The 50890-nt window shown below is 63.9% G+C and carries 46 protein-coding genes and 2 pseudogenes; 28 read left to right on the plus strand and 20 right to left on the minus strand.

Translation table 11 applies throughout. The features are described from left to right. The first annotated feature begins 98 nt into the window (after nucleotides 1-98). A complete protein-coding gene (locus tag FQ664_RS07495; protein ID WP_144171254.1) occupies nucleotides 99-683 on the plus strand; it encodes an acyl carrier protein phosphodiesterase in 585 nt (194 codons plus the stop codon). Nucleotides 684-792: 109 nt separating this feature from the next. Here FQ664_RS07495 and FQ664_RS07505 read toward each other — a convergent pair whose 3' ends face one another. Together FQ664_RS07505 and olsB are read right to left on the minus strand one after the other, a co-directional pair. Further along, nucleotides 793-1581, minus strand: a complete 789-nt coding sequence (locus FQ664_RS07505) for a lysophospholipid acyltransferase family protein (RefSeq protein WP_144171256.1) — start codon at nucleotides 1579-1581, stop codon at nucleotides 793-795. Next, the gene (gene olsB / locus FQ664_RS07510) at nucleotides 1581-2336 is read right to left on the minus strand and encodes an L-ornithine N(alpha)-acyltransferase (protein ID WP_144171258.1); all 756 of its coding nucleotides are present in this window, start codon (nucleotides 2334-2336) and stop codon (nucleotides 1581-1583) included. The genes FQ664_RS07505 and olsB overlap by 1 nt, the downstream gene beginning before the upstream one ends. A gap of 160 nt (nucleotides 2337-2496) precedes the next feature. Between olsB and FQ664_RS07515 the strand changes: the two genes are divergently transcribed. The 6 genes from FQ664_RS07515 (at nucleotide 2497) to FQ664_RS07540 (ending at nucleotide 7237) form a co-directional block, all read left to right on the plus strand. Continuing rightward, entirely contained in the window at nucleotides 2497-3384 is an 888-nt protein-coding gene (locus FQ664_RS07515) for an acyl-CoA dehydrogenase middle domain-containing protein (protein WP_144171260.1), read from the plus strand. A 68-nt stretch (nucleotides 3385-3452) separates the two neighbouring features. Next, the gene (locus FQ664_RS07520; protein WP_144171263.1) at nucleotides 3453-4529 is read left to right on the plus strand and encodes a serine hydrolase domain-containing protein; all 1077 of its coding nucleotides are present in this window, start codon (nucleotides 3453-3455) and stop codon (nucleotides 4527-4529) included. Continuing rightward, nucleotides 4526-4822 carry an amidase gene (locus tag FQ664_RS07525; RefSeq protein ID WP_144171265.1) on the plus strand — a complete coding sequence of 99 codons (297 nt, stop codon included), beginning with the start codon at nucleotides 4526-4528 and terminating at the stop codon, nucleotides 4820-4822. Before FQ664_RS07520 ends, FQ664_RS07525 begins: the two co-directional genes overlap by 4 nt. Before the next feature lie 44 nt (nucleotides 4823-4866). Beyond that, nucleotides 4867-5448 carry a YceI family protein gene (locus FQ664_RS07530; protein ID WP_013974065.1) on the plus strand — a complete coding sequence of 194 codons (582 nt, stop codon included), beginning with the start codon at nucleotides 4867-4869 and terminating at the stop codon, nucleotides 5446-5448. A gap of 1 nt (nucleotide 5449) precedes the next feature. Then, entirely contained in the window at nucleotides 5450-6607 is a 1158-nt protein-coding gene (locus FQ664_RS07535; RefSeq protein ID WP_144171266.1) for a phospholipase D-like domain-containing protein, read from the plus strand. A 51-nt stretch (nucleotides 6608-6658) separates the two neighbouring features. Then, nucleotides 6659-7237 (plus strand): DJ-1/PfpI family protein, encoded by a 579-nt coding sequence (locus FQ664_RS07540; RefSeq protein ID WP_144171268.1) that lies wholly within the window; start codon nucleotides 6659-6661, stop codon nucleotides 7235-7237. Nucleotides 7238-7360: 123 nt separating this feature from the next. Here the strand turns inward: FQ664_RS07540 and FQ664_RS07545 are convergent, their stop codons facing one another. Continuing rightward, nucleotides 7361-7759, minus strand: a complete 399-nt coding sequence (locus FQ664_RS07545; protein WP_144171270.1) for a nuclear transport factor 2 family protein — start codon at nucleotides 7757-7759, stop codon at nucleotides 7361-7363. A 115-nt stretch (nucleotides 7760-7874) separates the two neighbouring features. Between FQ664_RS07545 and FQ664_RS07550 the strand changes: the two genes are divergently transcribed. After that, nucleotides 7875-8465, plus strand: a complete 591-nt coding sequence (locus tag FQ664_RS07550; protein WP_144171272.1) for a GNAT family N-acetyltransferase — start codon at nucleotides 7875-7877, stop codon at nucleotides 8463-8465. After that, the gene (locus tag FQ664_RS07555; protein WP_144171274.1) at nucleotides 8462-9334 is read left to right on the plus strand and encodes a carbon-nitrogen hydrolase family protein; all 873 of its coding nucleotides are present in this window, start codon (nucleotides 8462-8464) and stop codon (nucleotides 9332-9334) included. The genes FQ664_RS07550 and FQ664_RS07555 overlap by 4 nt, the downstream gene beginning before the upstream one ends. A 120-nt stretch (nucleotides 9335-9454) precedes the next feature. On the opposite strand, the gene FQ664_RS07560 is transcribed toward FQ664_RS07555, so the two are convergent. Next, nucleotides 9455-10978 (minus strand): fumarate hydratase, encoded by a 1524-nt coding sequence (locus tag FQ664_RS07560; protein ID WP_025340505.1) that lies wholly within the window; start codon nucleotides 10976-10978, stop codon nucleotides 9455-9457. A 251-nt stretch (nucleotides 10979-11229) separates the two neighbouring features. Between FQ664_RS07560 and FQ664_RS07565 the strand changes: the two genes are divergently transcribed. Next, nucleotides 11230-12150, plus strand: a complete 921-nt coding sequence (locus FQ664_RS07565; protein WP_144171276.1) for an iron-sulfur-binding ferredoxin reductase — start codon at nucleotides 11230-11232, stop codon at nucleotides 12148-12150. Nucleotides 12151-12290: 140 nt separating this feature from the next. Here the strand turns inward: FQ664_RS07565 and pyk are convergent, their stop codons facing one another. Further along, a complete protein-coding gene (gene pyk / locus FQ664_RS07570; protein ID WP_144171278.1) occupies nucleotides 12291-13745 on the minus strand; it encodes a pyruvate kinase in 1455 nt (484 codons plus the stop codon). 179 nt (nucleotides 13746-13924) lie between these two features. Between pyk and FQ664_RS07575 the strand changes: the two genes are divergently transcribed. The 3 genes from FQ664_RS07575 to sbcB all read left to right on the plus strand — a co-directional run bounded on the left by FQ664_RS07575 (nucleotide 13925) and on the right by sbcB (nucleotide 16313). Then, entirely contained in the window at nucleotides 13925-14311 is a 387-nt protein-coding gene (locus tag FQ664_RS07575; RefSeq protein WP_025340503.1) for a tol-pal system YbgF family protein, read from the plus strand. Nucleotides 14312-14434: 123 nt separating this feature from the next. Next, nucleotides 14435-14794: a PilZ domain-containing protein gene (locus FQ664_RS07580; RefSeq protein WP_144171280.1), complete on the plus strand. Its 360-nt coding sequence runs from the start codon at nucleotides 14435-14437 to the stop codon at nucleotides 14792-14794. 85 nt (nucleotides 14795-14879) lie between these two features. Beyond that, nucleotides 14880-16313, plus strand: a complete 1434-nt coding sequence (gene sbcB, locus FQ664_RS07585) for an exodeoxyribonuclease I (protein WP_144171282.1) — start codon at nucleotides 14880-14882, stop codon at nucleotides 16311-16313. An 85-nt stretch (nucleotides 16314-16398) separates the two neighbouring features. On the opposite strand, the gene mvaT is transcribed toward sbcB, so the two are convergent. Beyond that, nucleotides 16399-16776 carry a histone-like nucleoid-structuring protein MvaT gene (gene mvaT, locus FQ664_RS07590; RefSeq protein WP_003259590.1) on the minus strand — a complete coding sequence of 126 codons (378 nt, stop codon included), beginning with the start codon at nucleotides 16774-16776 and terminating at the stop codon, nucleotides 16399-16401. A 282-nt stretch (nucleotides 16777-17058) separates the two neighbouring features. On the opposite strand from mvaT, the gene purU reads away from it, so the two are divergent. Next, on the plus strand, nucleotides 17059-17910 hold the full coding sequence (purU, locus tag FQ664_RS07595) for a formyltetrahydrofolate deformylase (protein ID WP_023662871.1): 852 nt from the start codon (nucleotides 17059-17061) through the stop codon (nucleotides 17908-17910). 287 nt (nucleotides 17911-18197) lie between these two features. On the opposite strand, the gene FQ664_RS07605 is transcribed toward purU, so the two are convergent. From FQ664_RS07605 to FQ664_RS28200, 5 genes and pseudogenes are all read right to left on the minus strand, one after another. Further along, nucleotides 18198-19190 (minus strand): glucosaminyl phosphatidylglycerol flippase, encoded by a 993-nt coding sequence (locus FQ664_RS07605; RefSeq protein WP_144171286.1) that lies wholly within the window; start codon nucleotides 19188-19190, stop codon nucleotides 18198-18200. Further along, on the minus strand, nucleotides 19187-19951 hold the full coding sequence (locus FQ664_RS07610; RefSeq protein ID WP_144171288.1) for an N-acetylglucosaminyl phosphatidylglycerol deacetylase: 765 nt from the start codon (nucleotides 19949-19951) through the stop codon (nucleotides 19187-19189). The genes FQ664_RS07605 and FQ664_RS07610 overlap by 4 nt, the downstream gene beginning before the upstream one ends. Further along, a complete protein-coding gene (locus FQ664_RS07615; RefSeq protein WP_144171290.1) occupies nucleotides 19944-21065 on the minus strand; it encodes an N-acetylglucosaminyl phosphatidylglycerol synthase in 1122 nt (373 codons plus the stop codon). Before FQ664_RS07615 ends, FQ664_RS07610 begins: the two co-directional genes overlap by 8 nt. A 244-nt stretch (nucleotides 21066-21309) precedes the next feature. Next, nucleotides 21310-22074: a methyl-accepting chemotaxis protein gene (locus FQ664_RS28195; RefSeq protein ID WP_474707137.1), complete on the minus strand. Its 765-nt coding sequence runs from the start codon at nucleotides 22072-22074 to the stop codon at nucleotides 21310-21312. 93 nt (nucleotides 22075-22167) lie between these two features. Further along, nucleotides 22168-23184, minus strand: a pseudogene (locus FQ664_RS28200) (cache domain-containing protein); the annotation flags it as partial. Between the two features lie 169 nt (nucleotides 23185-23353). Here FQ664_RS28200 and FQ664_RS07625 point away from each other — a divergent pair. Continuing rightward, the gene (locus tag FQ664_RS07625; protein WP_144171294.1) at nucleotides 23354-24829 is read left to right on the plus strand and encodes a helicase HerA-like domain-containing protein; all 1476 of its coding nucleotides are present in this window, start codon (nucleotides 23354-23356) and stop codon (nucleotides 24827-24829) included. A 156-nt stretch (nucleotides 24830-24985) separates the two neighbouring features. Here FQ664_RS07625 and FQ664_RS07635 read toward each other — a convergent pair whose 3' ends face one another. Beyond that, entirely contained in the window at nucleotides 24986-26458 is a 1473-nt protein-coding gene (locus FQ664_RS07635) for an inorganic phosphate transporter (protein ID WP_144171296.1), read from the minus strand. Nucleotides 26459-26771: 313 nt separating this feature from the next. Beyond that, nucleotides 26772-26972 (minus strand): hypothetical protein, encoded by a 201-nt coding sequence (locus tag FQ664_RS27205; RefSeq protein WP_178090956.1) that lies wholly within the window; start codon nucleotides 26970-26972, stop codon nucleotides 26772-26774. Nucleotides 26973-27461: 489 nt separating this feature from the next. Here FQ664_RS27205 and pcaR point away from each other — a divergent pair, with 489 nt between their 5' ends. The 9 genes and pseudogenes from pcaR to pcaC all read left to right on the plus strand — a co-directional run bounded on the left by pcaR (nucleotide 27462) and on the right by pcaC (nucleotide 36174). Continuing rightward, nucleotides 27462-28352 carry a pca regulon transcriptional regulator PcaR gene (pcaR, locus tag FQ664_RS07645; RefSeq protein ID WP_256675908.1) on the plus strand — a complete coding sequence of 297 codons (891 nt, stop codon included), beginning with the start codon at nucleotides 27462-27464 and terminating at the stop codon, nucleotides 28350-28352. 330 nt (nucleotides 28353-28682) lie between these two features. After that, nucleotides 28683-30029 carry a 4-hydroxybenzoate transporter PcaK gene (pcaK, locus tag FQ664_RS07650; RefSeq protein ID WP_144171298.1) on the plus strand — a complete coding sequence of 449 codons (1347 nt, stop codon included), beginning with the start codon at nucleotides 28683-28685 and terminating at the stop codon, nucleotides 30027-30029. Between the two features lie 432 nt (nucleotides 30030-30461). Next, nucleotides 30462-31322 (plus strand): CoA transferase subunit A, encoded by an 861-nt coding sequence (locus tag FQ664_RS07655; RefSeq protein WP_144171300.1) that lies wholly within the window; start codon nucleotides 30462-30464, stop codon nucleotides 31320-31322. Beyond that, complete coding sequence (locus FQ664_RS07660) at nucleotides 31319-32098, plus strand: CoA-transferase subunit beta (protein ID WP_015271653.1); 780 nt, start codon at nucleotides 31319-31321, stop codon at nucleotides 32096-32098. The genes FQ664_RS07655 and FQ664_RS07660 overlap by 4 nt, the downstream gene beginning before the upstream one ends. Then, entirely contained in the window at nucleotides 32095-33300 is a 1206-nt protein-coding gene (gene pcaF / locus FQ664_RS07665; protein ID WP_178090961.1) for a 3-oxoadipyl-CoA thiolase, read from the plus strand. Before FQ664_RS07660 ends, pcaF begins: the two co-directional genes overlap by 4 nt. Nucleotides 33301-33398: 98 nt before the next feature. Beyond that, nucleotides 33399-33603, plus strand: a pseudogene (locus tag FQ664_RS07670) (alpha-ketoglutarate permease); the annotation flags it as partial. Nucleotides 33604-33612: 9 nt separating this feature from the next. After that, on the plus strand, nucleotides 33613-34965 hold the full coding sequence (locus tag FQ664_RS07675) for a 3-carboxy-cis,cis-muconate cycloisomerase (RefSeq protein WP_144171304.1): 1353 nt from the start codon (nucleotides 33613-33615) through the stop codon (nucleotides 34963-34965). 11 nt (nucleotides 34966-34976) lie between these two features. Beyond that, the gene (pcaD, locus tag FQ664_RS07680) at nucleotides 34977-35768 is read left to right on the plus strand and encodes a 3-oxoadipate enol-lactonase (RefSeq protein ID WP_144171306.1); all 792 of its coding nucleotides are present in this window, start codon (nucleotides 34977-34979) and stop codon (nucleotides 35766-35768) included. A 10-nt stretch (nucleotides 35769-35778) separates the two neighbouring features. Continuing rightward, nucleotides 35779-36174: a 4-carboxymuconolactone decarboxylase gene (gene pcaC / locus FQ664_RS07685; RefSeq protein WP_016488879.1), complete on the plus strand. Its 396-nt coding sequence runs from the start codon at nucleotides 35779-35781 to the stop codon at nucleotides 36172-36174. 35 nt (nucleotides 36175-36209) lie between these two features. Here pcaC and FQ664_RS07690 read toward each other — a convergent pair whose 3' ends face one another. The 5 genes from FQ664_RS07690 to ttgA form a co-directional block, all read right to left on the minus strand. Further along, nucleotides 36210-36734, minus strand: coding sequence for an Mpo1 family 2-hydroxy fatty acid dioxygenase (locus FQ664_RS07690; RefSeq protein ID WP_144171308.1), 525 nt, complete (start codon nucleotides 36732-36734; stop codon nucleotides 36210-36212). Nucleotides 36735-36946: 212 nt separating this feature from the next. Next, the gene (locus FQ664_RS07695; RefSeq protein WP_144171310.1) at nucleotides 36947-38203 is read right to left on the minus strand and encodes an OprD family porin; all 1257 of its coding nucleotides are present in this window, start codon (nucleotides 38201-38203) and stop codon (nucleotides 36947-36949) included. 363 nt (nucleotides 38204-38566) lie between these two features. Next, on the minus strand, nucleotides 38567-40021 hold the full coding sequence (locus FQ664_RS07705; RefSeq protein WP_144171312.1) for an AdeC/AdeK/OprM family multidrug efflux complex outer membrane factor: 1455 nt from the start codon (nucleotides 40019-40021) through the stop codon (nucleotides 38567-38569). Continuing rightward, nucleotides 40018-43170 (minus strand): multidrug efflux RND transporter permease subunit TtgB, encoded by a 3153-nt coding sequence (gene ttgB, locus FQ664_RS07710; protein ID WP_144171314.1) that lies wholly within the window; start codon nucleotides 43168-43170, stop codon nucleotides 40018-40020. The genes FQ664_RS07705 and ttgB overlap by 4 nt, the downstream gene beginning before the upstream one ends. A gap of 3 nt (nucleotides 43171-43173) precedes the next feature. Continuing rightward, nucleotides 43174-44328, minus strand: a complete 1155-nt coding sequence (ttgA, locus tag FQ664_RS07715) for a toluene efflux RND transporter periplasmic adaptor subunit TtgA (protein WP_144171316.1) — start codon at nucleotides 44326-44328, stop codon at nucleotides 43174-43176. A 258-nt stretch (nucleotides 44329-44586) separates the two neighbouring features. Here ttgA and ttgR point away from each other — a divergent pair, with 258 nt between their 5' ends. Next, entirely contained in the window at nucleotides 44587-45219 is a 633-nt protein-coding gene (ttgR, locus tag FQ664_RS07720; protein WP_025340482.1) for an efflux transport transcriptional regulator TtgR, read from the plus strand. 191 nt (nucleotides 45220-45410) lie between these two features. Here the strand turns inward: ttgR and FQ664_RS07725 are convergent, their stop codons facing one another. Continuing rightward, complete coding sequence (locus tag FQ664_RS07725) at nucleotides 45411-46862, minus strand: MDR family MFS transporter (protein WP_144171318.1); 1452 nt, start codon at nucleotides 46860-46862, stop codon at nucleotides 45411-45413. Nucleotides 46863-47301: 439 nt separating this feature from the next. Here FQ664_RS07725 and FQ664_RS07730 point away from each other — a divergent pair, with 439 nt between their 5' ends. Further along, nucleotides 47302-48171 carry an isocitrate lyase/PEP mutase family protein gene (locus tag FQ664_RS07730; protein WP_144171320.1) on the plus strand — a complete coding sequence of 290 codons (870 nt, stop codon included), beginning with the start codon at nucleotides 47302-47304 and terminating at the stop codon, nucleotides 48169-48171. Between the two features lie 32 nt (nucleotides 48172-48203). On the opposite strand, the gene FQ664_RS07735 is transcribed toward FQ664_RS07730, so the two are convergent. After that, nucleotides 48204-49109, minus strand: coding sequence for a LysR family transcriptional regulator (locus FQ664_RS07735; protein ID WP_144171322.1), 906 nt, complete (start codon nucleotides 49107-49109; stop codon nucleotides 48204-48206). A 103-nt stretch (nucleotides 49110-49212) separates the two neighbouring features. Between FQ664_RS07735 and FQ664_RS07740 the strand changes: the two genes are divergently transcribed. Beyond that, nucleotides 49213-50088: an MBL fold metallo-hydrolase gene (locus tag FQ664_RS07740; RefSeq protein ID WP_144171324.1), complete on the plus strand. Its 876-nt coding sequence runs from the start codon at nucleotides 49213-49215 to the stop codon at nucleotides 50086-50088. Nucleotides 50089-50115: 27 nt separating this feature from the next. Further along, complete coding sequence (locus FQ664_RS07745; RefSeq protein ID WP_144171326.1) at nucleotides 50116-50730, plus strand: NAD(P)-dependent oxidoreductase; 615 nt, start codon at nucleotides 50116-50118, stop codon at nucleotides 50728-50730. The last annotated feature ends 160 nt before the right edge of the window (nucleotides 50731-50890 follow it).

A 50890-nucleotide genomic window follows, 5' to 3' on the forward strand; every position in this document is an offset into this window, starting at 1 on the left:
GGTTTCTCGATATACAAATATGAAGAGGTTCTGAGCTGAGTGCCAATCGTTATATCGCGTTATGACGATATACGGGTCGGTAGTGTTAGACTGCGCTCATGAACTACCTCGCACACCTGCACTTGGGCGGCCCAGCGCCGCAACAGCTGCTTGGCAGCCTGTATGGTGACTTCGTCAAAGGCTCGCTGGAAGGGCGCTTCCCGCCTGCGCTGGAGGCGGCCATCCGTCTGCACCGGCATATCGACAGCTATACCGACCAGCACCCGTTGGTGCTGGCGGCACTGGCGCGCTTCCCACGGCAACGGCGGCGTTTTGCCGGCATCGTTCTGGATGTGTTTTTCGACCATTGCCTGGCGCGGCATTGGCGGGATTATGCCGAGCAACCGCTGCAGCAGTTCACCGGGGAGTTTTATCGGGTGTTGCTCGCGGAGCCCGAGTTGCCGGGGCGGCTGGCGCGGATTGCGCCGTTCATGGCGGCGGATGACTGGTTGGGGGCCTATGGCGATTTTGCCACGCTGGAACAGGTGTTCAACGGCATTGCCCGGCGCTTGTCGCGGCCGGAGGGGATGGTTGGGGTGATGGGTGAGCTTGAGCGGCTGTATGAGCCTTTGCTGGCGGACTTCAGGGCGTTTTATCCGCAGTTGCAGGTGTTTGCAGCGGCTGGCCGGTTGTCTGACAGTTAGTCCTGCGCCAGCTTCTTCGCGGGTGAACCCGCTCCCACAGGTACAGCGCCATCTTCCCCTGTGGGAGCGGGTTTACCCGCGAAGAGGCCGGTACTGGCAGTGCAATAGTTCAGGCTGCCCGCGCCTGCCGCCGTGACGCCAGCTCAACCTCTTCAACCCCGAACAACGCCAGGTGAATCGCCTGCTGCGCCTGCAATGCCAGCACCGCTCGCTCCTTGCCCACAGTGCCGATCGGCTGCAGCAGGTTAATGCAAACCTCGCCTCGCGGCTGGGCAAACAGGCGCATCAGGTGCGACACCAGGTCATCATCACCGATGAACGGCGCAATCGGGTCGATCTGCCCATCGCGCAGGTACTGGATGGCAACCGGTTGCACCGCCACGCCACGGTCGATGGCGCCCGCCAGCAGGCGGCCATGGAAGGTGCGCAGGGTGCGGCCGCTGGTGGTTGTGCCTTCCGGGAAGATCAGCAACGGTCGGGAACGGCCCAGTTGCCCGGCGATCTGTTCACGCAGGCGCTGGCTGTCGCCCCCGCCACGGCGGATGAACAGGGTGCCGGCCTTTTCCGCCAGCCAGCCGGCCACCGGCCAGTGGCGCACCTCGGCCTTGGACAGGAACGACAGCGGCAGCAGCATGCCGAGTAGGGGGATATCGGTCCAGGACACATGGTTGCTGACCCACAGCATCGGCCGTTGCGGCAGCTCGCCGACTACCCGCACATCGAAGGGCAGGGCCGCGACCAGGCGCTTCATGAACAGGCAGGTCCAGCGTTGGCGGCGCTCGATGGACGCCTTGAACCCCAGGCGTTCGCCCAGGGCGATCACGCTGGCCATCAACGTGCCCAGCAGCAGTACCAGCAGCAGTCGAGACAGGCGGGCCAGTACCCGCAACTTCGGCATCAGACCGCTGCCTTGAAGTGGCGGGCATAGCGCGGGCACAGCTCGTCGCGCTTGAGCAGGATGAACACGTCGGCCACCTGGAAGTCTTCGTCCCAGCACGGCTCGCCGCAGATCTTCGCGCCCAGGCGCATGTACGCCTTGAGCAGCGGTGGCATTTCGGCGATGACGTTGTTTGGCAGGGCCAGTTTGGGCAGCGGGTTCTTCGGTTCGGCACGCAGGTGCTCGGTGCACAGGTAGCGGTCACGCAGGCGCTGCATCACCGCGTGGGCCTGCACCCCGCCATCCTGCATGGGGATACTGGCGCAGCCCATCAGGTAGCTGTAGCGGCCTTCGTTGAGCACTTCGGCCAGTTCGCCCCAAAGTACGGCAATGGTGCCGCCGTTGCGGTAGTCGGGGGCTACGCAGGTGCGGCCCAGCTCGAGGATCGGGCCCTGCAATTGCAACAGGCCATGCAGGCTGAATTCTTCTTCGCTATAGAAGCGGCCCAGGCTGCTGGCGGCCTGATGGTCGAGCAGGCGGGTGGTGGCAACCAGTTCACCGGTGCTCAGGTCGCGTACGCCAATATGGCGGCAGTGCACGTCATAGGCGTCCATGTCCAGGCCTTGTTCGGCACCTTTGAGCCTGGCCTTGAATTCGGCGCTGAACACTTTGTAGCGCAGGGCCTGGGCTTCTTGCAGGGCCGCGGCGCCAACCAGGCGTTCGGCTTGCAGACGGCGTTCGGTGCTGTTGTCGCCAGCGTGAGCGATCCGAGTCATTACGAGTCTCCATAAGCCAGCCATGAAGGGTTGCGGCCGGTCGGCTTTGTTGTGCAAAGTCAGCCTAGGTAGACCGGGTGTCACCCCTGTGAATCTTTGGTGATGCTTGCGTGACACCCCTTGAGTCTTAACTGAAATCCCCTCAGCAAGGAGCCGACCGATGGCCTGGCTGCAACGACTCAACGACCCGCTTCGCCAAGCGCTGACGGGCACCCTGGGCGAAACCTATGCCGTGCTGCTCGAGCGCCTGGGCCCGGTTGCCCCGTTTGAGCTGGCGGTGCTCGGTGGGCGCGCGATGGCCACCCCGGGCCTGGCTTTTCTGGTCGGCTACCAGGCCGCCTTGCGCGTGCTGTGGCCCAGTGCTCCACCCAGCCTTGGTGCCCTGTGTGCCACCGAACGGCGCAGCGTGCGACCGGCTGACATGCGCACGCGCCTGGACGGCTTGCGGCTGAGCGGCAGCAAGGACTTCGTCACTGCGGGCCTGGAGGCGGAGTGGCTGCTGGTGGCCGCGCGCAGCGAGGCGGCGGGGGCGGCGCCGCAGTTGAACCTGGCGGTGGTCTACCCCGGGGAGCCAGGGGTGACGCTGGAAGCGCTGCCTACCCTGCCGCTGATGCCGGAGGTGGGCCATGGGCGACTGGTGCTGGAGCAGGCTGCATGCGAGTTGCTGGCTGGTGATGGTTGGGATGCCTATGTGAAGCCGTTCCGTTCGCTGGAGGACCTGTATGTGCTTACGGCGTTGACGGCCTGGTTGTATGGCGTGGGGCAGGCGTGCGCCTGGCCGCAGGCCCTGCGCCTGCAGTTGCTTGGGCTGCTGGCCGGGTGTGCCGAGGGTAGCCGGCAGTGTGCCGATAGCGTTGGCTGCCACTTGTTGCTGGGGGGATTGTTTGCACAGTTCCAGGCGCTGCGGGGGGAGATCGACGCCGCGTTGGCGGCGGGGCCGGCGCATTGGGCGCAGATCTGGCAGCGTGACCAGGGGGTGATGGCGCTGGCGGCAGCGGCGCGGGAGAAGCGGCTGAACAAGGCGTGGGCTGCTGCGGGATTGTCATGAGTGGCCGGTAGGCTTGTGTGAACCGATGAATCCCGGGGCTGCAAAGCAGCCCCATAAAGGCGATCACGATGAAAGCACTGTGGGTCATTCTGACGCTGGTTACGGGTTGCGCCTGGGCCGAGGACTGGCCAGAACCCGACTGGTCTACCAACCCTGCCCCCCTCGACTGGCAAGCCGTCGACGCCTACGCCTTTCCCGCCCGCACTGCCGCGCGCAGCGGCATCCGCACCGACGCGCTGCTGATCATTCGCGACGGTCGCATTCTCCACGAACGCTACGCCCCTCCGACCAGTGCTGCCACCGCGCACCTTACCTGGTCGATCAGCAAGAGCGTCCTTGCCACTTTACTGGGTGTAGCCCAGAGCGAAGGCCGCTTCCAGCTGCAGGACCCGGTCGTCCGCTTCTACCCGGCCATGCATACCCATCCTGACGTGCGCATGGCCGACCTGCTGCATTGGGCCAGCGGTCTGAACTGGCAGGAAGACTACGAGTTCGCCCCGCTCAAGTCCTCGGTGGTGGCCATGCTGTATACCCGTGGCCGCGCGGACATGGCGGCCTATACGGCAGCGCGGGAAACGGTGGCCAGCCCAGGCCGACGGTTTCTCTATTCCAGTGGCGACAGCAACCTGCTGGCCGCCGCGCTGCGCGGCATGCTTGATGCCGGTCAGTACCCCGACTACCCCTGGCATGCGTTGTTCACCCCTTTGGGGATCGACAGTGCGGTATGGGAGCGTGACCGGGCGGGTACCTACGTGGGGTCGTCCTACCTGTACCTCAGCGCGCGCGACCTGGCGCGCATCGGCCTGCTGATGCAGCGCGACGGGCGCTGGCAGGATCGGCAATTGCTGCCCAAGTCCTGGGTGGCCTTCAACCGCACGCCGTTCGCCGAGGCCGAAGCGGTGCCCGGCGAGGCTAACCCCGGCGGCCACTGGTGGCTCAACCAGCCGCTGGCCGACGCTGCCCGGCCTTGGCCGAGTGCGCCTGCAGACACCTATGCAGCCCTTGGCCACTGGGGGCAGGCGCTGTACGTGTTGCCCGCGCAAAAGCTGGTGATCGTGCGTTATGCCGATGACCGTGACGGCAGCTACCAGCACGACGAACTACTCAAGCGGATACTGGCGGCGCTGGCCGGGGAGGGGGCATGAAGCGGGTAGTGCTGCTGGTGTTGCTGGGACTGGTGTACTGGGCCTGGCACGAGCGTCAGGCCCTGGCGGACTTTCCCGGCATCCTTTCGGCCTACTCGGCCAAGGAATATTGCTCGTGCCGCTTCGTCATGGGTTTCGAGCCGGCGTATTGCCAAGGCTACGTGAAGCAATGGCTGCCGCTGAGCCTGCTGGAGGAAGACAGCCAACAGCGGCACGTCACCGCCGAAGGCCTGGGCCGACGCAACCAGGCCGCCTGGCACGGCCCGCGCGAGGGCTGCCGCTTGCTGCCGTGAAGGCGGGCGGGTAAGGTTGGCGGCCTGGTTTCACGAGATCTGTCATGTTCAAGCTGCCCCGCCTGCTGCCCGCCTTGTTGCTGGCTTTTTGCCTGCCCGCCCACGCCAACTGGCACCTCGATGGCGAGTCTTCGCGCCTTTCGTTCATTACCGGCAAGAACGGTAACACCGCCGAAGTGCACCGCTTTCTGGTGCTGCATGGCACAGTCGACCGCAAGGGCGTTGCCGGCCTGAGCATCGAGATGGACTCGGTGAGCAGTGGCATTCCGTTGCGGGACGAACGCATGCGCGAGGACCTGTTCGAGGTCGAGCGCTTTGCCGAAGCCAAGGTGCAGGCGCAACTGGACCTGCGGCCAATCAACGACCTGGCCAACGGTGCCCAGATCGAGCTGCGCCTGCCGCTGACCGTGACCTTGCATGGCCAGTCGCACAGCTACAACGCCTTGCTGCTGGCCACCCGCCTGGACGAGCGACGCTTCCAGGTGGTGACCCTCGAGCCGCTGGTGCTACGCGCCGAGGATTTCGGCCTGCTGCCAGGCTTGCAACGCCTGCGCAAGTTCGCCGGGCTCAAGTCCATCAACCCATCGGTGCCGGTTAGCGCGGTGCTGATCTTCACCGCCCGCTGACATGCCAGGGCCGGTCTTTCCCTGGCGGGATGGCAACCAGTTCGAACTGTTGATTGACGGCCCCGAGTTTTTTCCGCGCATGCTCCTGGCGATCATGCGCGCCGAGTTCCAGGTCGACCTGGAGCTGTACCTGGTCGAGGCCGGTGACTGCGCGGATGCGGTGGTCGAAGCACTGGAGCAGGCCGCTCGACGCGGCGTGCGGGTGCGCTGTCTGTTCGACGACTATGGCTCGCTGGCGTTCAACAGCAAGTTGCGTCAGCGCCTGCTGCACGCAGGTGTGTACCTGCGCTGGTACAACCGCCTGCGCTGGAAGCGTGGCCTGCGCAACCTGTACCGCGATCACCGCAAGCTGCTGCTGGTGGATGAGCGCTGGGCCGTGGTGGGCGGCACGGGCGTCACCGACGAGTTCTGGACGCCGGGCGAGGCGACCAGTGAATGGCACGAGGTGATGGTGCAGATGCAGGGGCCGGTGGTGAACGACTGGCAGTTGCTGTTCGACCGCCAGTGGCACGCCAACAACCGTCGTACCGCCTGGCGCCCCGCCGAGGGCTTTGGCCTGCCGCGCCTGCCCAAGGTACCTGCGCAGGGGCAGGGCATGGGCCGGGTGGCCTATGCCGACGCCCGCCAGCACCAGGACATCCTGCATTCGCTGGTGCGGGCGATCAACAGCGGCAAGCAGCGAGTGTGGCTGGCTACACCTTACTTCCTGCCGACCTGGAGCGTGCGCCGGTCGCTGCGCCGGGCTGCCGGCAAGGGCGTCGATGTGCGGCTGCTGCTGACCGGGCCGCGCACCGATCACCCCTCGGTACGTTACGCCGGGCATCGCTATTACCCGCGTTTGCTGCGCGCCGGGGTGCGCATCTACGAGTACCAGCCGTGTTTCCTGCACCTGAAAATGGTGCTGATCGACGACTGGGTCAGTATCGGCTCGTGCAACTTCGATCACTGGAACCTGCGTTTCAACCTCGAGGCCAATATCGAGGCACTCGACCCGCCCCTTACGGCTGCCGTGCAGGCCAGCTTCGAGCGTGATTTCGCCTTGAGCGAGGTGGTTGACCTCGGCCATTGGAATGCGCGGCCGCTGTGGCGTCGGGTGAAGCAGCGGGTGTGGGGCTGGCTGGACCGGTTGGTGGTCAACCTGCTCGACCGTCGCGACTGAGAGCGGCTATCGTGCAGTGATTGGCTCAAGGCAATCGAAGGAGTGGGTGCGATGACGGCGAAGAAAATTCTCATGTTGGTTGGCGACTACGTCGAAGATTACGAGGTCATGGTGCCGTTCCAGGCGCTGAGCATGGTCGGGCACACGGTGCATGCGGTGTGCCCGGAAAAGCTCGCGGGGCAGACCGTACGTACCGCGATTCATGATTTTGAGGGCGAACAGACCTACAGCGAAAAGCCAGGGCACAACTTTGCCCTGAACTATGATTTCGTGCGGGTGCGTGCCGAGAGTTATGACGCGCTGCTGATCCCTGGTGGCCGTGCACCGGAGTACCTGCGCCTGGATGAGCGGGTGCTGGAGCTGGTGCGGGCGTTCGACCAGGCCGGCAAGCCGATCGCGGCGGTATGCCATGGTGCCCAGTTGCTGGCGGCGGCCGGCGTGCTGGATGGGCGTGAATGCAGTGCTTACCCGGCCTGTGCGCCGGAAGTGCGTCTGGCGGGCGGGACATTCATCGATATCGCGGTGGACCAGGCGCATGTGGACGGCAACCTGGTGACGGCACCGGCATGGCCGGCGCACCCGGTGTGGCTGGCGGCATTCCTCAAGGTGCTGGGCACCCGTATCGCCTGACCGGGCCTCTTCGCGGGTAAACCCGCTCCCACAGTACCTCACTGCTCTCAAGTTATGTGGGGTCCCTGTGGGAGCGGGTTCACCCGCGAAAGGGCCGGTTCAGGCAATACATTGAAAGCAGGCCTACCTCACCTGCTCAACCCAGTCATTGAGGTTGTAGTAGTTGGTCACCCGGGCAATCTTCCCGCAATGGATATAGAAGAACGCCCCTGCCGGCAGCACATAGGTCTGCCCGTTGGCCGCCGGCAACCCTTCGTCATCGGCCAGATATTCCCCATGCACGGTGAACTCCGCCGCCGCGCGGCTGCCGTCGGCGTTCTGCATCACCACGATATCGGCCAGGCGTTCACGGTAGCAGCGGTTCATCTTGTCCATGAACGCAGCAAACCGGGCCTTGCCCATCTGCCGCTCGCCCTGGTTGATGTCGTGAATCACATCCTCGCTGAGCAGGGCGAGAAAGGCCGGCATGTCGCCGGCGTTGAAGGCGGCGTAGTAAGCATTTACCAGTTCGGTAGCGGTCATGGAACAATACCTGTCGTGGAGGGAAAAGGCGGGTCGTTGCTCCGGATGATAGGGTTTCCCCTCAAGCCCGGCTTAGCCGAGCGCGTCATCCACATCGACAAAACGACCGCCAAGCATGGAAATACGCCTGTTGCACGGCGCCGCTATCGCGCCTTACATCGATGACCTCGCTCGCCTGCGCCTTACCGTGTTCCGCGAGTTTCCCTACCTTTATGACGGCACCCCGGAGTACGAGGCCGACTACCTGGCCACCTATGCCCGCTCCGGGCGCAGCCTGGTGGTGCTGGCGCTGGACGACGGCAAAGTGGTCGGCGCCTCCACCGGCCTGCCGCTGGTCGATGTCGCTGCCGAGTTCCAGCAGCCGTTCCTGGCCCAGGGGCGCGACCCGGCCAGCGTGTACTACTTCGGTGAATCGGTGGTACTGCCCGAGTACCGTGGCCAGGGCCTTGGGGTGCGCTTTTTCATCGAGCGCGAGTCTTACGCACACAAGCTGGCCGAATTCGATTACTGCGCGTTCTGCGCGGTCGAGCGGCCAGGTGTGCACCCCCGGCGGCCAGCGGACTACAAGCCGTTGCACGGCTTTTGGCGCAATCGCGGCTTCCTCCACGACCCGTCGCTGCGCACCAGCTATGCCTGGCGTGACCTGGACGAGCAGGAAAGCTCCGACAAGCTGATGTCGTTCTGGCTCAAGGAACTGCCGATATGATCCGCCTGGCGGCCTGCCAATACGCCATCGAGCTGCATGAAACCTGGGACGCCTACGCCGACCACCTGCAAGGCCTGTGCGCCGAGGCGGTGGAGGCGGGGGCTCGCCTGCTGCTGTTGCCGGAGTACGCCGGGCTGGTGCTCAGCGGGCAGCTGAGTGGCGAGCAGCGGGGTGACCTGAAGGCTTCCATCACCGGTATCCAGCCGCTGATCGAGCCCTGGAAGGCGCTGTGCGAGAGCATTGCCAGGCGCTGGGGGATCTACCTGCAACCGGGCAGCGTACCGGTGCTGGACAGCGATGGGCGCTACCGTAACCGTGCCTGGCTGTTCGGCCCCAAGGGTGTGCTGGGCCACCAGGACAAGCTGATGATGACCCGTTTCGAGCGGGAGCAGTGGGACATAGCCGCGGGCCAGGGGCTGCAGGTGTTTGAAACCGAACTGGGGCGCCTGGGGATCCTGATCTGCTACGACAACGAATTCCCGATGCTGGCCCGGCGCCTGGCCGAGGGTGGTGCCGACCTGATCCTGGCGCCGAGTTGTACCGACACCGAGGCGGGTTACCACCGGGTGCGCATTGGCGCGCAGGCGCGGGCACTGGAGAACCAGATTGCCGTGTTGCAGAGCCCTACGGTGGGGTTGGCGCCATGGTCGCCGGCGCTGGACGAGAATATCGGCCGGGCAGGGTTGTTCGTGCCGCCGGATCATGGAATGCCGGGGGATGGGGTGGTGGCGCTGAGTGAAGAGCTGAGTCCGCTTTGCAGCCAGTGGCTGGTGTGTGAGGTGGATCTGGAGGAAGTGCGGCGGGTGAGGCGGGAAGGGCAGGTGTTTACCCGAAGGGACTGGCCGGAGCAGTTCGAAAGAATTGTGTAGAACAGGGGCGGCCTCTTCGCGGGTGAACCCGCTCCCACATGTATCGCGCAGCCTTGAGGCTTGTGCTGTCCCTGTGGGAGCGGGTTTACCCGCGAAGAAGGCGACACTGTTACATCAGGCTTACTTCACTTCGACTGCCAGGCTCTGGGCAATCTTGCTCTGCCACAGCGCAGGGCCAGTGATGTGTACCGACTCACCGTTGCTGTCCACGGCGACGGTCACCGGCATGTCCTTGACCTCGAACTCGTAGATCGCTTCCATGCCCAGCTCGGCAAAGGCCAGGACCTTCGACTTGCGGATGGCCTGGGCCACCAGATAGGCAGCGCCGCCGACGGCCATCAGGTACACGGCCTTGTTGTCCTTGATCGCTTCGATGGCGGCAGGGCCGCGCTCGGACTTGCCGATCATGCCCAGCAGGCCGGTCTGCTCGAGGATCTGGCGGGTGAACTTGTCCATGCGGGTGGCGGTGGTCGGGCCGGCCGGGCCTACCACTTCGTCACCGACCGGGTCGACCGGGCCGACGTAGTAGATGAAGCGGCCTTTCAGGTCCACCGGCAGCTCTTCGCCACGGTTGAGCATTTCGACCATGCGCTTGTGCGCGGCATCGCGGCCGGTCAGCATCTTGCCGTTGAGCAGGATGGTTTCGCCCGGCTTCCAGCTGGCGACTTCTTCCGGGGTGATGGCGTCGAGGTTGACGCGGCGGGCGCTCGGCCCGGCTTCCCAGACGATTTCCGGGTAGGCGTCCAGCGACGGCGCTTCCAGCTCGGCCGGGCCGGAGCCATCGAGCACGAAGTGGGCGTGGCGGGTGGCGGCGCAGTTGGGGATCATGCACACCGGCAGCGAAGCGGCATGGGTCGGGTAGTCCATGATCTTGACGTCGAGCACGGTGGTCAGGCCACCCAGGCCCTGGGCGCCGATGCCCAGCTGGTTGACCTTCTCGAACAGCTCCAGGCGGATTTCTTCCAGGCGGTTCTGCGGGCCACGGGCTTTCAGTTCGTGGATGTCGATGGACTCCATCAACACTTCCTTGGCCATGACCGCGGCCTTCTCGGCGGTACCGCCGATGCCGATGCCGAGCATGCCAGGCGGGCACCAGCCAGCGCCCATGGTCGGGACGGTCTTCAGGACCCAGTCGACGATCGAGTCGGACGGGTTGAGCATGGCCATCTTCGACTTGTTCTCCGAGCCGCCGCCCTTGGCTGCGACATCGACCTCGACCTTGTCGCCGGGGACGATGGAGTAGTGGATCACTGCCGGGGTGTTGTCCTTGGTGTTCTTGCGGGCACCGGCCGGGTCGGCCAGGATCGACGCACGCAGGACGTTTTCAGGCAGGTTGTAAGCGCGACGCACACCCTCGTTGATCATGTCGTCGACGCTCAGGGTGGCGCCGTCCCAGCGCACGTCCATGCCCACGCGCACGAACACGGTGACGATACCGGTGTCCTGGCAGATCGGGCGGTGGCCGGTGGCGCACATGCGCGAGTTGATCAGGATCTGGGCGATGGAATCGCGCGCAGCAGGCGACTCTTCACGCAGATAGGCCTCGTGCATGGCCTGGATGAAATCGACGGGGTGGTAGTACGAGATGAATTGCAGGGCGTCGGCGACGCTCTGAATCAGGTCGTCTTGCTTGATCACGGTCATGCAGCGCGCTCCTCTTAAAGACGGGAACATTCATATAGACGCTCGACGGTGCCGACCAGCGTGTCGAAACGCCTTGCAAAGGCGCGCCGGCAGCATGGCCGACGCAAAAGGGCGCGGCAGTATAGCGTGCCTTACCGCGTGAAACACCTGCGAGTGGTCTGGACCATAGTCGGCCCGGCTTGGGCATCCTTTTTGCTGCCATAGCCCGCTTGGCATACAGTGGCCTCATGACTGATGGAGAAAGACCGACCATGCCCGAACTTTGCGTGGGCGAGCGCCGCTGGGCGGTGCCGACCGGCAGCAACCTGCTCGATGCCCTGAACGACGCCGGGCTGAACGTGCCTTACAGTTGCCGCGCCGGCAGCTGCCATGCCTGCCTGGTGCACTGCCAGGGCGGGCAACCGCTGGATGCCATGCCCGAGGCCCTGGCGCAGGACAAGTATGCCCAGGGCTGGCGCCTGGCCTGCCAGTGCCGGGTAGCCGAGGACCTGCGCGTGGCATTGTTCGACCCGCTGCAGGATGGCGTGCCGGCCCAGGTCTGTGCACTGGACTGGTTCGGCGATGTGTTGCGCATGCGGCTGCGGCCCGAGCGGGCAATGCGTTACCAGGCGGGGCAGCATGTGGTGCTGTGGAATGGCGCGGTAGCGCGGCCTTACTCCTTGGCCAGCCTGCCGGGCGAAGATGATTTCCTCGAGTTTCATATCGACTGCCAGCGCCCCGGCGCCTTTTGCGACAAGGCCCGTGGTTTGCAGTTGGGTGATGTGTTGCGCCTGGGCGAGCTCAGGGGCGGTGCCTTGCATTACGACCCGGACTGGCAGCAGCGGCCACTGTGGTTGCTGGCGGCGGGCACCGGGCTGGCGCCGTTGTGGGGCATCTTGCGCGAGGCAGTGCGGCAGAGGCATCGCGGGGAAATCAGGGTCATGCATGTGGCGCGCGAGGGCGCAGGGCATTATCTGGCCGAGCCGTTGCGGGAGATGGCGAATGTGGATGTCGAGTTGATACTGGCGGAGCAACTGGATGAGGCGTTGGCCGGGTTGCGACCTTCATCGCGGCAGACGGTGGCGCTGGTGTGCGGGGCGCCGGGGAGTGTCGAGCGGTTTGCCCGGCGGTTGTTCATTGCCGGGGTGCCGCGAGGGCAGGTTTTTGCTGATGTGTTTGTCGAGCATGCCTGAGGTATTTGTGTTGATCGTACCGGCCTGTTCGCGGGTAAACCCGCTCCCACAGTGTTAGTAGCAGGCCCGAGGCTGGTGCTGCACCTGTGGGAGCGGGTTTACCCGCGAAGGGCCGCAAAGCGGCCCCCTTTCAAGCAGGATCAACCGACCAGCGGATCACCGACATGCAGGATCTTCATGCCATTGGTGCCACCGATGGTGTGGTAGCTGTCACCTTTGGTCAGGATTACCCAGTCACCTTGCTCCACCAGGCCACGCTTGAGCAGTTCGTCGACCGCTGCCTGGCTCACCTTGTCGGCCGGCAGCGAGGCCGGGTCGAAGGCGATAGGGTACACGCCGCGGAACATGTTGGCTCGGGCCTGGGTGGCGCGGTGCGGCGACAGGGCGAAGATCGGCACGTGCGAACGCAGGCGCGACATGATCAGTGGGGTGTAGCCACTCTCGGTCAGGGCGATGATCGCCTTCACGCCCGGGAAGTGGTTGGCGGTGTACATGGCCGCCAGGGCGATACTTTCGTCGCAGCGCTCGAAGGTGGTGTGCAGGCGGTGGCTGGACTTCTGGCTGGTCGGGTGCTTTTCGGCACCCAGGCAGATGCGCGCCATGGCCTGGACGGCTTCGATCGGGTAGGCACCGGCGGCACTCTCGGCCGACAGCATCACCGCGTCGGTGTTGTCCAGCACGGCGTTGGCCACGTCGGACACTTCGGCGCGGGTCGGCATCGGGTTCTGGATCATCGACTCCATCATCTGGGTCGCCACGATCACCGCCTTGTTGTTGCGGCGGGCGTGCTGGATGATCTTCTTCTGGATGGCGATCAGCTCGGCGTCGCCGATTTCCACGCCCAGGTCACCACGGGCAACCATCACCGCGTCGGAGGCGGCGATCAGCTTGTCGAGGGTCTCGTCGTCGGCAACGGCTTCGGCGCGTTCGATCTTGGCCACCAGCCAGGCGCTGCCGCCGGCTTCGTCACGCAGCTTGCGCGCGTATTCCATGTCGCTGGCGTCACGCGGGAAGGACACGGCCAGGTAGTCGAGGTCCATTTCCGCGGCCAGCTTGATGTCGGCCTTGTCTTTCTCGGTCAGGGCCGGTGCGGTCAGGCCACCACCTTTACGGTTGATGCCTTTGTGGTCCGACAGCGGGCCACCGATGATCACCACGCAGTGCAGGGCGTCTGCGGTGGCGGTCTCGACGCGCATGACCACGCGGCCATCGTCGAGCAGCAATTCGTCACCAACGCCGCAGTCCTTGACCAGGTCGGGGTAGTCGATACCGACGATGTCCTGGTTGCCTTCGGTCAGCGGGTGGGCGGTGGAGAAGGTGAACTTGTCACCGATCTTCAATTCGATGCGCTTGTTGGCGAACTTGGCGATGCGGATCTTCGGCCCTTGCAGGTCGCCCAGCAGTGCAACGTGGCGGCCGTTCTTGGCGGCGATGTCTCGGATCAGGCGCGCGCGGGCCTTGTGCTCGTCCGGAGTGCCGTGGGAGAAGTTCAGGCGTGCCACGTCCAGGCCGGCGAGGATCAGCTGTTCGATCACTTCCGGCGAGTTGCTGGCGGGGCCAAGGGTGGCGACGATTTTGGTACGGCGGATGCTCATGCACAGACTCCTATAGTGAAGCGCAGCGAAAGGCTACTCCTGAATCTCGCTGTAGTCATTGTTCCGTTGCACTACCTGCGACCAAGGCAGGGTGGCATTCGAACGGGCAGGGTATCCTTGCAAAAGGGTGTGAAGATTTGCCGGCAAAGGCCGATACACTGGCATCAAAGGAGACCCCCATGCGAGCCCTGATCGTTTTAGCCTTGGCGGCCAGCGCCGTCGGCTGCACCCGCTGGTCCATGGACCACCACCTGAACAATGCCTACCGCGCCTACGACCGTGGCGATTGCGCACGGGTCATGCTCGAGTTGTCGCAGGTCGACCGTACCAGCCGCGCGCGACCGTTCATCCACCCCGAGGTTTCGCTGCTGCGCGGCCAGTGCCTGGAGCGCCAGGCGTTGTACGTGGATGCCGCGCAGACCTACCAGTACCTGATCCAGCAGTACCCGGGCAATGAGTACGCCTATCGCGCCCAGGCACGCCTGCAGACCCTGGAGAAACTCGGCCATTTACGCGGCGCCGAAGCCGCCGTGGCCAACCCGGTGACTGCCGCACCTTGGCGTTAACACCAAGGTGTGATTTATTTCACGGGATTTGCCGCGCGTGCTGCGCTAATCTGTAACTCAGCTGTTACAACAACCGCCAGTTCCACGTATTCCTGGCATCGGATACGGACTGCACTTGCGATCATGTTCAACAAGCGCCACATCGAACGCCATCAGCTGCCTTGTGTTCTCAAGGTGTTCAACCGCTGTACCGGTCAGTCGATCGGCCAGCTGGGCAACGCCTCCGAAGACGGGCTGATGCTGATCAGCCAGCTACCTGTACTGGTAGGGCCCGACTACGATCTGCAATTGCGCCTGCCGCTGGTCGGCGGTGGGCATCAGTTCATCAACCTCACCGCCAGTTGCCTGTGGTGCCGCGAAGACCAGACGCCCGGGCACTACGATTCGGGCTTCATGCTGCTGCAGGCACCCCGCGAGTACGACGAATTTGTCCACTCGTTGCGTGACTATTTCAGTTTCCGTCCTGCCAACGCTTCCGTCTGAGCCTGCCGAGCCCCTGAGCCCTCGCGCGCTGGAGTCGCGCCAGAATCGCGCTAGAATCGGGTCGACCTCGATACAGGACGACCCCGTGACCTCCAGCATTTTCTGGCACGACTACGAAACCACCGGCATCAACCCGCGCTGCGACCGGCCGCTGCAGGTGGCCGGCGTGCGCACCGACTTCGACCTCAACGAAATCGACGAGCCGATCAGCCTTTATTGCCGGCCCTCCGACGATATCCTGCCGCACCCGGCCGCTTGCCTGGTGACCGGCATCACTCCGCAACTGTTGGCTGAGCAGGGCCTGTGCGAAGCCGAGTTCATGACCCGGGTGCACGCGCAACTGGCGCACCCAGGTACCTGCGGTGCCGGCTACAACACCCTGCGCTTCGACGACGAAGTGACCCGCTACAGCCTGTACCGCAACTTTTTCGACCCTTATGCCCGAGAGTGGCAGGGCGGCAACAGCCGCTGGGACCTGATCGACCTCGTGCGCACGGCCTATGCATTGCGCCCGGACGGCATCGAGTGGCCGCAACAGGACGGGCGCACCAGCCTGCGCCTGGAGCTACTGAGCAAGGCCAACGGCATCGACCATGGGCATGCCCACGAAGCGCTTTCCGACGTGCGGGCAACCATCGCCCTGGCCCGCCTGATCCGGCAGAAACAGCCCAAGTTGTATGACTGGCTGTTCCAGTTGCGCAGCAAGCATAAAGTGATGGAGCAGATCCGTTTGTTGCAGCCACTGGTGCATATATCCGGGCGCTTTTCGGCGGCACGCAATTACCTTGGTGTCGTATTGCCATTGGCCTGGCACCCGCGCAATCGCAATGCCCTGATTGTGTGCGACCTGCATCAGGAAGCCCTACCGTTACTACGGGAAAGTGCCGAAGTTCTACGCCAGCGTTTGTATACCCGCCATGAAGAACTGGCCGAGGGTGAATTACCCGTGCCGCTCAAACTGGTGCAGATCAATCGCTGCCCGGTACTGGCGCCACTCTCGGTATTGCGCCCGGCCGATCAACAACGGTTGGGCCTGGACTTGACATTGTTACAATTGCGCGGCGAAGAATTGGCCAAGCAACAGGCGCAATGGCAAGACAAGCTGGAACACATCTACGGCAAGGAAGACTTCGCCCCGAGTGAAGACCCGGAACAACAGTTGTATGACGGTTTTCTGGGGGACCGTGACCGCCGCTTATGCGAGCAAGTTCGTGCACTGGAACCGGCGCAGTTGGCCCATGGGCACTGGATGTTCGATGACCCGCGCCTGCCTGAACTGTTGTTCCGCTATCGGGCGCGCAACTTCCCCGAGACCTTGACCCGTGAAGAGCGGCAACGTTGGTTCAGCTTCTGCCAGCAACGCCTGAGCGACCCGCAGTGGGGGGCGCCGAATACGCTGGGCGACTTCGAACAGGCGCGGCAGCAGGCCTGGGAGGGTGCCGACGAGGCGGGGCGGCGTGTGCTGGAGGCCTGGCAGGTGCATGCCCGGCAATTGCAGGCACAGTTTGCAGTTGCCTGAGCGCTGACAAAAAACGTGGACAAACGAAAACGCCGGCAATGTGCCGGCGTTTTCGTTGCGATAAGCAAAAGGCGTATGCGGACAATCAGTCCAGCAGGGTTGCCCAGCTTTCAACCACGTCGCCACCCCATTTGGCTTTCCACTCTTTCAGGGTCTTGTGGTTGCCGCCTTTGGTTTCAATCACTTCATTGTTGTGCGGGTTCTTGTATTGCTTGACCTTGCGCGCGCGCTTGGTGGCAGTAGTCTTGACCGCACCACGCGGTGCCTTGCTCAGTTTCGATTCTGGGTCGAGCAGGGCAATCACGTCGCGCAGCGACTTGGAGTACTCGCCCATCAGTGTGCGCAGTTTGCCTTCGAACTCCAGTTCTTTCTTCAGCTTGTCATCCTGCGACAGGTTGGCCAGGCGGGCCTGAAGTTCCTTGATGGCTTCTTCGGTAGCGCGGTACTCGTTGATCAGGGACATGGAGTGTTCCTTAATGCGTGTCAGAAATGTGTGGGGCAATAATAGACAGGCAATACTCGCAAGTAAACATATTGTTGGGCAATTAACTGTTAACTAAGCTGTGACAACATTTCTCCACGTGAACAAAAATTTACAATTAACCCTGCATTTCGTCATGTCTGTCAGAGAATCACGGCAGTGCATCTCGTCAGCTACACAGGCTATGGCCGCTGCGATCAATACTGCGTTTTTCGTGGCGGGCCGCTAGAATGAGCGCCTTTGCGAAGTTCTGGAGTCTCATTCATGCGCACCTATCGTCTGGTGATCGCCTGCCCCGACCGTGTTGGCATCGTGGCGAAAGTCAGTAATTTCCTGGCCTTGTACAACGGCTGGATCAACGAAGCCAGCCACCACTCCGATGAGCAGAGTGGTTGGTTCTTCATGCGCCATGAAATCCGCGCCGAATCGCTGCCGTTCGGTATCGAAGCCTTCCGCGAGGCGTTTGCGCCGATCGCCGAAGAGTTCTCCATGACCTGGCGCATTACCGACTCGGCGCAGAAAAAGCGCGTGGTACTGATGGCCAGCCGCGAGTCGCATTGCCTGGCCGACCTGCTGCACCGCTGGCATACCGATGAGCTGGACTGCGAGATCCCTTGCGTGATCTCCAACCACAACGACCTGCGCAGCATGGTCGAGTGGCACGGTATTCCGTTCTTCCATGTACCGGTCGACCCCAAGGACAAGGCCCCTGCCTTTGCCGAAGTGTCGCGCCTGGTGCAGGAGCACGCCGCAGACGTGGTGGTGCTGGCCCGCTACATGCAGATCCTGCCGCCGCAACTGTGCCAGGACTATGCTGAAAAGGTGATCAACATCCACCACAGCTTCCTGCCGTCGTTCGTCGGCGCCAAGCCGTATCACCAGGCCGCCCTGCGTGGTGTGAAGCTGATCGGCGCGACCTGCCACTACGTCACCGAAGAGCTGGACGCCGGCCCGATCATCGAGCAGGACGTGGTGCGTGTCAGCCATGCCGACAGCATCGACGACATGGTCCGCTTTGGCCGTGATGTGGAGAAGATGGTGCTGGCCCGTGGCCTGCGTTATCACCTGGAGGACCGGGTGCTGGTGCATGGCAACAAGACTGTAGTCTTTGATTGATGGCCTTGGGGCTGCTTTGCAGCCCATCGCCGGCAAGCCAGCTCCCACAGGGATTGCTCATGGCTTGAAGTCGATGCGGTCGGGGTAGGCGCTGGCTTGCCGGCGAAAGGGGCGCAAAGCGCCCCCGGCAATCTTGAGTGACACGCCAATGACCAAGCAGCGCAACCAACCCACCGCCTCACCCCCACCCACCCTCGGTGAAGGCTGCCTGGCCCGCTACGACCCCGAAGCCCTGGCCGACACCGACGGCACCGACTTCCCCGGTGCCGCCGAACTGTGGCAGCAGCTCAACCCGCCTGACGCCGCCAGCGCTCCAGCAGCGGGCGCGCCAGCAGGCACACGAACACCGGCCCACCCGCCAGCAGATAAAAGTAGTAAGTGACCGCCCGCCATATCAGGATCGCCGCAGCCGCGGTCGAACTGCCCACCAGTGGCGTCAGCAGGCTGGCCGACGTCAGCTCGGCGGCACCGGCACCGCCAGGCAGCAGGCTGAACTGGCCGGCACTGAGCGACAGCATCTGCACCAGGAAGCTGGGGATCCACGCCAGGTCTACCCCCAACCCTCTCAATACCAGGTACAACACGCTGTAGCGCAGGCCCCAGTGGGCGCAGGTCAGGGTGAACACCAGGGTCAGCGTGCGCTTGGGCAGGCGCCAGGTCTGCGCCAGCGCGTGGATGAAGCGCAGCAGTTTGCGCGCCCAGCGGCGTTTGCGCTGCCGGTTCATGCCCAGGCGGCGTAGCAACCTGCCGTTCACGCGCATCACCGTGCGCCGGTATCGCAACAGGCCGAGCACCCCGGCCAGTGCAGTGCACAGCAGCAACGCACTGCCCAGCAACATGCTTTCCTGGCTGCGGCCCATACTGTGGAACAGCGCATAGCCGGCAATCGCCAGCATGGCGCAGAAAAAGAACACCAGGTCGTTCAGTTGGTCCATGGCAAACACCGCACCACTGCGCGCCGGGCCGATACGGTCGCGTGCCAGCAGGGCCATCAGGGTCAAGGGGCCGCCGCTGCCGCCGGGGGTGGTGCAGATGGCGAACTCGGTGGCCATCACCACACCCAGGCTGCGCAGGCGCCCAAGCCTTGCACCTTGCTGGCCGAGCAGCAGGCGCAGGCGAATGGCGTTGATCACCCAGCACAGCAGGATCATGCCCAGCAGTGTCAGCATCAGGCTGGGGTCGAAGCGCTGCAGCCTCGGCAGCAGCTCGCTGCCACCGAGCAGGGCCGGCACCAGCACGGCGCCGAGCAGTGCCAGGCCCAGCCAGGCCAGACGGTTCATGCGCTGACCTGGCGCTCGAGCCAGGTGGACTTGGTCAGGGGCTCGCGGCCCTGTGTCAGTAGCGTGTCCAAGGTGTTCAGCCAATAGTCGCGGGCTGTGTGATGGCGCATGTCCACCGGGTGCAGGCCCAGGCGCAGGGTCTCGGCGTCGCGCCAGCGCCGGCATTGCCAGTCGCACAGCACCCGTGACAGGCCGCGGCGCCAGGCGCTGCGGGCACTCCAGACCAGCCCAGGGGCCTTGATCGCGGTGAAGTCCGGCAAGCGATACAAGTGCTGCGGTGTGCTGGTGTAACGCAGCGGCAGGCAGCGCAGAGCCTGGCGGGTGCCTTCGCTCATCAGCCAGGCGGGCGCGACGAAGCCGGCCACTGGCCAGCCCTGCTCGCCGAACAGGGCCAGGCCGTGCTCCAGGCGTTGCAGGGCCTGCTGCTGGTCGAGGGCGTAGAACTCGCCTTCATGGGTATAGATGCGGCGCATGAAGTATGCGCCGGGCGTGCGCGGTGGCGGGCCGTTGTCGGCATGGTAGAAGCCGTGCAGAGCGAGCTCGTCGCCCCGGGCCAGGCGCCGCTCGAGCAAGCGGCAGAAGGTGGGCGAACGCTGCAGCGGGTTGCGGTGGTGAAAGTCCGGCACCACCAGCCAGGTCATGGGGATGTCGCCGATGGCGTCGACGGCCTGGACGAAGGGTTGGTAGTCGGGCCAGGTCTCGGGCGCGACGTCGTGCAGCACCAGCATCAGGCTGCGCGATGCAGGCAGTGGCTCAGCCATGGGCACGAACCTGCGGTTGGTGGCCGAGCACGGCCTGGTAGTGCTGCAGCAGGCCGGCGACCACCTGGTCCCACGCATAGTGCTGCTCGGCATGGCGGCGGGCCTGTGCCCCGAGCTTGCGCACCCCGGCCTCGAACGCCTCTTGTACGGCCGTCGCCATGGCCTGGCTATCGTTGGGGCGGCACAGGCGGCCGCACTGTTCGTTGACGATTTCGCCGAAGGCACCGGCGCGCACGGCCACCACCGGTGTGGCGCTGGCCATCGCTTCGAGAATGACCAGGCCGAAGGTTTCCTGATCGCCGGCGTGCACCAGCAGGTCGGCGCTGGCCATCAGCCGGGCGACTTCCGGCGCCGGGCAGAAGTGATCGATCACACTGACGTTGTGCGGCACGTTGGCCGGCATGTTCGAGCCCACCAGCAACAGGTGGTAGGGGTGGCCCAGGTGCTGCATGCAGTCGAGCAGCACCGGCAGGTTCTTTTCCCGTGAGCCACGGCCAGCGTAGATCAGCAGGCGACTGGTGTCGGCAATGCCCAGTTCGGCACGCAGCTGCGGGTCGCGCTGGCTGGGGTGGAAGGTGGCCAGGTCCACGCCCAGGCGCTGCACATGCACATCGCGCACCCCCAGGCGGCGCAGCTTGTCGGCCATGACCTGGCTAGGAGCCAGGACCCGGTCGAAATTGCCGTACAGCTTGCTGACATAGGCCTCCACATTGGGGGTGAACCAGTTGCCCATGCGGTTGCTGACCAGCAGCGGCAGATCGGAATGGTAGAAGCCGATCACCGGCACATCGAGCTTGCGCCGCGCCTCCAGCGCAGCCCAGGCGGTCAGGTAGGGGTCGCCGACTTCGATCAGGTCGGGCTTGAGCCTGCGCAGCACATTGCACCAGGGGGCCAGGCGCACCGGGAAGCGGTAGCCGTTGCCGAACGGCAGCGGCGGTGCGGGCACCTGGTAGATGCCATCGGCGTGTTGCGCGCTGGCACCGGGTATCAGCAAGCTGTGGCGCACGCCCTGGATGGCGCCGAGGCGGTGGTGTTTGGCATCAAGATAGGTACGTACGCCGCCGCTGGCGGGAGCGTAGAACATGGTGATGTCGGCGATGTGCACGATCAGCATCCCTCCGGGATCGTCTTCGGGTCTGTCATTCGGCGCTAACGGGCCGGCGATGACGCGCCTAAAGGTGGACCTATCAGAAGGATAGTTTGTTCGATCGGGATTGGGCGGGGTGGGGGAAGGCGGGGGAGTGGTGTGGGCTTCTTCGCGGGTGAACCCGCTCCCACAGGGGTCACCACGCATTCAAGAGTGGCGGAGAACCTGTGGGAGCGGGTTTACCCGCGAATCAGGCGACTCGGTCTGCAGGTCAGATGCGGAAGCTACCTACCAGCTGCTTCAGGCGGCCGGCCTGCTGCTCCAGGTCGGAGCAGGCGCGCAAGGTGGCCTGCAGGTTTTCCACGCCTTCCTGATTGAGCATGTTGATCTCGTTGATATCCATGTTGATCGCCTCGACCACGGCGGTTTGCTCTTCGGTGGCGGTGGCCACCGACTGGTTCATGCCGTCGATCTCGCCGATGCGCACGGTAACGCTGTCCAGCCGCTCACCGGCCTGGTTGGCGATCTGCATGCTGTCCTGGCTGTGACGCTGGCTCTGGTCCATGGTCTCGACCGACTCGCGGGCGCCGAACTGCAGTTCTTCGATCATGGTCTGCACCTGCTGCGCCGACTCCTGGGTGCGGTGCGCCAGGTTGCGCACTTCATCGGCGACCACGGCAAAACCACGCCCGGCTTCACCGGCACGGGCCGCTTCGATGGCCGCGTTCAGCGCCAGCAGGTTGGTCTGCTGGGAAATGCTGGTGATCACCTCGAGGATCTGGCCGATGTTGACGGTCTTGCTGTTCAGCGTCTCGATGTGCGCGCTGGAGGTGACGATCAGGTCGGACAGGCGGTTCATCGCCGCAATGTTGCGCTCCACCACCTGCTGCCCTTCTTCGGCCAGCAACCGCGCCGAGCTGGCGTGCTGCGAAGCCTGGGCGGCGTTGCCGGCAATTTCCTGGGCGGCGGCGCCCAGTTCGTTGATGGCGGCGGCCACGCTGTTGGTGCGGTTGGACTGTTCGTCGGAGTTGGTCATCGACGAGTTCGAGGCACTGATGACCCGCAGGGCCACTTCGTTGACCTGCTCGGTGGCCGAGGACACTTCGCGGATCGAGCTGTGAATACGCTCGACAAAACGGTTGAAGGCGCTGCCCAGGATGCCGAATTCGTCGTGGTTGTGGATGCGCAGGCGCTTGGTCAGGTCGCCTTCACCTTCGGCGATGTCTTCCATGGCGCGGGTCATGGTGTGCAGCGGTTGTATCAGCACGCGGATCAGCAGGCCGAGCAGGCCGATGATGATCACCACCGCCACCAGCGTGGCGATCACCGCCGAGGTGCGGAAGGTGCTGAGCATCGAGAAGGCCTTGTCCTTGTCCACCGACAGGCCGATGTACCAGTTGGCCGACGGCAGGCCGGTGATCGGCGTGAAGGTCAGCAGGCGGGCCTGGCCTTCGCTCTGCACTTCGGTCAGCTCACCGGTCAGTTTCGGCGTGTGCTGCGGGAACAGGTCCGACAGCGACTTCATCACCAGGTCTTTGTCCGGGTGCACCAGGATCTTGCCCTGGTCGTTGACCAGGAAGGCGTAGCCCATGCCGCCGAAGTTCAGCGAGTTGATGATTTGCACCAGGCCGTCCAGGGCCAGGTCGCCACCGACCACGCCGACACTGCTGGAAACTTTGTTGATGATGCCAATGACCATCCTGTTGGTGGCCATGTCGATGTACGGCTCGGTCAGGATCGCGCCGGCGGCGTTCATGCCGTCCTTGTACCAGGGGCGGGTGCGTGGGTCGTAGCCGTCGGGCATCTTCGTGTCCGGGCGCACGCTGAAGCCGCCGTCGACCTTGCCCACGTATACCGTGAGAAAGCTCGAGATCAGTGCATTCTGACCCATCAGGGTTTCGGCGTTGGTCGGGTCCTGGGCAATGTTCTGTGCCAGGTTTTCCACCAGCTTGATACGGCCTTCGAACAGGTTGCGGATATTGGTCGAAGTGGAAGCACCCATTTCAGCCAGATAGTTCTCCAGGTCCTCGCGGATCGCATTACGCTGGAGGTAATCGTTGTAGAGCGTGAACAGGCTGAAGGCGAGTATCACGATCAGTGATGCGGCCAAAAGAATCTTGTGGCTGAAACGAAGGCTTTTGTTCATGGCGTAATCGGTTCCGCTAAGGTTTTATATCAGGCGTTTGCATGCGTGGAGTCGCAAAGCAGTGCAACATCCCGAAAAGTCCCTTTTCGGTTGTCCCTCTCTATTAAGGCGAATATCACCCACGGGTATCGGCCGAACTAAGGTAAAGCTTGAGCAGAGGATTAAAGAGATGTCGGAATTTTCGACCATCGTTGTAGGTGCTGGCCCGGATGGCCAGCCAGTTGGGCAAGCGATGCGGCTGGCCAACCGCCATGGCCTGGTGGCAGGCGCGACGGGTACTGGCAAGACCGTCACCCTGCAGCATCTGGCGGAAGCGTTCAGTGACGCGGGGGTGGCGGTGTTCGCCGCCGATGTCAAAGGTGACCTGTGCGGCCTGGGCGCTGCCGGTGCGCCGCAGGGCAAGGTGGCCGAGCGTATCGCCGGCATGCCCTGGCTGGGGCACAGGCCACAGGCTTACCCGGTGAGCCTGTGGGACATTGCCGGGCAGTCCGGCCACCCGCTGCGCACCACCCTCAGTGAAATGGGGCCGCTGCTGCTGGGCAACTTGCTGGAGTTGACCGACAGCCAACAGGCGGTGCTGTACGCGGCGTTCAAGGTGGCCGACCGTGAAGGCCTGCTGCTGCTCGACCTCAAGGACCTCAAGGCGCTGCTCGCGCACCTGAAGGACAACCCGCAACTGCTGGGTGAAGACAGCGCGCTGATGACCACGGCCTCCACCCAGGCCTTGTTGCGCCGGCTGGCGACCCTGGAGCAGCAGGGCGCCGAGGCGCTGTTCGGTGAGCCGGGGTTGCAGCTCGAGGACCTCCTGCGGCCAGATCCGGATGGCCGTGGGCGTATCCACCTGCTGGACGCCAGCCGGTTGGTGCACGAGGCACCCAAGGTGTACGCGACCTTCCTGTTATGGCTGCTGGCCGAGTTGTTCGAGCAGTTGCCCGAGCGCGGCGATGCCGACAAACCGGTGCTGGCGTTGTTCTTCGATGAAGCGCACTTGCTGTTCAACGATACCCCCAAGGCATTGCAGGATCGCCTGGAACAGGTGGTGCGGCTGATCCGCTCCAAGGGCGTGGGGGTGTACTTCGTCACGCAGTCGCCGGGGGACTTGCCGGATGCGGTGCTGGCCCAGTTGGGCTTGCGCATTCAGCATGGCTTGCGGGCATTTACCGCCAAGGAGCAGAAGTCGCTGCGGGCGGTGGCCGATGGCTTCCGCCCCAACCCGGCGTTCGACACCCTGGCGGTGCTGACCGAGCTGGGGATTGGCGAAGCGCTGGTGGGGACGCTGGAAGAGAAGGGCACGCCTGCGATGGTGCAACGGGTACTGATTGCGCCGCCGCAGTCGCGTATCGGACCGTTGAGCGCGGCTGAGCGCAGTGCGCTGATTGCCGCTTCGCCGCTGGCGGGGCGTTACGACAAGCCGCTGGACCGTGAATCGGCCTATGAAATGCTGACCCAGCGCAAGGGCGAACCGGTGGAGCCGGCGCCGCAACCCAAGGTGGATGAGGAGAGCTTTGCCGACAAGGCCGGTGAGTTTTTGCAGAGTGCGGCGGGGCAGGCGATCAAGTCGGCGGTACGCCAGGCGGCCAACCAGTTGGGGCGGCAGTTGGTGCGGGGCTTGATGGGGTCGTTGCTGGGGGGCAGGAAAAGGTAGTTTGCCTGTGCCGGTCCCTTCGCGGGTAAACCCGCTCCCACAGGTTCACCACAGATATCAAGAGCTGTGCATTACCAGTGGGAGCGGGTTTACCCGCGAAGAGGCCGGCACAGAAAAAAGGCGACCCGAAGGCCGCCTCTTTCAGAACCGTGTCACTCAGCCAATGGCTTTGGACGCCAGCCAGAACAGGCCGGCCGCCAGGCCCATCGACGCAGGCAGGGTCAGTACCCAGGCCAGCAGGATGGTCTTCACGGTGCCGCCTTGCAGGCCGCTCTTGTTAGCGACCATGGTGCCGGCCACGCCGGACGACAGCACGTGGGTGGTCGATACCGGCAGGGCGAAGATGTTGGCCATGCCGATGGCGCAAGCCGCGGTGATCTGCGCCGACATGCCCTGGGCATAGGTCATGCCCTGCTTGCCGATCTTCTCGCCAACGGTCAGTACCACGCGCTTCCAGCCGACCATGGTACCCAGGCCCAGGGCCAGGGCGACGGCCACGATCACCCAGAACGGGGCGTACTCGGTGGTGGCAGTCAGATCTTTGCGCAGTTTTTCCAGGTCGGCCTTTTCACGGGCTTCCAGGCCCGGCAGCTTGCCGACCTTCTTCGCCGTGTCGTCCAGGCACAGCAGGTAGCGGCGCACTTCGACACGCTTGTCGGCACTCAGGCTGTGGTAGTCGGTAACGCCTTGCAGCGAGGATTGCAGCGCGGCAATGGTCGGCTCGGTCTGCTGCGGGTTGCAGCTGAACTGCTCCGGCAGATCGCTGGATTTGGCCTTGCCCAGTGCCAGGAACTCGCCCAGGGTGGCGGCGTTGCGCTGGTAAAACTGGCTCATGTGCAGGGTGGCGTCGCGGGTACGCTCGATCTGGTAGGTAGTGCTGTTCAGGTCGAGGACGAACTTGGCCGGAACGATACCGATCAGCACCAGCATGATCAGGCCAATGCCTTTCTGGCCGTCGTTGGAGCCGTGCACGAAGCTTACGCCCATGGCCGAAACCACCAGTACCAGGCGGTTCCAGAACGGCGGGTGCTTCTTGTCGTCGAGCTTGCGGCGCTGTTCGGGGGTCTTGTGCATCTTCGACAGCGGGCGCCACCACCTCAGGCCGATCAGCACCAGGGCGGCAACGGCAAAGCCGGCCATGGGCGAGACCACCAGCGACATGGCGATGTCGATCGCCTTTTGCCAGTTGACACCGTCGCCCAGCGGGATGTCGTTGATCAGGGCATTGGCCAGGCCGACGCCGAGGATGGAGCCGATCAGCGTGTGCGAGCTGGAGGCAGGGATACCGAAGTACCAGGTGCCCAGGTTCCAGGTGATGGCCGCAGCCAGCAGCGAGAAGACCATGGCCAGGCCGTGTCCGGTGTTCACATTGATCAGCAGCTCTACCGGCAGCAGGTGCACGATGGCATAGGCCACCCCGACACCGCCGAGCAGAACGCCAAGGAAGTTGAACACGCCGGAGAAGAACACGGCGAGGTGCGGCGGCATGGCTTTGGTATAGATAACGGTAGCTACCGCATTGGCGGTGTCATGAAAGCCATTGATGAACTCGAAGGCGAGTACGAAGGTCAAGGCGAGCAGCAGGCTCACCAACACCCAGGCATCCAGTCCGCTGAATAAATCGATCATGAAGGTTGTCTGGCGGTCATAGGGGGGCGGGATTATGCCAGAAAACCTTGGCAATCGATGCATCTGCGACAGACCGACGGCAATCTTCCTGACGCGAGCGCGATGTGCGCGACGGGGCGGGCAGGCAGGGGAATGTCTGCTAAAGAGCGTAAAATCTAGCTAAAACCGGCAAAAAGCTGGGGAAAAAGCCGCTTCGCTACTATTCAAACGAGCGTATGAAATTTGTGTAATTCCATTTCATCTTCGGTCTGACAGTAAAGATCGACCGCGCCCGGGCGGGCCGGGCGGCGACGCGCTGGCGTAGTCCCGAGAGTCAGGGAGTGTCGCTGCGCCGTTCTTTTTCCATACGTTCCAGTTCCTGGCTGAAGGCCTGGTCGCGCACGCTGGCACGCTTGCGCCAAGGTTTGCGTTCCGGATCCGGTTGTGCGGCGTATGTGGTGACTTCGCCACCATAAACGTCCTTGTAACGTTCAGCCTGGCGCTCGAGTTCCGCGCGCAGTTCATCTTTCGTCACAGTAGTACCTGAATGAAGTGTGATGAGTGTTGTTGTGCGTTGCGCCGCGTGCACATGCCTTGCTGGCCGCAACGGCTTGATACAGCGGAAGGTTCCATTACCCCGGCATCGTCAACGCCTGCGTAATCGATTATAGCAACCGATACTTCGCCGAACATTGTTATTTACCCAACCCTGACATCATCTGACGCAAGTAACGGGATGCGTCCGGCAACAGATTGGGCCTTTCGTACAAGTTTGAAAGGCAAGATGGACAAAAGTTCGCTGCAGTGCAGTAGCGGGGCGGTTGACTGGGTGTGTAATGAAAAACGGCCTCGCCAAAAAGGCGAGGCCGTTGCCTGGGGACTTCTACGGTGGGTACCTGACCAGTCTCTCCAAAGAAGCCACAAGTGGCATGAGAAAGGTATAAGTAAAAGTGTCAGCGGTCAATTGCGATTATCGGCCGTTTGTTCGATAATCGCACGAGTGGGCGTTTTTTTGAGGTGTGCGATGAGTGACGAAACCCTGGCCAACGATTCCGTCAATCCAGAGTCAGCCAATCCAGAGCCGGCACGATCTGCTTCGGCAGCCCTGGCTCCGCCGATCGTGGCTTCCCCGGCCAAGCGCATCCAGGCCTTTACCGGTGACCCAGACTTCATGACTTCTCTGGCACGCGGCCTGGCTGTGATCCAGGCCTTTCAGGAACGCAAGCGCCACCTGACCATCGCCCAGATCAGTCACCGCACCGAAATCCCCCGGGCGGCGGTGCGCCGTTGCCTGCACACGTTGATCAAGCTGGGTTACGCCACCACCGACGGGCGCACCTATTCGCTGTTGCCCAAAGTGCTGACGCTGGGGCATGCGTACCTGTCGTCGACGCCGCTGGCGATTTCTGCCCAGCCTTACCTGGACCGTATCAGCGACCAGTTGCACGAGGCGGCCAACATGGCCACGCTTGAAGGTGACGACATTCTTTATATAGCCCGTTCGGCCACGGTGGAGCGGCTGATCTCGGTTGACCTGTCGGTGGGTGGGCGCCTGCCGGCCTATTGCACGTCGATGGGGCGCATTCTGCTGGCGGCCATGGACGACACCAGCCTGCGTGAGTATCTGGAACGTGCCGACCTGAAGGCGCGTACCAGCCGTACCTTGCATGACCCCGAGTCGCTGTTCGCCTGTATCCAGCAGGTGCGCGCCCAGGGCTGGTGCGTGGTGGACCAGGAGCTGGAGCAGGGGCTGCGCTCGATTGCCGTGCCGGTGTATGACGCCTCGGGGCAGGTGTTGGCGGCGTTGAATGTGAGTACCCATGTCGGGCGGGTGACGCGCAGTGAGCTGGAGCAGCGGTTCTTGCCGATCCTGCTGGCGGCCAGCCGGGACCTTTGCCATCAGTTGTTTGGTTGAGCCTGCAAGGGGCCGCAAAACGCCCCCTTGCAAATTTAGAACAGGCAAAAGCCTTTCCTGTGCGATAAACGCACAGTGTCGTTCGCGGTGAATTGCGCCGCCCCCGCCCGCTGATTAATGTCTCTCGCAACGGTCGGCTGTGCCGACCGAACAAGAAAAACACAAGAGGCACTTAGCATGAATACTGTCCCCTCGCTGCCGCGGCCGCACCCGCGCGCAGTACCGTTATATCCAGGCTGACGCCGGCCGCATTACCACCAAACTATCGTCCTCTGTACCGGTTGATCGCGTGCAGTGGCCAGGCTGTGCCCCTCATTCTGGATAACAATAATGAACCAAGCGCAAACCAACGTCGGCAAAAGCCTCGACGTCCAGTCGTTCATCAATCAGCAGCCGCTGTCCCGCTACCAGTGGCGGGTGGTGCTGCTGTGCTTTCTGATCGTCTTCCTCGATGGCCTCGACACCGCTGCCATGGGCTTCATCGCCCCGGCCCTGTCGCAGGAGTGGGGGATTGACCGTGCCAGCCTCGGCCCGGTCATGAGTGCTGCATTGATCGGCATGGTGTTCGGTGCCCTCGGCTCCGGCCCGTTGGCCGACCGTTTTGGCCGCAAGGGCGTGCTGGTGGGCGCGGTGCTGGTGTTCGGCGGCTTCAGCCTGGCTTCGGCCTTCGCCACCAACGTCGACCAGTTGCTGGTGTTGCGCTTCCTGACCGGCCTGGGCCTTGGCGCAGGCATGCCCAACGCCACCACGCTATTGTCTGAGTACACCCCCGAGCGCCTCAAGTCGCTGTTGGTGACCAGCATGTTCTGCGGCTTCAACCTGGGCATGGCCGGTGGTGGTTTCATTTCCGCCAAGATGATCCCGGCCTACGGTTGGCACAGCCTGCTGGTGATCGGTGGCGTGCTGCCGTTGCTGCTGGTACTGGTGCTGATGGTGTGGCTGCCGGAGTCGGCGCGCTTCCTGGTGGTACGCAACCGGGGCACCGACAAAGTGCGCAAGACCTTGTCGCCCATCGCGCCGCAGGTGGTGGCCGAGGCGGGCAGCTTCAGTGTGCCGGAACAGAAGGCGGTGGCCGCGCGCAACGTGTTTGCACTGATCTTCTCCGGCACCTATGGCATGGGCACCATGCTGCTGTGGCTGACCTATTTCATGGGCCTGGTGATCGTCTATCTGCTGACGAGCTGGCTGCCAACCTTGATGCGCGACAGTGGCGCGAGCATGGAGCAGGCTGCTTTCATCGGCGCACTGTTCCAGTTCGGTGGTGTGCTGAGTGCCGTCGGCGTGGGCTGGGCCATGGACCGCTTCAATCCGCACAAGGTGATCGGCATTTTCTACCTGCTGGCGGGGGTGTTCGCCTACGCCGTGGGGCAGAGTCTGGGCAATATCACCGTATTGGCCACGTTGGTGCTGGTTGCCGGTATGTGCGTGAACGGCGCCCAGTCGGCGATGCCGTCGCTGGCGGCGCGCTTCTATCCGACTCAGGGCCGCGCCACGGGGGTATCGTGGATGCTCGGTATTGGCCGCTTCGGGGCGATTCTCGGGGCCTGGAGTGGTGCGACGCTGCTGGGGCTGGGCTGGAACTTCGAGCAGGTGCTGACGGCATTGCTGGTGCCGGCGGGGCTGGCGACCGTAGGTGTGCTCGTGAAAGGGCTGGTGAGCCACGCTGACGCGACCTGACGCGATGGCCTCATCGCCGGCAAGCCAGCTCTCATAGAACTGCACATAACTCGTTGAATTAGCAGGGCCCCTGTGGGAGCGGCTTTAGCCGCGAACACCGGCGTAGCTGGTGCCATGCACCGCGTTGGATTCTTCGCGGCTAAAGCCGCTCCCACAGGATGCACGGACCGCTTGCGAATTCAGTTCTCTATGCGACAGCGCAGCCCAAAGGGCTGGGCCAGGTCCCACAGGAATACATCAGGCCCCGGGCCGGTGCCGTACCTGTGGGAGCTGGCATGCCGGCGATTAGGCCAGTACAGGCTGCGAGGGGAGATAGATAGGGATGCAATAATTTGTTCGATAATCGCACGAATAGTCGATTATCGGATTGTAAGGCACCCACCAGTCTCCTTAATCTGAGCTCACCGAAGCACCCTGACCAGGAGTCTCCAAATGGCTGCAATTCTCCCGCTTCACGAAGCCGTGAAGCAGTTCATCCAGGATGGCGATACCGTCGCCCTCGAAGGTTTCACCCACCTGATCCCGACTGCCGCCGGCCACGAGATCATCCGTCAGGGCAAGCGCGACCTGACCCTGGTGCGCATGACTCCGGACCTGATCTACGACCAGCTGATCGGCGCCGGTTGCGCCAGCAAGCTGATCTTCTCCTGGGGTGGTAACCCAGGTGTCGGTTCGCTGCACCGCCTGCGTGATGCCGTCGAGAAGCAGTGGCCACACGCTATCGACATCGAAGAACACAGCCACGCCGACCTGGCCAACGCCTATGTCGCCGGTGCTTCGGGCCTGCCGTTCGCCGTGCTGCGTGCCTACGCCGGCTCCGACCTGCCGAAGGTCAACCCGCTGATCAAGAGCGTCACCTGCCCGTTCACCGGTGAAGTGCTGGCAGCCGTGCCGTCGGTGCGCCCGGACGTGACCGTGATCCACGCGCAAAAGGCCGACCGCAAAGGCAACGTGTTGCTGTGGGGCATCCTTGGGGTGCAGAAGGAAGCCGCCCTGGCCGCCAAGCGCTGCATCGTCACCGTCGAGGAAGTCGTCGACGACCTGCAGGCCCCGATGAACGCCTGCGTGCTGCCGACCTGGGCACTGAGCGCGGTATGCCTGGTACCGGGCGGTGCGCACCCGTCCTATGCCCACGGCTACTACGAGCGTGACAACCGCTTCTACCAGGCCTGGGACCCGATCGCGCGTAGCCGCGAATCGTTCAGCGCCTGGATCGACACCTACATCCGTGGCACTGCCGATTTCAACGAATTCAAGGCCAAGCTGGTCAGCACTGCGGAGGCCGCACAATGAGCTACTCCACTTCCGAAATGATGACCGTCGCCGCAGCCCGTCGCCTGCGCAACGGTGCTGTGTGCTTCGTCGGCATCGGCCTGCCGTCCAAGGCTGCCAACCTGGCGCGCCTGACCTCGTCGCCTGACGTGGTGCTGATCTACGAGTCCGGCCCGATCGGCGCCAAGCCAAGCGTGCTGCCGCTGTCGATCGGTGACGGCGAGCTCGCCGAAACCGCTGACACCGTGGTACCGACTGGCGAGATCTTCCGCTACTGGCTGCAAGGTGGGCGCATCGATGTCGGCTTCCTCGGCGCCGCCCAGGTCGACCGCTTCGGCAACATCAACACTACCGTGGTCGGTGACTACCATGCCCCGAAAACCCGCCTGCCGGGTGCCGGTGGCGCACCGGAAATCGCCGGATCCGCCAAGCAGGTGCTGATCATCCTCAAGCAGTCGCCGCGAGCCTTCGTCGACAAGCTGGACTTCATCACCTCGGTTGGCCACGGTGAAGGCGGCGACTCGCGCAAACGCCTTGGCCTGCCAGGTGATGGCCCGGTCGGTATCATCACCGACCTGTGCATCATGGAGCCGGAAGCCGGCACCCACGAATTCGTCGTCACCGCCATCCACCCGGGCGTGACCCGCGAGCAGATCATCGCCGCCACCGGCTGGGCGATCCGCTTTGCCGACGATGTGCAGACCACTGCCGAACCTACCGAAGTCGAGCTGTCCGCGCTGCGTGACCTCGAAGCCCGTACCGCCGCGGCCCATGGCCAGGTGGCAGGAGAAGCCTGATGCGCGACGTATTCATCTGTGATGCCATCCGTACCCCGATCGGTCGCTTCGGCGGCGCCCTGGCCGGCGTGCGGGCCGACGACCTGGCGGCCGTGCCGCTGAAGGCGCTGATCGAGCGCAACCCCAGCGTGCAGTGGGATCAGGTTGACGAAGTGTTCTTCGGCTGCGCCAACCAGGCCGGTGAAGACAACCGCAACGTGGCGCGCATGGCGCTGCTGCTGGCCGGCCTGCCGCAGAGCATTCCCGGCGTTACCCTGAACCGCCTGTGCGCGTCGGGCATGGATGCCATCGGCACTGCCTTCCGCGCCATTGCCAGTGGCGAAATGGAGCTGGCGATTGCCGGCGGCGTCGAGTCGATGTCGCGTGCGCCGTTCGTCATGGGCAAGGCGGAAAGCGGCTATTCGCGCAACATGAAGCTCGAAGACACCACCATCGGCTGGCGTTTCATCAACCCGCTGATGAAGAGCCAGTATGGTGTGGACGCCATGCCGGAAACCGCCGACAACGTGGCTGACGATTACCAGGTTTCGCGCGCTGACCAGGACGCTTTCGCCCTGCGCAGCCAGCAGAAGGCTGCTGCCGCCCAGGCCGCGGGCTTCTTCGCCGAAGAGATCGTGCCGGTGCGTATCGCGCACAAGAAAGGTGAGACCATCGTCGAGCATGACGAGCACCTGCGCCCGGCAACCACACTGGAAGCCCTGACCAGGCTCAAGCCGGTCAACGGCCCGGACAAGACCGTCACCGCCGGCAACGCCTCGGGCGTGAATGACGGTGCTGCGGCGTTGATCCTGGCTTCGGCCGAGGCGGTGAAGAAGCACGGCCTGACCCCGCGTGCCCGGGTACTGGGCATGGCCAGCGCCGGTGTTGCACCGCGGGTGATGGGTATTGGCCCGGTGCCGGCGGTGCGCAAGCTGACCGTGCGCCTGGGTGTGGCGGTGAATGATTTCGATGTGATCGAGCTCAACGAAGCCTTTGCCAGCCAGGGTTTGGCGGTGCTGCGTGAGTTGGGTGTGGCCGACGATGCGCCGCAGGTGAACCCCAACGGCGGTGCCATCGCCCTGGGCCACCCGCTGGGCATGAGCGGTGCGCGCCTGGTGCTGACCGCGCTTCACCAGCTGGAGAAGAGTGGTGGGCGCAAGGGCCTGGCGACCATGTGTGTGGGCGTAGGCCAAGGTTTGGCGCTGGCCATCGAGCGGGTTTGACCTGTTCTGGCCTGTTCGCGGGCACGCCCGCTCCCACAGGATGATCGTTGCCCACTGCACAACAGAAACCTGTGGCAGCGGGCGTGCCCGCGAAGAGGCCAGTCCTGCCAGGCACAAGACCAGTTGCCAGCCAGATAGCGGAACGAGTGTGTTACCACCTGGCGTTGTGTATCGTCAGTTTCTACACCTTGATCAGCGGCCTGGTGAAGGCCCAGAGCGGTGCGTGACAGCGATGATGGCGATTGCCTTCCTTTCAGCCTGCGCCTGCCGAAGCAGGCAGCGTACCTGCACCACGATAATTAAGGAGGTGGCATGACCAACCAACTGTTCGACGCCTACTTCACCGCGCCGGCCATGCGCGAGATCTTCTCCGACCGTGGCCGCCTGCAAGGCATGCTCGATTTCGAAGCGGCGCTGGCGCGGGCCGAGGCGGCTGCCGGGCTGGTCCCGCCTGTCGCAGTAGCGGCCATCGAGGCGGCCTGCCATGCCGAGCGCTATGACGTTGGCGCCCTGGCCAACGCCATCGCCACTGCCGGCAACTCGGCGATCCCGCTGGTGAAGGCGTTGGGCAAGGTGATTGCCAGTGGCGTGCCCGAGGCCGAGCGCTACGTGCACCTGGGCGCCACCAGCCAGGATGCGATGGACACCGGCCTGGTCCTGCAGCTGCGCGCTGCCCTCGACCTGATCGAAGCCGACCTTGGCAAGCTGGCCGATACCCTGTCGCGCCAGGCCTTGCAGCACGCCGACACGCCACTGGTGGGGCGTACCTGGCTGCAGCACGCCACCCCGGTGACCCTGGGCATGAAACTGGCCGGTGTGCTGGGCGCGTTGACCCGTCACCGCCAGCGCCTGCAGGAGCTGCGCCCACGCTTGCTGGTGCTGCAGTTCGGCGGCGCCTCCGGCAGCCTGGCCGCCCTGGGCAGCAAGGCGATGCCGGTGGCCGAAGCCCTGGCCGAGCAGCTCAAGCTGACCCTGCCCGAGCAGCCCTGGCACACCCAGCGCGACCGCCTGGTGGAGTTTGCCTCGGTGCTGGGCCTGGTCGCCGGTAGCCTGGGCAAGTTCGGCCGTGATGTCAGCCTGCTGATGCAGACCGAGGCGGCGGAGTTATTCGAGCCTTCCGCGCCAGGCAAGGGCGGTTCCTCGACCATGCCGCACAAGCGCAACCCGGTGGGCGCCGCGGTGCTGATCGGTGCCGCGACCCGGGTGCCAGGGCTGGTCTCTACGCTGTTCGCCGCCATGCCCCAGGAGCACGAGCGCAGCCTCGGCCTGTGGCATGCCGAATGGGAAACCCTGCCGGACATTTGCTGCCTGGTCTCCGGTGCGCTGCGCCAGGCCCAGGTGATTGCCGAGGGCATGGAAGTGGATGCCGCACGCATGCGCCGTAACCTCGACCTGACTCAGGGCCTGGTGCTGGCCGAAGCGGTGAGCATCGTCCTCGCCCAGCGCCTGGGCCGCGACCACGCCCACCACCTGCTGGAGCAGTGCTGCCAGCGCGCCGTGGCCGAACAGCGCCACCTGCGCACTGTGCTGGGTGACGAGCCGCAGGTCAGCGCCGAACTGTCCGCCGAAGAACTCGATCGTTTGCTCGACCCTGCCCATTACCTGGGGCAGGCCCGCGTCTGGGTGGCGCGGGCCGTGTCCGAACATCAACGTTTCACTGCCTGAAGGAGACCGCTGTGGCGCACTTGCAATTGGCCGATGGCGTTTTGAACTACCAGATCGATGGCCCGGAAAACGCCCCGGTGCTGGTCCTGTCCAACTCGCTGGGCACCGACCTGGGCATGTGGGACACGCAGATTCCACTGTGGAGCCGGCACTTGCGCGTGCTGCGCTACGACACCCGTGGCCACGGTGGGTCGCTGGTCACTGAAGGCCCTTACCGCATCGAGCAGTTGGGCCGTGACGTGCTGGCCCTGCTCGATGGCCTGGACATCGCCAAGGCGCACTTCGTCGGCTTGTCGATGGGCGGCCTGATCGGCCAGTGGCTGGGCATCAATGCCGGCCAGCGCCTGCACAGCCTGACCCTGTGCAACACCGCCGCCAAGATCGCCAACGACGAGGTGTGGAACACCCGTATCGACAGCGTGCTAAAAGGTGGCCAGCAGGCCATGGTCGACCTGCGCGATGCCTCCATTGCCCGTTGGTTCACCCCAGGCTTCGCCCAGGCCCAGCCAGCGCAAGCCCAGCGTATCTGCCAGATGCTGGCGCAAACCAGCCCGCAAGGCTACGCCGGCAACTGCGCAGCGGTGCGAGATGCCGACTACCGCGAGCAGTTGGGCCGCATCCAGGTGCCGACGCTGATCGTAGCCGGTACCGAAGACGTGGTGACCACTCCGGAGCACGGTCGCTTCATGCAGGCCGGTATCGCGGGGGCCGAGTACGTTGACTTCCCGGCGGCGCACCTGTCCAATGTCGAGATCGGCGAGGCATTCAGCCGCCGCGTGCTCGACTTCCTGCTGGCTCATTGAGGACATCGCCATGGACGAGAAACAACGTTACGACGCCGGCATGCAAGTACGCCGCGCAGTGCTTGGCGATGCCCACGTGGACCGCAGCCTGGAGAAGCTCAACGACTTCAACGGCGAGTTCCAGGAGATGATCACCCGCCACGCCTGGGGTGACATCTGGACCCGCCCGGGCCTGCCGCGGCATACCCGTAGCCTGATTACCATCGCCATGCTGATCGGCATGAACCGCAACGACGAGTTGAAGCTGCACCTGCGTGCGGCAGCCAATAACGGCGTGACCCGCGACGAGATCAAGGAAGTGCTGATGCAGAGCGCGATCTATTGCGGTATTCCGGCGGCCAATGCCACGTTCCACCTGGCTGAGTCGGTATGGGATGAGCTGGGCGTAGAGTCGCGACAGCAGTAATGCCTGTACCGGCCCTATCGCCGGCCATGGAATGTTTACATGGCCGCATTCTTCTGCCGCGTGGCCACTGGGCCGGCGCTGCTTTCCACGGCGCGCTTGAGGGCCGGGCACAAGCCCAGCAAGAACGCAGCTTCTGCGACCACGAACAGCGGCCCGATGATCAGTCCGCTGACATCATCGACAAACGCCGGCTTGCGGCCTTCGTAGTAATGGCCGACGAACTGGATGATCCAGCCCACCACGAATGCCGCCAGTCCGGTGCCAAGCCACAGGGCCGTGGACTGCATTGCCAGCACCTGGCCGACCCACAGGCAAAGGCCCAGCAACAATCCCATCACCAGCCCGAAGCGTAGGTCCAGACGCAGGTAGAACCATACCGACGCCGCCGCTGCCAGCAGGGCTGGGGACAGCCACATGCCGACCACGTCCCAACCCGGGCGCGACAGCAGGATGGTGACCGCCAGTACGATCAAAGGGATGCCCACGAAGTGGGTGGCGATGTTGCGTGGGTCGCGATGGTAGCTGGCGTACTGGCTCAGGTGGTCGACGAGGTTCTTCATGCTGTGCCTCCCTGGTTTGCCGGATCGGGGTGTATTGCCAACCGGCCTATTCGCCGATGAACCCGCTCCACAGGGATCGAGGAAACCTTGTGGGAGCGGGTTCACCCGCGAAGAGGCCGGGGCTGCAACCGATATAGCTCAGGATAGACCGTAGCCACCATCATCATCAGCCAAGCGAATGGCAGCTGCCCGCACTGACATATTCAACCTGTTCAAAGGAGGTTCAGCGGGTAACTCACGATCAACCGGTTCTCATCGAACGTGTTGGTGCTGAAGTCCCTGCGCATGGTGGAGTTGCGCCACTTCACCGACAGGTCCTTGAAGCTGCCCGACTGCACCACATACGCCAGTTCGGTTTCCCGCGCCCATTCCTTGCCGTCGTCCACCCCGCCAGCGGTGACGTTGTCACCCTTGATATAGCGGTTCATCAGGGTCAGGCCTGGCACGCCGACGGTGGCGAAGTTGAAGTCATGGCGCACCTGCCAGGAGCGTTCCTTGGCATTGTCGAAGCTGGAGTTGTAGCTGTCGTTGGCCAGGGTGCCGCCGCTGGTGCCATTCACCCGCATCCAGGCGTCGTCGCCGCTGACCTTCTGCAGGCCGACGTAGAAGGTGTGGCCCTGATAGCGCGCCGAGAGCATGGCCGAGGCGGTGTGGTTGTCCAGTTCGCCGGCGCGTTCGGCGCCGTCTTCCTTGCCGATGAAGTAGCCCAGGTTGGCGCCCAGGGTCCAGTCGCCCAAGGGTTGGCTATGCACCAGGTTGAGGTACTGCTGGTGGTAGATGTCCTTGAGCTGGGCATCCCACAGGCCGATCATGGTGCGCTTGTCGTTGAAGGTGTACTCGCCGCCGGCAAAGTTGAAACGGTCGGAGGTGAACGCTGCCTTACCGTTCAGCGACATGTCTTCCATGCTGGCGTCGTTGCGCGGGCTGTTGCCGCGGAACTGGCCGGCGTACAGGGTCAGGCCGGCGATTTCCTTCGAGGTCAGCTGGCCGCCGCGGAAGGTCTGCGGCAGCGAGCGGCCATCGTCCGAGCGCAGGATCGGCAGTACCGGCATCCATTCACCCACTTTCAGCTCGGTTTCGGACAGCTTGGCTTTCAGTGCCACACCCAGGCGGCCGAAGTCATCGGCGGGGCGGCCATCGCCGTGCACCGGCAACAGGTGGGTGTTGGTGGTGCCTTTGCCGCCGTCGAGCTTGACCGAGTACAGGCCCAGTACGTCCACGCCGAAACCGACGGTACCTTGGGTGAAGCCGGAGCGGGCGTCGAGGATGAAGCTTTGCGTCCATTCCTCAGCCTTGGCCTGCGGGTGGGCCGGGTCGACGAAGTTACGGTTGATGTAGAAGTTGCGCAGGTTGAGGGTGGCCTTGGCGTCTTCCAGGAAACCACCTTCGTCGGCGGCGAACACGGGGAGTGCGCAGGACATGGCCAACAGGCCGGGCAGCAGCTGGCGTGCGGGTTGCAAAGTGCTCATCTGTCGTGGATCTCTTGTTTTTATGGGCGAGCCGCTGCGCTGCAGGATGCGGCCTGCAGGTGCGGGTCTTTCGGGATGAACCGGGGCAACGTTGCGTGGGGAGGATGGTGCGGGGTAGGGCAGGGGAGAGGCAATTCGCCGCAAACGGAAGCGGGCGATAATCGAACGGAATGTTCTGGTTGGTTAATTGTTTGCCTGTACTGGCCTCTTCGCGGGTAAACCCGCTCCCACAGGTACTGCACAGCCTTCAGCATTTATGCAAAACCCTGTGGGAGCGGGTTTACCCGCGAAGAGGCCTGCACAGGCAACCGACAAACAAAAAGCCCACCGCGAGGGTGGGCTTGATGCTTCAAGCCGCTTCAATCAGCTCTTCGGTGCTTCCACCGATGCCTGCTGGTTGGCCTGCCCGGTCTGCTCGTACCAGCCACCGCCAAGCGCCTTGTACAGGTTGACCTCGCTGGTCAGCTGCGACAAGCGGTCGCCGATCAGCGCCTGCTGGGCGCTGAACAGGTTGCGCTGGGCGTCGAGGAAGGTCAGGTTGCTGTCGATACCGATGCGATAGCGGCGTTCGGCCAGACGGTAGTAGTCCTGGTTCGCCTGCACCAGGTCGCGTTGCGCCTGCAACTGCTCTTCGAAGGTCTTGCGCGCCGCCAGGCCATCGGAGACTTCCTGGAAGGCAGTCTGAATGGTCTTTTCGTACTTGGCGACGTTGATGTCCTTCTGGATCTTCGAATAGTCCAGGCTGGCCTTCAGGCTACCGGCATTAAAGATCGGCAGATTGATCTGCGGCTGGAACAGCCAGGTACCCTGGCCGCCCGCGAACAGGTGGCCCATGTCGGGGCTCAGGCTGCCGGCATTGGCGGTCAGGCTGATGCTCGGGAAGAACGCTGCGCGGGCCGCGCCAATGTTGGCGTTGGCAGCCCTGAGCAGGTGCTCGGCTTCCTGGATGTCCGGGCGACGCTGGAGGATGTCCGACGGCAGGCCGGCCGGTACTTCGGCCAACTGGTCGGCATTGAGCTCCAGCGGCTTGGCCAGGTCGGCGGGAATGCCGGTGCCCAGCAGCACGGTCAGGCTGTTGACGTCCTGGGCGACCAGGCGCTGGTACTGCGAGTACTTGACCCGGGCGCCCTCCACGGCGGTACGCGCCTGGCTGACATCGAGTGCCGAGGCTACGCCGACTTCGTTGCTGCGACGGGTGAGGTTGTAGCTTTCCTCGTAGGTCTTCAGCGTTTCTTCGGTCAGCTTGAACAGCGCCTGGTCGGCCTGCCAGGTGTAGTAAGCGTTGGCCACGCTGGCCACCAGGCTGATCTGCGTGGAACGACGCGCCTGCTCGCTGGACAGGTAGGTTTCCAGGGCTTGCTCGGTCAGGCTGCGCACGCGGCCGAACAGGTCCAGCTCATAGGCGCTGACGCCGAGGGTGGCCGAGTACTGGCTGCTGATACCTGCCTCGCCGGTTTGCGACATGTTTGCCGGCACCCGTTGGCGGCTGCCGCTGCCGGTGGCCGAAACCGCCGGGAACAGGTCGGCGCGCTGGATGCGGTACTGCGCCCGGTAGGCGTCGATGTTCAACGCGGCAACGCGCAGGTCGCGGTTGTTGACCAGCGCGGTCTGGATCAGCTGCTGCAGTGCCGGGTCGTGGAAGAACTGGCGCCAGCCCTGTTCGGCGGCGGCAACCTCCGCCGCTTGCGTCGGCGAGTACGCAGGGCCTTGCGGCCACTGCGCAGCCACCGGCGATTCCGGGGTCTGGTAGTCAGGGATCAGCGAGCAGCCGCCAAGAATGAAAGCGGTTACTGCCAGGGACAACAAAGACTTGGTCATTGCCCAGCCTCATAACGTGGAGTTTCAGGGGTGAGGTCTTTTTCCGGCTCTTTGCTGCCGAACAGTGACGACACTGCGACGAAGAACAGTGGTACCCAGAAGATAGCCAGCACGGTTGCACTGATCATGCCGCCGATCACGCCAGTACCGATGGCGTGCTGACTGCCGGCGCCAGCGCCGCTGGCGATAGTCAACGGTACCACGCCGAGGATGAACGCCAGCGAGGTCATGATGATCGGGCGCAGACGCATGCGGCACGCCTCGATCGCCGCGTCGTACAGGCTGCGGCCTTGCTCGTGCAGTTCCTTGGCGAACTCGACGATCAGAATGGCGTTTTTCGCCGCCAGGCCGATGGTGGTCAACAGGCCGACCAGGAAGTACACGTCGTTGGACAACCCGCGCAGGCTGGTGGCGATCAGGGCACCGATGATACCCAGCGGTACTACCAGCACCACGGCGATCGGGATCGACCAGCTTTCGTACAGGGCTGCCAGGCACAGGAACACGAACAGTACCGAGAGGGCGAACAGCGCCGGCATCTGCGAACCGGAGAGTTTTTCCTCGTAGGACATGCCGGTCCAGGAGAAGCCGATGCCGCTTGGCAGTTCGCCAGCAATGCGCTCGACTTCGGCCATGGCTTCACCGGTACTGTAGCCGGGGGCCGGTGCACCGAGGATTTCCATTGCCTCGACGCCGTTGTAACGCGACAGCTTGGGCGAGCCGTAGGTCCATTCGCCCTTGGCGAAGGAGGAGAACGGCACCATTTCGCCGGCGCCATTGCGCACGTACCACTTCTGCAGGTCTTCCGGGCTCATCCGCGCGTTCGGCTCACCCTGGATGTACACCTTCTTGACCCGGCCACGGTCGATGAAGTCGTTGACGTAGCTGGCACCCAGGGCAATCGACAAGGTGTTGTTGATGTCGGCGATGGTCACGCCCAGGGCGCTGGCACGTTCGTCATCGATGCTCAGCTGGTACTGCGGCTCGTCGTTCAGGCCGTTCGGGCGCACGGCGCTGAGGATCTTGCTCTGCGCGGCCTTGGCCAGGAACTGGTTGCGCGCTTCCATCAGCTTGGCATGGCCGACACCGCCGCGGTCCTGGAGGAACACGTCGAAGCCGGTGGCGTTACCCAGTTCGAGCACCGCAGGCGGGGCAAAGGCGAACACCATCGCATCGCGGAAGGTGAAGAAGTGCTGCTGGGCGCGCTGGGCAAGGGCGAACACGCTGTTTTCCTTGGAGCGCTCATCCCACGGCTTGAGCATGATGAACGCCATACCCGAGCTCTGGCCGCGGCCGGCAAAGTTGAAGCCGTTGACGGTGAACACCGAAGCCACGGTGTCGGCCTCTTCGCTGAGCAGGTACTCACGCATCTGGTCGACCACCACCTGGGTACGCTCGGCACTGGAGCCGGCCGGGGTCTGCACCTGGGCGAACAAAACGCCCTGGTCTTCTTCGGGCAGGAACGCGGTAGGGATGCGGGCGAACAGCCAGATCATGCCGACCACGATCAGCGCGTAGGCCAGCAGGAACGGTACCTTGTTGCGCAGGATGGTGCCCACGCTGCGCTCGTAACCGGTAACGCTGCGGTCGAAGTTGCGGTTGAACCAGCCAAAGAAGCCGCGCTTGGCTACGTGGTGCTCGCCCTTCTTCAACGGCTTGAGCATGGTGGCGCACAGGGCCGGGGTGAAGATAAGCGCCACCAGCACCGACAGGCCCATGGCCGAGACGATGGTGATGGAGAACTGCCGGTAGATCACACCCGTGGAGCCACCGAAGAACGCCATGGGCAACAGTACCGCCGACAGTACCAGGGCGATACCCACCAGGGCACCCTGGATCTGCTCCATCGAGCGCTTGGTCGCTTCCTTGGGCGGCAAGCCTTCCTCGGACATCACCCGCTCGACGTTCTCCACCACGACGATGGCGTCGTCCACCAGCAAACCGATGGCCAGGACCATGGCGAACATGGTCAGGGTGTTGATGCTGAAACCCGCTGCGGCAAGGATGCCGAAGGTACCCAGCAACACCACCGGTACGGTCATGGTGGTGATGATGGTGGCGCGGAAGTTCTGCAGGAACAGGTACATCACCAGGAACACCAGGACCACGGCTTCAATCAGGGTGTGGATAACGCCACTGATCGATTCGGTGACCACCGGGGTGGTGTCATACGGGAATACCGCTTTCACCCCGGGCGGGAAGAACGGTTCCAGGTCGCTGATGGTCTTGCGCAGGGCCTTGGCGGTATCCAGGGCGTTGGCACCGGTGGCCAGTTTTACTGCCAGGCCGGAGGCCGGCTTGCCGTTGAACTGGGCGCTGACGGCGTAGTTTTCACCACCCAGGCCAACCTGGGCGACATCACCCAGACGCACTTGTGAGCCGTCACTGTTGACCTTGAGCAGGATCTTCTCGAACTGCTCGGCCGTCTGCAGGCGGGTCTTGCCGATGATGGTGGCGTTCAGCTGGGTACCCGGCATGGCCGGCAGGCCGCCGAGCTGGCCGGAGGACACCTGCACGTTCTGCGCGGCCACGGCGGTCTTGACGTCGACCGGGGTCAGCTGGAACTTGTTCAGCTTGGCCGGATCGAGCCAGATACGCATGGCGTACTGTGCACCGAACACCTGGAAGTCACCGACACCTGCGGTACGCGAGATCGGGTCCTGCATGTTGGAGACGATGTAGTTGGCCAGGTCGTCCTTGGTCATGCTGCCGTCTTCGGACACCAGGCCGATCACCAGCAGGAAGTTCTTCACTGCCTTGGTGACGCGGATACCTTGTTGCTGCACTTCCTGCGGCAGCAGCGGGGTGGCCAGGTTCAGCTTGTTCTGCACCTGCACCTGCGCGGTGTCGGGGTTGGTGCCCTGCTCGAAGGTGGCGGTAATGGTCATGCTGCCGTCGGAGTTACTTTCCGACGACACATAACGCAGGTTGTCGATACCGTTGAGCTGCTGCTCGATCACCTGTACCACGGTGTCCTGCACGGTTTGCGCCGAGGCGCCCGGGTAGGTCACGGCGATGGCGATGGCCGGCGGCGCGATGCTGGGGTACTGGTTGATCGGCAGCTTCAGGATCGACAAGGCGCCGACCAGCATGATCACCAAGGCGATCACCCAGGCGAAGATCGGGCGATCGATAAAGAACTTCGACATGGTTTACTCCGCTTTGGCGTCTGCTTTCGCCGCGTTGGCCTGAACAGGGCTGGCCGGCTTCTTGACGTTGGTGGCTTCGCTGACCTTGACCTCGACGCCCGGGCGCACGTACTGCAGCCCTTCGGTGATCAGGCGGTCACCCGGGTTCAGGCCTTCCTCGATCAGCCAGTCGCTGCCCAGGGTACGGTTGGCCTTGAGCTGGCGCAGTTCGACCTTGTTCTCCTGGTTGACCACCAGCGCGGTCGGCGCGCCTTTCAGGTCGCGGGTCACGCCCTGTTGCGGGGCCAGGATGGCGTTGGCGTTGACCCCGGCCTTGAGCCGCGCATGCACGAACATGCCTGGCAGCAGGGTGTGATCGGGGTTGGGGAACAGCGCGCGCAGGGTGACCGAGCCGGTGGTCTCGTCGACCGCGACTTCGGAGAACTCCAGGCGGCCTTCCTGCTTGAACAGGCTGCCGTCTTCCAGCACCAGTTGCACCGAGGCCGCGTTGTCGCCGGCCTTCTGCAACTGGCCGCTTTCCAGATCACGGCGCAGCTTGAGCAGCTCGGCGGTGGACTGGGTAACGTCGACGTAGATCGGGTCGAGTTGCTGGATGGTGGCCATGGCGTTGCTCTGGCCATTGTTCACCAGTGCCCCTTCGGTGACCGAAGAACGACCGATACGGCCGCTGATCGGTGCCAGCACCTTGGTGTAACGCAGGTCGATCTGCGCGCTTTTGAGCGAAGCTTCGGCCTGCAATCGTTTGGCATTGGCGTCGTCGTATTCCTGCTTCGACACGGCCTGTTCGTCGATCAGCTGCTTGTAGCGCTCGGCCAGCGAGCGGGTGGCCTGCAGGTTGGCCTGGGCATTGGCCAGGGTGGCTTCGTATACGGCAGGGTCGATCTGGTAGAGCTGCTGGCCTTCCTTGACCTCACTGCCTTCCTTGAACAGGCGCTTGAGGATGATGCCGTTGACCTGCGGGCGCACTTCGGCGACGCGGTAGGCACTGGTACGCCCCGGCAATTCCGAGGTCAGGGTGAAGGCTTGGGGCTGGATGGTCACGACGCCGACCTGAGGAGCCTGCGCCGCTGGCGCTGCTTCTTCTTTCTTACAGCCACTGAGCAGGGTTGCCAGGGCGACGGCGGAAACCAGAGCGGTAACGGCTGGCTTGAATTGCATGAGGATCCTCGGGTCGCTGGAGCTGGGAGACGCTCAAGAGTAATGGAAGAATCTTGATCTGGAAAAATTGCTATCCGGTGGATAAATAGCTTGCTAAGGAATATACTTACATTCATGGTTGTTTGTAAATACCGCTGGGTTGTACTCGGGTACTGCCACAGTCCTTGATTAGCTCATCCGCGAGGCACCCTGCAGAGGTGCCCCCGGAGTGTTTCCCCCACGCGCCGCGCGTTCGGGGCAGATGAGGTTTGTACTGCCATGGTCCGTCGAACCAAAGAAGAAGCCCAGGAAACCCGCGCCCAGATCATCGAGGCGGCGGAAAAGGCCTTCTACAAGCGCGGGGTTGCGCGAACCACCCTGGCCGACATCGCCGAACTGGCGGGTGTAACGCGGGGGGCGATCTACTGGCACTTCAACAACAAGGCCGAGTTGGTGCAGGCGCTGCTCGACAGCCTGCATGAAACCCATGACCACCTGGCGCGGGCGAGCGAAAGCGAGGACGAAGTGGACCCGCTTGGCTGCATGCGCAAGCTGTTGCTGCAAGTGTTCAACGAGCTGGTGCTCGATGCCCGAACCCGGCGTATCAATGAAATCCTGCATCACAAATGCGAGTTCACCGATGACATGTGTGAAATTCGCCAGCAGCGCCAGGGTGCGGTGCTGGATTGCCACAAGGGCATCACCCTGGCGTTGGCCAATGCCGTGCGCCGGGGCCAGTTGCCAGGCGAGCTGGATGTCGAGCGCGCGGCGGTGGCCATGTTTGCCTATGTCGATGGCCTGATCGGGCGTTGGCTGTTGCTGCCTGACAGTGTCGATCTGTTGAAGGATGTCGAAAAATGGGTCGACACCGGGCTGGATATGCTGCGCTTGAGCCCGGCTCTGCGCAAATGACACTTTGTTAAGGATTGTTAGGGAGTGTTTCGCCTTTGTATCAAGGGGGGATCAATGCTTCCAGGTTAGGCCGACATAGGGCCTGTTTTGCAGGCGTGGCGCGGTCCCTGTGGGAGCGGGTTTACCCGCGAATCAGGCGCCGCGGATGGCACGGGCTTCGCCCGTGTTCGCGGGTGAACCCGCTCCCACATTCAGCGTCCGCGTAGTTGCCGATCCGGCAATGCCACCGCCGCCAGCAGCCCGAGCAGTGCAATCAGCGCACTCCCCATCAACAGCTGCCGGAACGTCTCCAGCAACCGCCCTTGGGTCACCAGGTCCACTTCACCGGCCTTCAGGCTCCCCAGCAACGGATTACCCAGCGACTCGAACCCGCCCTGGTGCAACAGCGCCAGCAGCAGGCTGGACATGCACGCCACCCCCATGGCCCCGCCCAGCGAGCGGAACAGGTTGGTGGTGCTGGTGGCCACGCCGATGTCCTTGCCGGCCACCGCGCTTTGCGTGCCCACCAGCGAAGTGGGGAATTGCAGCCCGCAGGCAATGCCGGTCAGCAGCATGAACAATGCACTGAGCAAGGCTGACTGCGGCGGGGTCAGCGCCATGGCGAAAATGGCCAGCGGCATCAGCAGCGCACCAGCCAGGATCTGCGGTTTGTAGCGCCCGGTCAGGCTGGTCATGCGCCCGCCGGTGAAGGCCCCCATGGGCAGCCCCATCACCAACGGCAGAAGGTGCAGGGCAGCGCTGTCGGCACCGGCGCCGGTGATGCCCTGGTAGCGCAACGGCATGAGCATGGTCAGGGAGATCGACTGGAAGCTGGCGAAGAAGATCACGCCCCAGCACAGTACCGCCACGCGGTTGCCGAACAGGCCGAGCGGCAGCAGTGGCTCCGGGCAGCGGCGTTCATGGGCAATGAACAGCACCAGGCCCAGCGCTGCGCAGGCGAACAGGGCCAGCACGGCCGGGTCGGCCCAGGCATGGCCCTGGCCGACCAGGGTAATGCCCAGCAGCAGGCTGCCCAGGCCGAGGGTCAGCAGCACGGCGCCGAGGTAGTCCACCTGCGCCTCGCGGCGCTGCGCCGGCATGCCGCCGAGGGCGCGGCGGATCGCCCACAGTGCAAGCAGCCCCAGCGGCAGGTTGATCCAGAACACCCCACGCCATGACAGGTATTCGGTCAGCCAGCCGCCCAGCACCGGCCCGGCGACGCTGGCCAGCGCGTACATGCTGCTGAAGTAGCCCTGGTAGCGGCCGCGCTCTCGCGGGGGCACGAAGTCGCCGATGATCGCCTGGCTCACCGAGACCATGCCGCCCGCGCCAATGCCCTGCAGTACCCGGGCCAGCACCAGTTGCTGCATGTCCTGCGCCACGGCGCAGGCGATCGAGGCCAGGGTGAACAGGCTGATGCCGGTGAGGATCATCCGGCGTCGCCCATACAGATCGCCCAGCTTGCCGTAGATCGGCACGGCCACGGTCATCGCCACCATGTAGCCGGAGATGACCCAGGCCAGCAGGCCGACATCGTTGAACTGCGCCGAGATCGCCGGCAGCGAGACGGCGACGATGGTCTGGTCCAGGGCGCCGAGGAAGATCGCCAGCATCAGGGCGGTGAGCACGTTGCGCAGGGTGGTGGGGGGGAGGGCGGCGGTCACGGGGATACCTTGGTTGTCTGTGGCGGCCTCTTCGCGGGTGAACCCACTCCCACAGGTACGTCGCCGGTCTTGAGGGTAACGTCGTACCTGTAGGCGCGGGTTTACCCGCGAAAGGGCCTCGGATTGTAACCGGAGTTAGGTAGCTTCCTATGTACTATCTGCATCCCCTATGCAAGATCGGCATTAGCGCATTCATCCAGTGCTGCATGGCTGCGTGATATCGTTGGTATGCCACAGAGGCTGAAAACCGGGGCTTGCACCAGCTTGGTGCAACATTATGCCGCAGGGTTTTGGCGCTTCTGTCTCCCACACCTTTTATTCCTCTGCCTGCATGTCGAGCATGACCGCCCAGATGGCGACGGTTGGAACAGGCCAGGTAGACCCGATTACAGGGGTCGGTAGTTACCGTTCGAATTTCAACTTATTTTGCGGAGTGATCATGCCCAAGGCTTCCCATCAAGATCTGCGTTTTGCCTTCCGCGAGCTGCTCGCTTCAGGTTCCTGTTATCACACCGCATCGGTGTTCGACCCGATGTCGGCACGCATTGCCGCAGACCTGGGCTTCGAGGTCGGCATCCTCGGTGGTTCCGTCGCATCGTTGCAGGTACTGGCCGCCCCGGACTTCGCCCTGATTACCCTCAGCGAATTCGTCGAGCAGGCCACCCGTATTGGCCGCGTGGCACAACTGCCGGTGCTGGCTGACGCCGACCACGGCTATGGCAACGCGCTGAACGTCATGCGCACGGTCATCGAACTGGAGCGCGCCGGCGTGGCTGCGCTGACCATCGAGGACACCCTGCTGCCTGCCCAGTTCGGGCGCAAGTCCACCGACCTGATCCCGGTTGAAGAGGGCGTCGGCAAGATCCGTGCGGCGCTGGAAGCGCGGGTCGATTCGTCGCTGGCGATCATTGCCCGGACCAACGCTGGGGTGCTCACCACCGAAGAAATCATCGTGCGTACCCAGAGCTACCAGAAGGCCGGAGCCGACGGTATCTGCATGGTGGGGGTGAAGGACTTCGAGCAGCTCGAGCAGATTGCCGAGCACCTGACAGTGCCGCTGATGCTGGTGACCTACGGCAACCCGAACCTGCGCGACGACGAGCGCCTGGCGCGCCTGGGGGTGCGCATCGTGGTCGATGGTCACGCGGCCTACTTTGCCGCGATCAAGGCCACCTACGACTGCCTGCGGCTGCAGCGCGGCCAGCAGAACAAGTCGGAAAACCTCAGCGCCACCGAACTCTCGCACACCTACACCCAGCCCGAGGACTACATCCGCTGGGCCAAGGAATACATGAGCGTCGAGGAGTGACCTGATTCGCCGGCAAGTGCAGCACGTGAACTTTACAGGCCCTGGTCCCACTCCGGTTCGTCCTTGAACCGCTGCACCAGAAAATCCAGCATGCTGCGCAAGGTCGCCGGCATGTGCTTGCGTGAGGTGTACACCGCATTCAGGTTCAGCTCGCGCGGCTTGGCCTCGGGCAGCAGGCGCACCAGCTCGCCCCGGCGCAGGGCCTCCGCGGCCTGGTAGGTCGGCAGCATGGCGATACCTGCGCCGGCCAGCGCCGCCTTCTGCAGTGTCATCGCCTCGTTGGCACTGATGTTCCCCGCTACCGGCACGGCGACCTGCTGGCCGGCCACCTCGAAATGCCACAGGCTGTGGCCGAAGTAGGCATGGGTCAGGCAGTTATGCCGGCTCAGCTCCTCGACCCGTTGTGGCGTGCCGTGCTCGCGCAGGTAGGCCGGTGCCGCACACACCGCCGAGCGGCACACGCTCAGGCGCCGGGCAATCAGGTTGGGGTCCAGGTCATTGCTGGTGCGGATGGCCAGGTCGATGCGCTCGTCCACCAGGTTGACCGTGCGATCGAGCATCTGCAGTTCAACTTTCACCCCGGGGTAGCGCCGCACGTAGGCGGCCACAGCATCCACCAGCTGGGCCTGGCCGAACGAGGTACTGACACTGATGCGCAGCGCACCCCTGGGCGCGTCATCCGGCTGCTGCACCGCGGCCTGCAGGTCGCCGGCCAGTTCCAGCAATTGCCGGCAGCGCGGCAGGGTTTCCTGGCCGGCGGCGGTGAGGCTGAGCTTACGTGTGGTGCGCTGCATCAGCCGTGCGCCAACCCAGTCTTCCAGCGCGGCCAGGTAGCGCGACACCACCGGTCGGGACAGTTGCAGATGATCCGCTGCCGCCGACTGGCTGCCCAGGTCGACGACGGTGACGAAAACGCGCATGGCGTTGAGACGGTCCATGATTTGCCCGATTTCAGAAACAAACTATGTTCGAGCATCGCATTTTTTGTCACGGATTGGGCAACTAAGCTGTTGGGCATTGTTCATCTGACGGGTGTTTGCGATGTCTTTTTTCACTCCCTTGCGTGGCCTGCTGCTGGCCTGCGTGACCCTGGCCGGCCCGGCGCTGGCTGTCGAACCGTTGCGGCTGGAGGTGTACAACCCCGGGCACGCGGCGATTTTCCCGGTCAGTTCGGTGATCGTCAGTGGCGAGCACGACGCCATCCTCGTCGATGCCCAGTTCGGCAAGGTCCAGGCCGAGCAACTGGTGCAGCGCCTGCGGGCAGGTGGCAAGCAGCTGACCAGCATCTACATCAGCCATGGCGACCCGGACTACTACTTCGGCCTGGATACCCTGACCAAGGCCTTCCCCGACGCCAAGGTGCTGGCTTCGGCCGCCACGGTTGCCCATATCCGCCAGACCATGGATGCCAAGCTGGCTTACTGGGGCCCGCAGATGGGCGCGGACAAGCCGGCGCGACTGGTGCTGCCAGAGGTGCTCGAAGGCAACCGCCTGACGCTGGAAGGGCAGGCCCTCGAGGTGGTCGGCCTGGACGGCCCGCAACCTGAGCGCAGTTTTGTGTGGATCCCGTCGATCAAGGCGGTGGTCGGTGGCGTGGTGGTGTCGGAGAACATTCATGTGTGGATGGCCGACACGCAAACGGCCAAATCCCATGCTGACTGGCTCGGCACCCTGGCGCACATCGACGCGCTGGCGCCGAGTACGGTCATCCCCGGGCACTACCTGGGGGACAGCAGCCGAGGGCTGGAGGCCGTGCGTTTCACGGCGAACTACATTCGTGATTTCGATGCCGAGACCGCCAAGGCGAAAGACGCCGGTGCGTTGGTCGCGGCGATGAAGCGCCGTTACCCCGGGCTGGCCGATGAAAGCTCGCTGGAGCTGGGGGCCAAGGTCGCCAAGGGTGAAATGAAGTGGTAATTCCGTTCAATTGATGGAGAGTATCCCATGAGCAAGATCGCAATCATCGGTGCCACTGGCCGCGCTGGCAGCCAGTTGCTGGAAGAGGCCCTGCGCCGTGGCCACAGTGTACTGGCCATCGCCCGCGACCCGTCGCGGTTGCAGGGGCGGGACGGGGTGAGCGTCAAGGCGCTGGATGCCAAGGACAGCGCAGCCCTGCAAGCGGCGGTCGCGGGTGTGGATGCGGTGCTGAGTGCGGCGCATTTCTCGGCCATCGAGCCGCACGCGATCATCGAGCCGGTCAAGCGGGCCGGGGTCAGGCGCCTGCTGGTGGTGGGCGGGGCCGGCAGCCTGTTGCTGCCATCGGGGCATCGGCTGATCGACAGCCCGGACTTTCCCGAGGCATACAAGGCCGAGGCCACTGCCGGGGGGCGTTTTCTGGAGGTGTTGCAACGGGAGCCGAACCTGGACTGGACCTTCCTGTCGCCGTCGGCGGAGTTCGTCGAAGGTGAGCGCAGCGGGCATTACACGCTGGGCAAGGATCATCTGCTGATCGGCGCCGATGGCAAGAGCTGGATCACCTTTGCCGATTACGCGATTGCCATGCTCGATGAGCTGGAAAAGCCGGCACATTCGCGGCAGCGTTTTACTGTCGGATACTGAGTCGCGTCTTTCGCGGGTAAACCCGCTTGTATGGTTAGACTTGAAGGGGTGGTGGGACTAAATGCCCGATTCTGACTGTTCAGAGCAGTACAGACCGTGGGAGACATCGCCCCACCTCTTCCACCAAAGCGCCGATAAAGAATGCATCGTTTGCAAGCGA

This window comes from Pseudomonas persica (genome assembly GCF_900291015.1).
Lineage (GTDB): Bacteria > Pseudomonadota > Gammaproteobacteria > Pseudomonadales > Pseudomonadaceae > Aquipseudomonas.

Bases quoted from the DNA above. Each gene is read 5' to 3' on its own strand.
- FQ664_RS07605 (WP_144171286.1), bottom strand. From the start codon at position 19,190: ATGAACCGTCTGGCCTGGCTGGGCCTGGCACTGCTCGGCGCCGTGCTG.
- FQ664_RS07515 (WP_144171260.1), top strand. From the start codon at position 2,497: ATGGCCTGGCTGCAACGACTCAACGACCCGCTTCGCCAAGCGCTGACG.
- FQ664_RS07615 (WP_144171290.1), bottom strand. From the start codon at position 21,065: ATGCTGATCGTGCACATCGCCGACATCACCATGTTCTACGCTCCCGCC.
- olsB (WP_144171258.1), bottom strand. From the start codon at position 2,336: ATGACTCGGATCGCTCACGCTGGCGACAACAGCACCGAACGCCGTCTG.
- FQ664_RS07675 (WP_144171304.1), top strand. From the start codon at position 33,613: ATGACCAACCAACTGTTCGACGCCTACTTCACCGCGCCGGCCATGCGC.
- FQ664_RS07580 (WP_144171280.1), top strand. From the start codon at position 14,435: ATGTTCAACAAGCGCCACATCGAACGCCATCAGCTGCCTTGTGTTCTC.
- FQ664_RS07530 (WP_013974065.1), top strand. From the start codon at position 4,867: ATGTTCAAGCTGCCCCGCCTGCTGCCCGCCTTGTTGCTGGCTTTTTGC.
- FQ664_RS07660 (WP_015271653.1), top strand. From the start codon at position 31,319: ATGAGCTACTCCACTTCCGAAATGATGACCGTCGCCGCAGCCCGTCGC.
- FQ664_RS07525 (WP_144171265.1), top strand. From the start codon at position 4,526: ATGAAGCGGGTAGTGCTGCTGGTGTTGCTGGGACTGGTGTACTGGGCC.
- FQ664_RS07655 (WP_144171300.1), top strand. From the start codon at position 30,462: ATGGCTGCAATTCTCCCGCTTCACGAAGCCGTGAAGCAGTTCATCCAG.
- FQ664_RS07695 (WP_144171310.1), bottom strand. From the start codon at position 38,203: ATGAGCACTTTGCAACCCGCACGCCAGCTGCTGCCCGGCCTGTTGGCC.
- FQ664_RS07505 (WP_144171256.1), bottom strand. From the start codon at position 1,581: ATGCCGAAGTTGCGGGTACTGGCCCGCCTGTCTCGACTGCTGCTGGTA.
- FQ664_RS07735 (WP_144171322.1), bottom strand. From the start codon at position 49,109: ATGGACCGTCTCAACGCCATGCGCGTTTTCGTCACCGTCGTCGACCTG.
- pcaC (WP_016488879.1), top strand. From the start codon at position 35,779: ATGGACGAGAAACAACGTTACGACGCCGGCATGCAAGTACGCCGCGCA.
- pcaK (WP_144171298.1), top strand. From the start codon at position 28,683: ATGAACCAAGCGCAAACCAACGTCGGCAAAAGCCTCGACGTCCAGTCG.
- FQ664_RS07535 (WP_144171266.1), top strand. From the start codon at position 5,450: ATGCCAGGGCCGGTCTTTCCCTGGCGGGATGGCAACCAGTTCGAACTG.
- FQ664_RS07495 (WP_144171254.1), top strand. From the start codon at position 99: ATGAACTACCTCGCACACCTGCACTTGGGCGGCCCAGCGCCGCAACAG.
- FQ664_RS07745 (WP_144171326.1), top strand. From the start codon at position 50,116: ATGAGCAAGATCGCAATCATCGGTGCCACTGGCCGCGCTGGCAGCCAG.
- FQ664_RS07565 (WP_144171276.1), top strand. From the start codon at position 11,230: ATGCCCGAACTTTGCGTGGGCGAGCGCCGCTGGGCGGTGCCGACCGGC.
- FQ664_RS07625 (WP_144171294.1), top strand. From the start codon at position 23,354: ATGTCGGAATTTTCGACCATCGTTGTAGGTGCTGGCCCGGATGGCCAG.
- purU (WP_023662871.1), top strand. From the start codon at position 17,059: ATGCGCACCTATCGTCTGGTGATCGCCTGCCCCGACCGTGTTGGCATC.
- FQ664_RS28195 (WP_474707137.1), bottom strand. From the start codon at position 22,074: ATGACCAACTCCGACGAACAGTCCAACCGCACCAACAGCGTGGCCGCC.
- FQ664_RS07575 (WP_025340503.1), top strand. From the start codon at position 13,925: ATGCGAGCCCTGATCGTTTTAGCCTTGGCGGCCAGCGCCGTCGGCTGC.
- FQ664_RS07520 (WP_144171263.1), top strand. From the start codon at position 3,453: ATGAAAGCACTGTGGGTCATTCTGACGCTGGTTACGGGTTGCGCCTGG.
- ttgR (WP_025340482.1), top strand. From the start codon at position 44,587: ATGGTCCGTCGAACCAAAGAAGAAGCCCAGGAAACCCGCGCCCAGATC.
- FQ664_RS07740 (WP_144171324.1), top strand. From the start codon at position 49,213: ATGTCTTTTTTCACTCCCTTGCGTGGCCTGCTGCTGGCCTGCGTGACC.
- FQ664_RS07550 (WP_144171272.1), top strand. From the start codon at position 7,875: ATGGAAATACGCCTGTTGCACGGCGCCGCTATCGCGCCTTACATCGAT.
- FQ664_RS07705 (WP_144171312.1), bottom strand. From the start codon at position 40,021: ATGACCAAGTCTTTGTTGTCCCTGGCAGTAACCGCTTTCATTCTTGGC.
- FQ664_RS07610 (WP_144171288.1), bottom strand. From the start codon at position 19,951: ATGGCTGAGCCACTGCCTGCATCGCGCAGCCTGATGCTGGTGCTGCAC.
- FQ664_RS07555 (WP_144171274.1), top strand. From the start codon at position 8,462: ATGATCCGCCTGGCGGCCTGCCAATACGCCATCGAGCTGCATGAAACC.
- pcaR (WP_256675908.1), top strand. From the start codon at position 27,462: ATGAGTGACGAAACCCTGGCCAACGATTCCGTCAATCCAGAGTCAGCC.
- FQ664_RS07635 (WP_144171296.1), bottom strand. From the start codon at position 26,458: ATGATCGATTTATTCAGCGGACTGGATGCCTGGGTGTTGGTGAGCCTG.
- FQ664_RS07545 (WP_144171270.1), bottom strand. From the start codon at position 7,759: ATGACCGCTACCGAACTGGTAAATGCTTACTACGCCGCCTTCAACGCC.
- FQ664_RS07540 (WP_144171268.1), top strand. From the start codon at position 6,659: ATGACGGCGAAGAAAATTCTCATGTTGGTTGGCGACTACGTCGAAGAT.
- ttgA (WP_144171316.1), bottom strand. From the start codon at position 44,328: ATGCAATTCAAGCCAGCCGTTACCGCTCTGGTTTCCGCCGTCGCCCTG.
- FQ664_RS07730 (WP_144171320.1), top strand. From the start codon at position 47,302: ATGCCCAAGGCTTCCCATCAAGATCTGCGTTTTGCCTTCCGCGAGCTG.
- FQ664_RS07560 (WP_025340505.1), bottom strand. From the start codon at position 10,978: ATGACCGTGATCAAGCAAGACGACCTGATTCAGAGCGTCGCCGACGCC.
- ttgB (WP_144171314.1), bottom strand. From the start codon at position 43,170: ATGTCGAAGTTCTTTATCGATCGCCCGATCTTCGCCTGGGTGATCGCC.
- mvaT (WP_003259590.1), bottom strand. From the start codon at position 16,776: ATGTCCCTGATCAACGAGTACCGCGCTACCGAAGAAGCCATCAAGGAA.
- pyk (WP_144171278.1), bottom strand. From the start codon at position 13,745: ATGAGCATCCGCCGTACCAAAATCGTCGCCACCCTTGGCCCCGCCAGC.
- FQ664_RS07690 (WP_144171308.1), bottom strand. From the start codon at position 36,734: ATGAAGAACCTCGTCGACCACCTGAGCCAGTACGCCAGCTACCATCGC.